We start from the raw sequence: 52,590 nt of genomic DNA, 5'->3' as shown, positions 1-52,590 counted from the left end.
TTCAGCGAGTTCAAAGTGGCTAAAACCGTCTCTTCTCTTTTCACCCGCAACTGTCCACTTTCATTTGACGACGTACAATCGATGGTAAAAATAATTGTTAAAGCTAACGAACCATGGATGTATTTGTTGATAGCAGTAAGAGTTGGGCTGGTACTAACTTTGCTCTCTGACTAACTCCCGTTTACTCAATTCGCCCATGCCTTGTTTATTCATTTTAATTACCCAGAGCGCCCTGCTAGCCAAGGAATACTGACTACTGCTTGCTGGCCTCAATGCCCAACCGGCGAGTGATACATTTGAAAAATCGAGCAAAGGCTAGGGCCGCCCGTGCGGAATAGAATATAAACCCATTTCGGCTTTGCGTTTCGCTTAGCGGCTTAGCGGCCTACCGTAACGATTCGGGAATAAGCAAGCTAAAAACAAATGGATATCCAGGCCTTAGTCGTTGAACAATTTCGTAATTGAAAAAGAATTACTTTTCCTCAAAATGATTAGCTGTTTGAAAAGACAAACTATGGACCCGCTTCTATTAAAGGTAAAAAAAACAGAAACTGATTCGTTCAGTGTTAATCACTTTACGTATAGTGGCTCCTTTCCGGGTTTATGGCATTACCATTCCGAATACGAATTAACGCTAATCGTTAAAAGCTCCGGAACCCGATTTGTTGGTGACCATATTGATCGATACACGGAAAACGATCTGATTTTTATTGGAAAGAATTTAGCACATACCTGGAAAACCGATCCTTCAAAAGAGAAAAACCAGTCATCAGAAGCGCTCGTTATCCATTTTAAAGAAGATTTTTTAGGGAAAACTTTTTTTACAACGCCCGAACTATATGCGGTAGAAAAGTTTCTACAACTATCCCAGCGAGGAATCAAAATAATGGGGAAAACTCAGACCGCCATTATCGATCATATGTATCAGATTCAGGCTTTGAGCGGTGTTAATAAATTAATCAAATTATTACAAATTCTTAGCTTGTTAGCTGATTCTGAAGAGTTGATCTTATTGTCCAGCGAGGGGTACAACCAATATATCAATGAAAACACGAATGATCGATTAAATAAGGTTCATGCCTACATCATGAATAATTTTAAATCCTCTATTCGATTGACCGATGCTGCCGATATTGCCAATATGAGTCCAACGGCTTTCTCCAGGTATTTTAAACAACGAATGCAAAAGCCATTTTCACAATTTGTGAATGAACTGAAAGTTGGCTATGCCTGCAAACTGTTGATGTTGCACAAGTTTAGTATACAGCAGATTTGTTTTGAATGTGGCTTTCAGAACGTGTCAAACTTTAACAAACAGTTTAAAAGCTATACCGAGCTGTCACCGAAACAGTTCCAGCTAAAGCACAGGTCTTTGTACCTTCAGGCGTCACTATACCAGCTTCAGGCAAACAATCCGGCTGAATAACTATTACGCCACCTGATTTTTTAGCGGTTCTCCGTTTATAAGTCTCAACACTTCTTCGGCGGCAAATTGCTGAAGAATCGGAATGCTACGTTGGCTATACCAGGCCGTATGCGAGGTGATTATCGTATTGGGAGCCTGACGGATCGGGTGCTCATCCGGAAGCGGTTCCTGCTCAAAGACATCGATACCGGCACCACCGATTTTGTTTTCTGTCAATGCCTGCGCTAAGTCAATTGTGTTGATCAACCCACCCCGGGACGTATTGATTAATACCGCATTCGACTTCATGTTCAATAACGATTCCCGGTTAATGAGGTGATAGGTTTTGTCGTTGAGCGGCAGATGCAGGGAGAGAATATCCGAATTAGCCAGGGCCTCCTCAAATGTTATTTTTTGGACCCCCAGCGCCTGCATATCTTCTTCGCTCACAAATGGATCAAAGGCGGCCAGTTTAAAGGTGAACGCAGCGGCTTTTTTGAGGACAACCCGCGCGATCCGTCCGAAGCCCAGCGTCGTAAATAAGGCGTCTTTACAGGCAGGAACCGTACCGGGAGGAATTATTTTCCAAACGCCCTCCCGAACCCGCTTATCCGTCGATAGTAATTGCCGGTGTAGCGCCATCGCCAAGGCCATAGCGTGATCAGACACTTCATCGATGCAATAATCCGGTACGTTACAAACCGGTATTTGTCGTTCCCTGGCGGCATTCAGATCGAGATTATCAACGCCAATACCGTAGCGGACAATAAGCCGACACTGATCCAGGTTTCGGATGATGGTTTCCGTGATCGGTGCCCACTGGACGATCAGGGCAAAAGCATCTTTGGTTGCTGCTAGCAAGTCGGCTTCGTTTTTACACTGGGCGTCGATCAGTTCATACCCCGATTGTTCCAACACCGCCCTTTCCGGGTTGATATTCGAGAAGCCGTGATCCGTAATGACAATTTTTTTAGAACTGCTATCCATAAAAAAGTTAGTGTCAAATGATACGTACCAGCAAAAGTCTGGCGAAAAAAGAGGTTTAAAAAAGGATAACCGATTTGACGTGAGCCGCCTTTGCCATCAGCATATCGGTAAAGGCCGTCACCCCGTTATCCAGCGAGTAATAGTGAACCCACGACGTTACGTCGACTTTCCCGGAAGCGATCAGATGCAGTGATTCATTGATTTCCTGCTGCGTGGCCGCGTAGGTGCCGATGATTTGCTTCTCAGATAAAATAATGTCGTACGTAAAAAATGGCTGGGAGTTTTCATAGAGACCGATGAGCACAATTGCCCCGCCAGGCCGAATGGATTTTAAGGCCTGCTGGTTCGTTTGGAAATTCCCCACAGCATCGACAACCAGATCAATTCCTTCATTGTCCGTAAATTGATTAATAGCGGAAACCAGGTCTTCCTCCGAGGAATTGATGGTGGCCGTAGCGCCTAGTTTTCGCGAAATGGAAAGCCGTTCATTCCGCAGATCGGCTACGTACACCGCTACGCCCAGCAGGGATTGAAAGGCCTGCTGCGTAACCAGTCCGATGGGTCCGGCGCCGATCACCAGAACCTTTTTAGGGTTTAAATGCCGGGTGAGGTTAACGATATGAATACCATTGGCCAACGGTTCGGCCATACAGGCGGCTTGTGGCGTAATAGTCTCCGGCATCGGCACTAAGCAATGGGCCGGTACATTCACGTACTCCCCAAAAGCCCCCCCCCGATGCATCCCGAAAATTTGCCGGTTTTTGCATAAGTTCGTCAAGCCACGTTTGCAGGGGTCACACGTTCCGCAGGAGACTACGCTATTACTGGCTACCCGATCACCTTTCGTATAGCCCACTACGTTGGCACCAATCTCCTCAACGGTTCCGCAAAACTCATGGCCCATTATTAACGGCGGGACACGGCGCGGACTTTGGTTTTTAAAGGTTTCCAGCTCACTCCCGCAAATGCCACAAGCCAGTACTTTCAGCAAGACTTCATCCTCGGAAAAAGAAGGTACTGGTCGTTCGGCAATCATGAGTTTTTTAAACTCCGGATAAAACAGTGCTTTCATAGGGAGTTGACGTTCAGAATTGAGCCACGGCTCGGATGGGGGAGCCATCACGGCCCTGTAAGTTGAGCGGAAACCCCATGAAGGTAAATTCATCAGGAACCTGATCCAGATTCGTCAGGCTTTCCACAATGACGATTTCTTTTTTCAGCAGGATATGATGTACTTCATACCAGTCGCGGCTGGGCGTTGGGGTGTCCATGCCCAGCATCCGGATATTTCGGTCGGCCAGATACGTACTGGCTTCCTGGGTCAGCGACGGAAAATTTTCGAAGAAATCATCCTTCCCGAAGTGTTTGTACCAGCCCGTATCGTAGATGATTTTAGCCTCGGGAACCAGCAGCTGTTCATACGGCAAAAAATCATCGACGGTAATTTCTTCCCGGGCTTCTTTGGGAATACGCAGTACGTGCACCTTCCCATAAAACCATTCCAAAGGCATCTGGTCCAGCGTTTTGCCATCGTCCAGAAAGTGATACATCGCGTCCAGATGCGTTCCCTGATGCGACCCCATAACGATTTGCGTAATGTTGTATTTCAACGTTCGGGTAGTTCCGTGCGGAACAATGCTCAGCTTCGGGTCAGACGGAAACGTTTGCTGCCCGTGTACCAGTGGATGGGAAAGATCGACAAGTTTCATAGTTTATTTAGCTAAATAGCCGCCATCAACCAGTAAGTCGCTGCCGGTAATGAAGGAAGAATCGTCACTGGCCAGAAAGGCGGCTGCTGCGGCTACTTCTTCGGGACGTCCCTGCCGGTTCAGTAAGTGCATCGCCGAAGCCCGACGATCTTCTTCGTCGATGTCCAGGCCTAATTTTTCGCATGAATTAATGAAGGCGCTGGTGTAGATGTAGCCAGGGCAAAGGGTGTTTACCCGGATACCAGAAGGCGCCAGATCCTGCGCCCAACATTTGGTTAGCCCCCGAATGGCGAATTTGGTGGCGTTGTACGTAGCAAAATTGGCTTGCCCGACAAAGCCGCTCACCGATGAATAATTGATGATACTGCCACCGCCGTTCTTTTTCATTTGCGGAACGATGTATTTGGCCATCAGCGACGTACCGCCAATGTTTACCGCATTGATCTGTTGCCACTCGTCGGCTGTAGCGTCTACCCCTTTGAAGATAAACCGGGCTGCGGTATTGATCAGTACGTGGGCGGGGCCAACGGCTTGCTCAATGGCCGCGCAGGTTTTATCCACGGCCGCTTCATCGCTGATGTCCAGTTGCCAGAAATGAGCACCCAAGGCTGCTGCTTTCTGATCCGTATCGGGCTGAAGATCAACCATAACAACCACACAACCCTCTTCGGCCATTCGTATAGCGGTGGCATAACCCAGATCGCCAAGGCCACCGGTAATGACTATAATTTTGTCTTTTAATCCTCTCATCGGTTCGTCAAATTCATTCTAGTACGTTGATCATTCGACGGTTAGTACATAGGTACCTGAACCCAATTCCAGCAGAGCCCTGTCCGCTTCGATTTTATAATCCCGGACGATTTTCCCATTTTTATAAATTTTTGAACCAGTCTTCGCTGGCAAATAAACGGTTGCTGTGGTATTTACGGGAATGTCTACCTGATAGCTAAATCGACTGGCGGCTTTGGTCCAACTGGTTTTTATCCAGCCATATGGCGAATGGAAACTGCCCCTGGCCCATGTCAGATCACCGACAGGCTGGGGACGAAGTTTTAGGTGCTTAAACGCGACGGAATTTTCCTCCTGAGCAATACCGGCAATGCCCTCGTAAAACCACTCCAGAATATGTCCCATAGCCAGTTGGTTCTGAGATGATTTGCCATCCCAGGTTTCGACCAGTGCCGTTGCTCCTTTTTTCAGCAGATAACCATATCCCGGCACGTCGTCGCGATTGGTCATGGTGAACAGCGTTTCAGGGTTACTATTTTCGTAGAGCGCTTTGATCAGATACCGGTTTCCAACATCGCCAGCGGTTAGTCGGTTGGCGTCAATCGCCTGAATGGTTGCCACCAGTTTATTCAGTACGTCTTTTCGATACGTTTCCTCTACCAGACCCATGTTAAGCGACATCGCCATAGCGGTTTGGCTACCGGTCGCATAGAGCTTCTTATCCGGGTTGAAAAACTTTTTATTGAAGGCCGTTTTTATACCGGCCGCCAGATTCCGGTAACGCGCGGCATCTTCCGATTTTCCGATCAACTCCGCCATTCGGCTTAAGGCGGTTATGGAATGGTAATAATAGGCCGTAGCAGTGATACCGACTGGTGTCACTTTCCCAATATCCAGCCAATCGCCCAATCCATAGAGCAGCAGATTGTCAACAGCCCGGCTTTCCAGAAAATCCGCGTACCGGGTCATCATCCGGTAGGTTTTGTGGACCACCGACGTATCCCCGTAAAACTGATACAAAAACCAGGAATCCAGGATAGCCGTTGTTCCCCATTCGGGCGAATCAACAAAAGGGCCTTCGAATTTTACATACTCAGGGGCAATGTCGGGAACCAGACCATTTTCGTGCTGCGCGTCGGTCATGTTCTGGATCAGACTGCGGTATAGGTTGTACACATTGTAGGTATAATTGATCGCCGTGCGCATAAAATTCTGCTCACCCTGCCAGCTTAGTTTTTCCCGTTGGGGGTTATCGGTGATGTAACTTTGAAGATTGCTTTTTATCGCCCAATCCGTAAGGGTATAGATCCGGTTAAACAGCCCATTCGAACACGCAAACGTACCATTTCGCGGAGCGGCATTGCGGTTGTGAAGCACGGTCAACCCCGTGACCAGTGGCAGTTGACTGGACTCCTCTTTGTTGACCCGGACTCCTTCGATCTGAACGTATCGAACAGCAAAGTAAGAGAATCGGGGCTGCCAAATTTCTTCTCCGTCGCCTTTTAGCGTATACGAATACGAATGGGGCGTAACGCCATCCGCCTGATTGACGGTGCCGTCCGCATGAAGCAACTCAGCCGGCGTAATTTTCAGCGTCTGTCCCGCTTTCCCTGTTACGTTTATGCGGGGAATCCCCGAACAGTTTTGGCCAAAATCGTACACGACGGTATTCTGTCCGACCACCGTCGTTTTTTTCGCGGATAACGAATCCAGAAACAGAACGGGGTAATCGATTTCGGGGAGTAATTTACCCGTTGGCGTGGTCACAAGAACGGCATCGTTCCAGGTCTTATCCGAAAAAGCCGCCTTATTCCAGCCTTTTTGCTCTAAGCGGGCGTCATAATCCTCCCCGCCATAGATGGTATTGAACGTAATGGGCGACGGGGTTGCTTTCCAGCTTTTGTCAGAAATGATATGCTCTGTACTGCCATCGGTGTACGTAATTTTCAGCAAGGCAATCAGTTTGGGGTTACCAAATGTGCCCGTTCCTTTCACGTACCGCTCCTGCGAAATGGAGTAAAAACCGTTGCCCAGCATAACCCCAATCGCATTGCTTCCGGGACGTAGTTGCCCGGTAATGTCGTAGGTATTATACAGGATGGTTTTATCATAGCTGGTCCAGCCGGGAGCCAAGAAAGCGTTTCCGATACGTCTGCCATTGATACTAGCCTCATAATGGCCTAAACCACTGATAAACAAGAGCGCTTTCGCTACGTTTCTGGCCGTTGTAAATTCTTTACGTAGTAACGGAGACCGGGCGTTTTTGAAAATTTGGGGATCACCCGCCTTCATTTTCAGGTGAACAAAAGGTACAATTCGACCAGAATCGGGCATATCTTCGTAGCCAATCCAGCGGGCATTTTTCCAATCCGCCGGGGTAAAGATTCCCGTTGTGAACTGTTGCGTGGCACTCCAGGCTGATGACTTTTTATCCGTGTCCCACACCCGAACTTTCCAGAAATACGTCTGCGCCGACTGAAGCGCTTTCCCCGAATAATGAACCTGAATGCTACGATTGCTTTTCACCACATCGGTATTGAATACATCAAACTTGCCAGCCGTTACATTCGCTTTCGACGAGGCAATAACCAATTGATACGCCGACTGCATGACGGCCTGTTTCGGGGATTGCATTTCCCAGGAGAAAAACAGATCGCTGGGATTAATACCCACTGGATTAGCCCGATTGCCGCATAAGGCGGCAACCACCCGCATCTGCGCTTTTACGGTATGACCTAAACTAAGCAGGAAGACGACCAGTAACGTTATTTTTCTACCCTTCATCGTTTTATCTTACTTCATAAGGCTACGCTAAACGCATAACTACCGGATGGCACGCGTAAGGCCGTACCTGCATCGGTGGTTTCAAGAATCCGGATGTCTTTTGATCCTGCGATACGTTGCCCGTTTTCGCTGATGCTTTTCCCGGATGGCAGGAACACGGTAGCCGTTGTATTCGGTGGAATCTGAACGGATAACTGGAAGGTGCCCTTATCGACTTTCCAGTCTACGGCAATTTTTCCGGCAATGGACTGATAAGACCCTTTGGCCCAGGTCAGGCTGCCGCCTAAACGCGGTTTAATTGTAAAGTGCTTGTAGCCAGCCGAATCGGCGTTAATGCCCAGGATGCTTCGGTACATCCATTCGCCCACGGCGCCGATGGCGTAATGATTGAATGAATTCATACCTACGTTCTGAAAGCCGCGACCCTTCACGTAGCCGTCCCAGCGCTCCCAAATGGTGGTTGCCCCCTGGTCAATCGAGTAGATCCAGGAAGGAAACCGGCGGCTTTCGAGTAATTTGTAGGCCACATCGGCGTAACCATATTCCGACAACTGATTCATTAAACGGATCGTTGATTGAATACCGGTCGAGATCCGGTAATCATACGCTTTGATGGCCTGTACCATATGGGCCGCGGCCTGTTTCTGAAGCTTTTCAGGCACCAGGTCAAAATCCAGCGCCAGGGCGTAAGCCGCCTGCGTATTGCCGGCAATGGTACCGTCTCCGGCCACGTATTGGCTGACAAACCGCGCCTTTATTGCGTTTGCCAACGAGTCATAGAACGTATAATCCTGTTGATGACCAAGTAGCCTGGCAACTTTGGCGACGGTTCGGGTTGAATGACCAAAAAAGGCCGTTGAATAGATATCATTATCAACTTTACCACCCTCTTTCGGATAGTCGTCAGCAATAATGGTGTTTCCATTCAGCCAATCGCCGTACATGTTTCCTCGCTCATTTTTCCACAACAAATCCGGATTGGTGTTAAGAATGTGCTGGATGTAGGCTTTCATCGACGTGTACTGGCGGGCCAAGATTGCCGTATCGCCATAGTTCTCATACATTCGCCAGGGCACCAGGACACCCGCATCGCTCCAGCCGGGGGCATTACAATAGCGATTCCACTTATCGACCTGTGGCGTATAATCCGGGTAACGTCCGTCGGCTCGCTGACAATCGGCAATATCCCGCACCCACTTGGTGAAAAAGGCACTCATGTCCAGATTGAAAATAGACGTCTGGGCAAACACCTGGGCGTCGCCCATCCACCCCGCCCGCTCATCCCGTTGCGGACAGTCGGTCGGTGCCGAATGCATGTTCCCCCGCTGGGTCCATAAAATATTGGCCCACAATTTATTAAGATCAGGCGACGAACTCTCGAACGTACCGGCTAAGGGCGCAGCCGACGCGACCACTTTCCCTGTTACGTTGGTTAATTTAGGTTCCTGGGTGAGGCCGGAAATCTCAACGTATCGAAATCCATGATACGTAAAGCGGGGTTCATAGTCAATGGAGGCTTCTAACCCTGGTGTATATACGTCAATCTGTTTAGCTGCCCGCAGATTACTAACGTAGAGTTGCCCCTTTTCGTCCAGCACTTCACCATGCCTGAACGTAATGGGTTGCTTTGGGTTGTACGGAATTTTAAGATTTACCCACCCCGCTATGTTTTGCCCCAGGTCAACGATGTACGTATCGTCTTTCACCCTGACCACCTTCACCGGCGTAATCTCCTGGATAACTCTGATCGGTTCGTTGCCTTGGGCGTTGAGTGTTTTTGAGATGGTTTTGTCAACGGTAGCTGGTTTCCACGCAGCGTCGTCAAAATCCGGTTCCATCCACTTGGCGGGTAATAGTTTCGCATTAAAATGTTCTCCGTCGAAGATGGACGCCGTTTGTACCGGCCCGTTCTCCAATAGATTCCAGCTAGCATCGGTTACGATCTGCGTTCGGGTACCATCGTCAAACAGCAGTTCCAACTGCCCGATCAACCGCCGGTCGAATCCATACGCCCCCCGGTCAGGATGGGAAAAAAGGCCACCGGCGTACCAACCATCTGCCAGCATCGCACCCATCACATTGACGCCCTTTTTCAGGGACTTGGTGACATCGTAGGTCTGGTACTGAACGCGTTCGTGGTAGTCGGTCCACTCGGGTGCCAAAACCTGATTCCCGGCTTTTTTTCCGTTAATGGTCATCTCATACATGCCCAAAGCGCTCGCGTAGAGGGTGGCTTGCTTCACTTTTTTCGTTACCGTGAAGGTCTTACGTAACAAAGGCGATGCGGGTATGGACGATTTGAAGGGTTTGCGATTAGCCGAGCTGCCTGCGTAAGCGCCATCCGTCAATTTTGCCGGGGTCCATTTTTCCCCTGAAAAAGCAGGATACGTAGCGTACAGAACGGATGCGACGACCGGTTTTTTCAGGGCAACATTTTCTGAACTGCCATTGATGGCTTCCAACTCGGCGAAGGCGTAAGCGTACTTACCCTCAGCCGTTTTTTTGAGTTTGCTGACGACTACCCGGATGTATCGACCTGTAACGGGCGTAATCAGTTTACTGTACGGTTCCAGCCCTTTCTGGTCGTAATCCTGAGCGCTTTCGTCCGCAATTACCGTTGGCTTCTTAAAGTCAGCGGTAGCCGATACCAAAATTTTGAAACGTTTGGGAAATAAATATCCGTTGGCGTGAAGTTTATAATCTACGGGATAGAGTTTAATTTGACGAATTTCCTGTTGCAAGCCCAAATCAACATCGACCCACTGATTGCCAGCATTCTCGGCAGCGCTAGAACCCGACTGAAAGCTGTGCCAAATGGTAAATTTTGCGCTGTCAGGTACATTTTCTTCCGGCGCTCCAATCCAGTGTGCATGCCAGTCCTCCTTATTGAGCAGTCCCATCGACCAGCTAGCTATAGCACTCCACGAACTAACGTTCTTCCCGGCATCCCAAACGCGGACTTTCCAGAAATAGGTGGTCCTGGAAACCAGCTTGCTGCCGGTGTACCTCACTTGACTGGCTCTGTCAGATTCCACTTTTCCCGAATCCCATATAGTAGCGGCACCGTTTACCAGGGATAGGGAATCAATACTAACTAAGATCTGGTAAGCCGACTGAGACTGTCCTCTCTTAGCAGAAACCAATTCCCAACTCAGGCGGGGCTGTGTGACGTCAAGCCCAACAGGATTTACTAAATACTCGGTTCGTAGATTACTAATTTTCAGATCAGTATTTTGATTACCACCATAGGCTAAAAAGGTAACTAACAGAGCCAGAAAACTAAACCATAGAATCTTCATTGGTAACGCTTGAAAAGTAGTGAACAGCCAGCTAGTGTTATAAGCCGAAAAGTTGTTGCGACTAATGAGTGCGCTTTTCGTATTTAATATGTATTAATTTTTCTATAAAAGCTTATAGTTTCAGCAATGTAAACTTATCGCTTTGGAGTACCCAAGAGTTCCAGTTTAATAGCAAAAAATGATGCTTTTGTACCATTTTTTCGACTTTTATTACCACTTATAGCTACCAATAAGTAGTTTTATAGGCGATATATCCCAATAGAGGGGATTGTTAACCCACCTCTTCAAAACCCATCTTCATAGTCCATGATCAACTTAAAAACCGCTTTATTTCTGCTCTGGGTTAGCCTGAGTGTTCAAGCCAAAGATTACCCAGCGTCGTTTTTCGGTATTTATTCGGATGGCGCTACACTCAACACGCGTTCTATTCAGTACGCTGTCGATTATATTCATTCAAATGGGGGTGGACGGCTGGTGTTCTACGTCGGGCGGTATCTGACAGGGTCGATTCATTTAAAATCGAACGTAACGCTGCATCTGGAAGAAGGGGCCGTGCTAATGGGATCACTCAACCCCTTTGACTACGATCGGCACGTCTGGACGGCACTGGTGTTCGGCGAAAACCAGCAGAATATTGCCATTACTGGTAAAGGTGTGATCGACGGGCAGGGGCGTCAACTGGCCCGTAACGTCGTGAATGTGATTCAGAAAGGACTCGTCAAAGACTTGTTTCGCTATGATCGCCCCGAGGCCGAAGCGCGCGCCGTCATTCTGTACTTCAAGGGATGCCAGCGGGTAAAACTTCAAACCGTAACGTTACGTAATGCAGCGAGCTGGGTGCAAATTTATGATCAGTGCCGCAACGTACAGTTGGCGGGCATTACCGTCGATAGCAAAGCCTACTGGAACAATGACGGCATCGACATTGTGGATTCTGATAGTGTAAGCGTTACCGACTCCTATATCGATTCAGCCGATGATGGCATTTGTTTAAAATCGCACGACCCCGCGCAGGTTTGTCAGAACATATACGTCCGCAACTGTACCATCCGGTCGAGTGCCAATGCGATCAAATTTGGTACGGCCAGCTACGGCGGTTTTCGAAACATCAAAATGGTGCAGAATAAAGTGTATGATACCTACCGCTCAGCCATCGCCCTGGAAGCTGTGGATGGCGGTTTTGTCGAGAACGTAGTGATTGACAGTTTGCAGGCTATCAATACCGGAAACGCCATTTTTCTGCGAATCGGAGAACGGGTAAAGGGTAAAAAAGGCCGTCTTGAAAACGTTCGGCTGACGAACATCCGGGTCGAGGTGCCCGCGACCAAAGCCGACGCGGGTTATGAGTATGAAGGCCCAATCGAAGACATGCCTCGGAATGTATCGCCCTCATCGATTGTCGGTATGCCCGATGCGTTTGTTAAAGACGTAACATTGAAAAACGTGGAAATAATTTATCCGGGTGGGGGTACTTCAATGGTAGCAAACGTACCGACCACGGCGCTCGACAAAGTACCTGAAAAACCAACGGCTTACCCGGATTTCTCGATGTTTGGCGAACTACCAGCCTGGGGTTTTTATGTACGTCATGCGCAAAATATTCGGTTCGACAACGTAAAACTAACCTGTTCGAAAAACGACTATCGTCCCGCCGTTGTGCTCGATGACGTGAAACAGGCCAACTTAACCCCCATGCTTATTACGGACCCCGACCGGAAAAAACCGTCGGTCTACTCTGCTCATTCCACCGGCTTGACCTTGCCGGGGCGATAAACACCCAATCGGGCGCCTTCAGCCGTGATGTCGGTTTTGAGAAACCGACATCACGGCTCCATCGATATCACCTTTGGCACTGACGGACCGGTCGGAATGACAAAAAACACTCAATACACTCAGCTTATGGATTACAAATGGACTTCTTTTACTATCAGTCTTTTGCTGGCGGTTTTGAGTTCAAAGGCCTTTTCTCAGAACGTAGTACAGGTCAGGGTCGAATGGAAAGGAGGTACGTCGCTATCCGGTACGGTTCAGTTGCAGCACGGTGTTCTGAGCCAAATCGAACTGTCAGCCGGAAAAGGGAAGATAAAAGCCGATGCCTTTCAGGTAGTGTCAGGTAATCGCCCGGGCATCCTGATAACGATTGACAGCGCCCAAACCGAATATGGAACCGGAGCTACTGTGGTGTCAATTAAAACGGCTAAAAATCCTTTTTCATTTTTTCTTCGGGACGTTACGTCCAGTTCCCCCATTTATATACCGGATTATGGCGTAGTAGTATTGACTGCTACGGATAGAAGGTCTTACCAGGAGGTGGAGACCGCAGTACGTTCCAGAAAAACAATGACTAAGCTGAAACGCATTGAAACCGAGAGCGAAGTGTCCTTTTCCTCGGTTGAGAAGCAGGTCAGAAAAATGACAGTACCTACCTGGCTGGGGACCAGCCGGGATTTTAGAATTTTCGAGATTGTCGAAAACCTCTCGGACGCATCCCAGGGAGAAGCTAACATTATTTCGCCCAAACTGTCGTCGACAGCGTTGCGACTGGCCGAGACAAAAAATGAACCGGTACATTACCTGTACACGTATGGTCGGGGCGTTGGCGTAAAGGAGAATGTCTCGCGCCGGTTGGAACAGGGCACATTACCGATTTTACACTCAACGTTGACCGACGATGATGTCGTTTATAAGTCGACCACATTTGTATCCTTGGAAAAATCACCCCTGGCAGAGTTGAAAGGAACCGATTTTCTGGTGGCCGACAGTTTCAGTGGTGGTCACATGTTCACCAAAGAGCAGCAGGAATTGGTGAAAACCAAAACGGAGAAAGCCTTAAACCCGGACGAAGAAACCGTTTTATTTTTCAGATCTGAGATACTGAATACCGGTTCAGTACCTCGTTACGCCTGGTTCAAAACTCCACGTCCAGGTACGATGTGGTGGCAGAAATTTCCGTATCGTTTCGATATAAAAACCGGCTTTTCAGCCTATTCGGAAGAACGAGTTTTCTGTATTTCCAAACTGAACGGGAAACCGCTGCCCGGTGAAGAAATGGCCATTTTGCTGCAACCCGGTGAAAAAGCACTATTCGATTTTTTTATTCCTCATAGTCCCGTTTCCAAAGAACGTGCTTCGCAACTGGCGATGCAGACATTTGAGCAACGTTATGCCGAAAGCAAGAACTTTTGGCTCGCTAAATTAGAGAAAGCCGCGCAAATACATGTCCCCGAAAAGCGGATTGACGAAATGATCCAGGCCGGATTGTTACATCTCGACCTGATTACGTATGGCAATGAACCCAACGCTACGCTTGCCCCGACCATTGGCGTCTATGCACCAATCGGAACGGAAAGTGCGCCGATCATTCAGTTTTATACATCAATGGGCTGGAACGATATTGCCAGGCGGTCGTTGGATTACTTTCTTGACAAGCAGCATGAAGACGGCTTTATCCAGAATTTCAATGGCTATATGGTCGAAACCGGGGCTGCCTTATGGAGCATGGGCGAATACTTCCGGTATACCAACGACCAGGAATGGGTCGGGAATGTAAAAGCAAAAATCATTAAAGCCTGTGATTACCTGATCGCCTGGCGCAACCGGAACAAGAAGGAAGAACTACGCGGGCGGGGGTATGGCATGATCGAAGGAAAAGTAGCGGACCCCGAAGATCATTTTCATCAATTCATGCTCAATGGCTATGCCTACCTCGGGATGAGCCGCTGTGCCGAAATGCTGGCCAGGATTGACCCCTCCCAGTCCGACAGGATCAGGAAGGAAGCGGACGCCTGGAAAGAGGCTATCCGCCAGTCGTTTTTTAACGCTATGGCTTTGTCGCCGGTGGTTCCCTTAGGCGACGGCACCTGGTGTCCAACGGCCCCGCCCTGGACTGAAGGGGCCGGGTTGAGAAGTATGTACCATAAACGCGAAACCTTCTGGTCGCATGGTACGTTCACGGCACCGGATGGAATGCTTGGTCCCATGCATCTGGTTTTTTGCGAAGTAATAGACCCCCATGAGCCAGCGGCTAAAACCCTTCTGAACTATCACAGCGAGCTTTTCTACCAAGAAAATTCAGCGTTTAGTCAACCGTATTACAGCCGCCACAACTGGATGCAGGCGAAGCTGGGTATGACCAAACCTTTTTTAAGCACCTACTACAATACGTTTGCGGCCCATGCTGATCGGGACACCTACACCTTCTGGGAACATTTATTCAAAGTTAGTCCGCACAAGACGCATGAGGAAGCCTGGTTCCTGATGGAAACCCGCTGGATGCTTTATCTGGAAGATGGCCCTACCCTCAGATTGTTCAATACGATCCCGCGTAAATGGCTAGATCAGGGCAATAAACTAACGCTGAGTAATGTCAGGAGCTATTTCGGTCCGATTACGGCGAATGTACTTTCGGAAGTAGAAAAGGGGTACATCACCGCTACCGTGAGCTGCCCGGATACTCGTAAACCGAACGAAGTGTTGATACGCATTCCCCACCCCGCCGGTAAAAAGCCTGTGAACGTAACAGGAGGTATATACAACGAACAGACGGAAACCGTCTCTATAAAACCCTTTTCAGGCCAGGCAGAAATACGGCTCGAATATTGATCTCCTCAAAACAGCAGTACTGTGTGAAGCTTAGAAAACGGATCGCTCCGACGTACCGGCCACTACGTCGGAGCAGGAAAATCCAATTCGTCATTTGAGGTAGTCTTACCAAAATGGAAAATTTCGTCATTAAAATTAATAGCGTAAACAGCCATCGCACGGAAGGAGCGTTTGGGAGAATGGTTTATTTCACGACAACAGTCTGACTTTCGATAACTGCTTTAGCTTAACGTGAATAATGAATTGCATTGGCTGAAAGACAGCACGTCCAAACTATCCTTCGACGGCTCGCCGACCAGAAAAGTTGCCTCACTCAGATCGGTTATCAGCCCTGACTTTCTTCGCCCAGATGGCCACTTCCAGACCAACCACCGTCAGAGAAGTCTGGCCACCGTTCTCGACAACGATTTCGTTCCAGCCCTCGCGGACCAGCGTAATGGGAAAGCGAAAGCAATAACCGGCGTGGTCTGTCGAGAGGTGGGTGAGCGGACCGGCGGCAAACAGCAGTTTGTCCTCCCGCTCGCTCTGTAGCACTGGCCAGCACTCATTGAAGGACACGGACAAAATCTTCACCTCGTCGGCCGCGTTCAGCACTAGTTGAACGCAAACCTCGAGAGTACTATCGGGCGGTTCGGCACACATGGGCACCCGAAATGCGTGCTGATCATTAAACGCCAGGCGCACCGGCAACTGAGCCGGTAAATCGAAGGGGGTCAGGTTGTACATCCGCCCCCCAATGCCCAGCGAATACTGCTTGGGCTGGCCCCGCAGCTTGTCCAGATCGGCGATCCCCTGCAAGGCCCCGTACTCCGACTGGAGACCCGGCAACCGAGCCTGATCGGGATTGTAGAAATTGTACCACTCGATGCCATCGGCACCCAACCCTAGTTTACCAGCTGCATTGCCCTTCATCAGCGGGCGGCTGGTTGGCATATACCGCATCGGTTGAGCCAACGTACTCGTCTGGTTGCGCGTAGGCAGCATATTCACCCCCGCATCGATTACCCCGTAGATGGCCACCCGTTCGCCAAGCTGAGCGCGTAACTGGTCGTGAGCCATGTCCCAGGTGGTGCAAACAAAGCCCGACGGGCAGATAAAATCCAGGGTTCCTTCCCGGCACAGGCTTACCACGTCCAGCCCGATGGTTTTTAACATACCCAGCCGCCCCGGTATGCGAAGTCCCAGCGGGTAGGGCCGACCGGTTTGCCCAGCCCGGCGCTGGGTCAGCGCGCGAATCTGCCGCAACCAGTCACTCATCATGGCCACCGTTTGGGGCGAGGCTGTCGGCTCGCAGCAGAGCGGCTGTCGCCACCAGTCGAGTTCCAGCCCCTCAAAATCGTAGGCCTCGACGACCTCCCGGATTTGCTCGAACATCAAGGAACGAACCTCTGCTTGCTGGTAGTTAAGCCCGGCCCGATTCGAAGCCCGATGGGAGCCGTAGTAACTGCGCGACAGGCGCATGTCGGCCCGCTTGAGCAGGGGGGTGTTGAAGAAACTACCCTCGAAGTTGCTAGTGCCGTGGACGTCGTTCATGCGAATGCTGACCCAGGGGGAGAGCCTCCGTTGACGGCACGCCTGAGCGGTTTCGGCCAGCCAGTCCACCCCCGCGTCGAGTAAATCCTGGTATAGATTCATAAACGCCATCAACTGGTCGATGTACCCCTCGACCCCTTTTGGATTGTCTTTCAGCACGCCCAGTGCGTGACCGCGGAAAAAGTCCCGGTCGCCCCGCTGGTAGCCCTGTAGAATGTGAGGGACGGTCTTGCTGGGGTACCAGGCCCGCGACCCGTTGGCATTTATGATGAACGTATCGACGCCATTATCGGCGAGCGTACCGACGAAGCGGTGGATCGCTCTGGGTGAGAAGGGGCCGCCTTCGAGCGTGGGTGCAGAATTGCGTTTACCCGTAACGGGGTTCGTAGCCAGCCGCCAGGCAAAATCTTCGGGTTGCCAGCGTTCGGGGTTGTAGAAAAAGACGCCCGTATCGCCATTAAACAGGTTACGGTGACCGACCAGTGCCGAGCGGCCGGTTGGCGGCAAAACGAGTCCGTTCCCGGCTAGGGCTCGTAGCTTGTCCATTTGTTGCTCAAGGCCGGGCAGCCCCGCCCCAATGCTTACCGAACAAGTCCGTAAAAAATCCCGTCGGGTATTCCCATTACCAGGTTTAGCCATTGATTGGTCGTTTAGCTGTTTGGCAGAGCAAGTTGAGCGTGAATTCGAACCGAACCGCTCAGGCCTGCCGGTGTGGGCATCCCACTCATGCGCACCATTCGTTTTTTAAGCGTTAGGTAGTTCAGTGGTCGCTTATAAATGAGTTATAGTCAGTACGTAATTCCGGGCCAAAAAAATCTCAGACTATTATCCGCACTAGCCTTCAGGTTCGGAGCGGGTAAGTAACCAAAATTAAACAGTATTGTCACCGCCAAGTAAGAAATCATACCAAGCTCTTCCAAGAGAACATTGACATTACAATCCTGACCGTGGAATTGATCTTTCACGTCCTAGCACCCCTTGCTCAATTTATGAGTTTACTCATCAGCCAAAACTCAGGACAAACACGTTGCGCGACCGCCAGTAAAGTTGGTCAGGCAGGAACAGATTCGTAAGCTATACCCAAAAGGGTCTACACTGCAAAACGGGGTCACTGTGGTTCACTATTTTGGAAAGCCCAAAAAAGAGAGGTGTTCCGCAATGGACACCTCTCTAAACGTCAAAAATTGATTAATTCTGCACAGCCAACGGATTGTACAAAATTTCATCTTCGGGAATCTGAAGGGTCATATTGGCTACCGGTAAACTGGACTTGGTAACATGGTTAGCAGAGCTGGCTCTGTCCACCGGGATATTCCAGCGCTTGTTGTTGTAGAACTCGCGGCCGCCTTCACCCCATAGTTCGATGCGGGTTTGTAGCTGCACCATTTGTAACGTGGTGAGTCCCTGCATCGCAGGATAAGTAGCCGTCGTTAGCGGTGTCATTCCTGTTTTGGTACGGGCAGCCAACAGCCTGTCGAGCGTTGCTTTGGCAGCAGTTTCTGTGGCCGGCGACATCGCTTCAGCTTCAGCTTTCATAAGCAGTACTTCCGAAGAACGCATGTAAAACGCCGTTGAAGCGCCCACATCAATTTTGTTGTTGCTGTTTAATCCGTGCGTAGCTGCGAATTTTAGGTTTGTGTAAGAAGGAATAAAGGCAACCGTGTTGTTTGGCGGATAGGTGTAGTTGCCAAGTGGTGCCAGCGAAAATACATCTTTACGGAAATCATTGGGTGCTATTTTTTCATACAGTCGGTTATCAATCCTCTTGTAAGCTCTTTCCAGCCCTCCATTACCTCTACCGAAAGGATTCATGTAAGCGGTAAAGTACGTGTTAGCAGCACCAAGCGGGAAACCTAAAATGACCTCCGGATTTTGTGCATTATTGAGAAAACCATTGGTTTCCGGCCTTATTTCGGGAGCTGCTGCGGTGCCTATGTTCTTACCTCCATACTGTGCCTGATTTAGAAATGTTGGATACTTTGCTAGAATCTCATTGCACGCACTGATCGCAGTAGCCCAGTCCCCCGTCCAGATCGATACCCGTGCCAGCAGGAAATTGACCACAGCCAGATCGATATCAGTTATATCAGCCGTATAGCCAATCCCAGCCTCTTTGAACAAGGCAATGGCCCGGTTCAGGTCGTTTTTGATAAAGGCATACGTTTCTACAGCAGATGAACGAGGCTTGTTTTCCTGAGTGGGTTGAAACCGGTCATACAACGGAAGGCCAAGTTTGCCATTTCCGCCCTGCAGGAAAGCGTTCTGATAATTTTCCATTAGGTAGTTGTATCCATAGGCTCTGGCAACCAATCCTCTGGCTTTACATTCCTTCAGAAAGCTGTTGCCGGCCACGGTTTCATCCGGAAGATAATTGAGCATCTGGTTCGCAGTAGTAATACAAAACCAACCATAATTCCAGTAAACTAAATTCTTCGCATTGGCAGATCCAATGAAGTCACCGAGCTGATATTCGATTGAACCGGAGAGTACGTTCAGCCCTTCCTGATCGCCCAGAATGATATCATTTCCTTCAATAGAGCGATTGACGTCCAGTCCCTGACTAGAATAATACATGTCCGCAACGCCCGCACCTGTGGCACCCGCGTTGTTGAACAGCAGGGGCATGGCGTTGGCCAATCCACCCAAGACGATCCGGATTTTGGCATCGTCACCCGATGCCAGAAGTTCGGCTATTTGCTTGTCGGTAATGCTGTGGGGTGGCTCCACTTCCAGCTTATCGGCACACCCAGAAAATAGTAGCATACCCGAAACTGCCAAACCCGTTATATATTTATGTAGAATACTCATCGTTCGACTACTTAAAAGTTCAAATTAATACCCACCGAAAATGTGCTCATAGGCAGATACACGGCTGCCCCTACTTCCATTCCACCTACCAGCGACATGCGCGGATCTATACCTGAGTGAGACGTCAACATGGTCAGGTTGTCGCCGGATGCATACACCCGTACACTTTTTGTTTTCAGCTTGTCCAGGATGGCGCTACTAAGCGTATAACCCAGGGTGAGGTTTTTGATATTCAGATAAGAAGCGCTGAATAAAGCCAGATCTGTATACTGCCATGGCCCAAATGTAGCCCCGCTCGTATAGAACGTATCCCCATAAAATGCCATCGGGAATTTGGCGTCTCTGTTCTCAGGTGTCCAGGTATTTCCCAATACTTCTTTCGATAATGCGTTCCCTATGTTCCCCGCTCTATATATGTTGTTGGCATATTCCACACTCAGGAATTTTCCCCCCAGCTGGTAGGCCAGGATAGCGGTGAAGTCGAAACCTTTATATTGAACGCTTGTCGAAAAGCCACCAATAATTTTGGGAATAGCACTACCCATTTCATACCGGGTGGCCAGCGTGTAGTTCGTTGTACTAACAATGGTTCCCACTCCGCTATCCATAAAGCGTCCTGCAGCCTGGTCTGCCTGCGTAACGGTATGATTGAACAAGGGCAAACCTGTACTCTGATCCACTCCCGCGTACTTGTAGAGATAAAGGTTGTAGAAATCCTTATTTTCACCACGCAGGTACATGATCTGGCCGGCGGTGTTAGCACCGCCATTGGCAATTCCCCATCCATCGATGAAGCCTGTAAAGTTTCCGCCCAGTGCTGGCGAACCTACACTTTTGGGAAATTTAGTCAGAATGGTGCGGTAGTGGGTACCGTTCAATCCGATGCTCCAGTTGATATTTTTGTTTTGGATGAGTTTGATGTCTAAGGCAATTTCCACACCGCGGTTGACAATTTCAGCGTTGTTCAGGGTGAGTGAAGTTTGTCCCAGTGAAGTGGCAAGAGGCTGTGCAAACACGGAGTTTACCGTTTTCTTGTTGTATATATCTATGGTTCCACTCAATCTCCTGTTAAAAAGGGTGAAATCGATCCCGGCATCAAAGGTGTGCGTGTTTTCCCAGGTTAATTTATCATTTACGGCAGCACCTTGCTGAAGTGTGTACGTTGCAGGAACACCCGTTCCAGCCGTTGAGTTTGTGTAAACCGCACCGTAGCTCCAGGTCTGATAACCCGAATAGTTGCTGATACCGCTCTGGTTACCGATAACTCCATAGCTGCTCCGTATTTTCAATTCATTGATGACGTTATGAGCCCCCTGCATGAATTTTTCCTGAGAAATACGCCATCCACCACCAACAGACCAGAATGTTCCCCAGCGATTCTCGTTGAGTCGGAATTTAGACGAACCGTCTCTGCGCAGCGAGCCTTCCATAAAATATTTGTCGTCATAGTTGTACACCGCCCGGCCAAAATAGCTATCCATGGCCGTGATGTCTCCACCATAACCCGGAACACCGAACGGTGCGCCCGCTGTATTGTACCGGCTGGTGAAATTACCGGCGCCGGTAAATCCATTGATCAGCGAATACGCGGAGGCATAGTTCAGCAGATCACTTTTATATTGGTAGAATTCATGGGCAGCCAGTGCCGTAACGGAGTGGCGACCAAATTCTCTACCCCAGTTAAGCAGCTGCTGCGTGTTGAAAACGCCGGTGTTCGTATAATACTGGCCAATCGCACCTATACCCACTACAGCGCCCGTCTCAGGGTTACCGTAACGCGTCCGCTCTTCCGTAAAGCGGTCATACGAAATGTTGTTTGTAAAGCTGAAATTCTTGAGGAAACTCACAGTGAGATACCCTTTAAGGTTCAAGTCGTGCGATTCCCTACGATCGATGTCTTTATCCAACAGGTCGATCAGGTTGGTAGCATAAAGCGGTTGGCTGGTGGTTCCGTTCGGGAACGTACCGGGCTGAACGCCAAGTGGCGAATAGCTATCATTCGCATTATCAGACACCATATCGGTGCCGTTCGGATTTTTACGGATATTTCCCTGAAGGTCTCTGGCGAACAACGGTACGAGTTGATTCTGCCCATTTACCCACCTGAATACGTTTTGCTGCACGGTTCCGGGGTTACGTCCGAAACGGGTAGCCGGAGACAGGGTATTCCGATAACTATAACCCAGATTTGTTCCTATTTTCAGCCAGTTGGTGAGTTTTGCATCAACTTTTGTCCGTGCGTTGTAACGCTTGAATGCCGACCCTCTGATATAAGAAGGATCTTCCAGCATGCCCACAGAAACAAAGTAATCCATTTTATCGGATCCACCGCTTGCTGATATCGTATGCTCCTGACGGAACATTTTTTCGAAAAAGTAATCCTTGTACGATCCGGCTTTCCAAAGTTCTCTTGCATTCGGATTCAACTTGCCCGTAGTAGGGTCAATCAGATACGCACCCGACATGGTCGCACTGGCATTGGCTCCGCTACCGGTGGTGGTATACACAGCGCCCGGCACGTCATAGGCCATGTAGTTCCCCAATAGGTTCATGGCAAAGTTTGTCCTTGACCCTGTGTAATCGAATAAATGGGAACTGGCAAACAAACCGGCCGCTTCAGGAGACATGTTTGGATTGGCCACATTCGTCGTGAATTTACCGTCGGTCGATGATCCGCCGTTCACACCGTAGCGTGCGGAGTTGTAGATGGCCAGCCAGGCATGTTCATAAATGTCTTTGGCATCATCCATGAGATCAAACCGCAATCCACCCAGATAATTGAATCCAGCCCGAGTTTGTACCGAAATAGTCGGTTTGCCTTTTGTTCCTTTTTTAGTGGTCACCAGCAAAACCCCATTTGCTCCACGCGAACCGTAAACGGCAGTGGAAGCGGCATCTTTCAGCACGCTGATGCTTTCAATGTCTTTTGGATTGATGGACGACAGTGCATTGGGGTATTCAGTGGGCACACCATCGATCACGATCAGGGCATTGGAGCTGTTTTGGCTGGTAGAGCCCGCTCCGCGTAAACGAATACCCATGTCCAGACCGGGCTGTCCATCAATGGCAGAGACCTGAATCCCGGGAACCACACCTTCAAGGGCTCTGGTAACCGTGGAGTTTGCCTGCACAGAAATGATTTTAGAATCAACCTGTGATACCGCACCAGTAAGCGTGCTTCGCTTCGCCGTACCGTACCCGATAACGACGACTTCGCCAAGCTGATTGTCTGCCGCAGCCAGACTAATGTTAATAACTTTCCGGTTGCCCACAACGGTTTCCTGGGTGGTGTATCCGATAAAGGAAAATACCAGGGTAGAATTTGCATTAGGAACATTTGAGATGGTAAAAATTCCATCGGCATTGGTAACCGTGCCAGTCGTTGTCTCTTTAACGAGCACACTCACCCCGGCCAACGTGGCCCCTGAGGCATCGGTTACCTTTCCGGAAACCTGCACCTGTGCATAAAGGCCCAGGCTAAAAAGCAGGTTGCACAGAAGGAATACGGATCCTTTTCTTTTGATCGTAATGATTTTGAGCATAGGTGAATAAGGAATAAAGGTGAATAATAAAATGGCAAAATAATTGGTACAAGAAAAGTGGTATTCACTTGTTGCAAAAGCAGACGAGGAGCAGCTTCTTCCTACCTAGCGTATTCACTATTGATCCGTGAATTAATCTGTCATAAAGGCTATTTCTTTTTTATTGAAAAAACGCCTTCACCAAATTAGGGTCCTATTCTAAATGGCTGACTTCTTCTAGAATCGCTACAGTTAATTCGGCTAAGTTGGGCTATTTTTAGTAAGTGGGCAGCGCGGCTGCTGCAAAGAATTACGCCGGGCGTCGCCACGCTAAGGGAATTCAATATCCATTATATCTGAATATCAGTAGTTTACAAAAACGAACGTATCGTTTGGCGAATTAACCTGTATGCTGTACTGGCCATTCTCAATCGTGGTTACAGCCTGATTGCTCCGTTTTATAACTATGTTAACCCCAGCAACGGAGCCGTCCTGTTTCGACGTTACCAGGCCGGTAACGGTCTGTTTAGCTGTACTGGTAGCATTATTCTGTGCGTAACCTAGCTGGGTGCATAACGTAATCAACAAGGTCCATTGTAAAATTTTTGCCATTAGTATCCCGGATTGAGTTGTAAAAAGTTTTATCTGGAGTGATCTTACGTTAAAATATGATTATTCCAGCCAAAAATTCAACAAAACATACAAGATTTGCTAAAAAAAAACAATATTCTGCTATAAAAATATAATATTGGCTATTTACTGGCGTCGTTCGGTTGGCGTTCGATCCCAACAGTGGTCTTTTAATTCACGTAGTAATTCCGGTGATAGACTATCCCCGTCACTGGCGGCTATATTAGTCACGACATTACCTATCTGACGCATCCCGGGAACTATTGTATGTACGTCAGGATTGCTCAGAATAAACCGCAGTGCCATTTCCAACATGGTCATCCTTGTGAAATAAGCGGCTTGAGCGTGTCGGCATGATCGACACTGCTATTCAGATTTTCGGGCACAAAATACATTGAGCGCCAGTTGCTAGCCGGGAAGGTCGTTTCTTTAATAAACATACCGCTCAGGGTTGCTTCATTGAATGGCCTCCGAGCAATAATGCCGATGTTAAACTCTTTGTAAAAAGAACCAGATTGCCTTAGGGATTCGGCTCGAAAATATTGTAGATCATCTATACCGCATCGATCAGTCCGGTACGTAGCGTATTCAGACAGTTGTCCGGCTCCCAGCGATTCACCGAAACACCCCATTTCCGCACTTTGACTTGTTGCGATAGTTTTGTGATATCTCCCTGCTGCTCGTTCTGGTCGGTCTAAACATCCTCCCAAACGTGAAACTGGTGTAAATACATTGTTCAGCTTATAGGCGGAATAGATTCAAGACCGTATTGCGTTTGCACACAACAAACGATTTGCTAATTATCATTATTTGTTTGGACTAACTGAAACGGCAATGTAAAATGAGAGCTTTGTATAGCTTCTATTTCCGTTGTACTGATTAGTCAAGGGTTCCTGCACCATCACTCAATTTTAGGTCATATCAACGGTCAACACAATATAGGCTGAGTTAACGTCCAAATCGTCCATTTAAAGGGATGAGCATGATAGAAAACCTTACATAATCATCTAAATATAAGCCTTTTATGAAGACCGTCGTCCATTAAAAGTCGTCCACGAAAACCTCCTAATAAAATCAGGATAAGACATTCCCTAACACGTACTTAGAATTTACTTAGAACACGAACGTAACAAACTCGTTTACATTACAGATTAACGGAAAGTCGTTCTGTTTTTCGATCACACCCACTCAGTCCAGACCAGCAAACACATTAACTTTCACGACGTTATGAAACTCTTGGTTGTCGAAGATGAGCCTAAAACCCTTCAGGCGATTCAGCAGGGTCTGGAAGAAAGCCAGTTTGACGTAGACATTGCCTACGATGGGCTAATTGCCAGACGCCTTGCGCTGAAAAATAATTACGCGGCTATTATCACCGACCTGATTTTGCCGGGGCTGAATGGCTATGAACTCTGTCGCCAGCTACGGGCCGAAGGAATTACTACGCCCATTCTGATGCTGACTGCGCTGGGCGAAACCGACGACAAGATTTCGGGGTTCGATGCGGGTGCCGATCAGTACCTGACCAAACCGTTTCAGTTTACCGAACTATTGGCACGGGTACGAGCCCTGACCAAACGCGGTACGAACGTATCCATGACGGCCCAAACGTTACGGTATGGCGGAGTCGAAATGAATCTGGATACCAAATCCGTTACGCGGGATGACCAGCCGATTGAGCTGACCGCCCGTGAGTTTGCCCTCCTGGAATTTCTGATGCGCAATCAGGGGCGGGTCCTGTCGAAACCGTCGATTGCTGAGCACGTCTGGGATCTGAACTTCGATACGGGTACCAATGTCGTGGAGGTTTACATCAACTACCTCCGCAAAAAAATCGACAAAAATTTCCCCAAGAAACTGATTCACACCCATTTCGGAATGGGGTATATGTTTAAAGAAGAGTAGAAAGGAGAAGGGACGAAAGGAGGCAAACAGATTCATTTGCACTATTCCTTTTATCCCTTCCTCCCTTCTCCTTTCCTCCTCAAAAATCATGACCATTCGCAAGCGACTTACCTTACGCTTTACAGGCCTGGTATCCAGTATTTTGCTGCTGGCGTTTGTGAGTATCTATGCCTTCTGCTGGTACTTTATTTCATCAGACTTTTACCGGCGGCTGGACCGAAAAGCGAGTACGACCGGGGACATGCTGATTCGACACCGGCTGGATGCGCAGCTTATCCGGCAACTGAACCGCATTCGGAAAGACCAGCTGCCGAACCAGAATATCATCGTATTTGACAATCGGGATTCAATCATTCTCTGCACGAATGAATCCCGCCTATTACCCATTCCCAAAGCTGTACTGGCCAGTATTCGAAAAAACAAACGAAAAGATTTCCAGCAAAACGGTTACTACCTGTCGGGAATTCGGTTCATGACCGCTTCGGGTCAGTTTGTGGTGGTGGCCAGTGCCGAAAATACGTATGGGGATGAATTCTTACGGCGGCTCCTCTGGGCGCTGACGGGATTATTTTGTCTCATTGCGGGCATTACGGCGTTCTCGGGCTGGTTTTTCGCAGGCGATGCGCTTCGACCAATGCAGCAGATTGACCAGACGGTTAGTGCGATTTTTCCCCGTAATCGGGACGAACGACTCGTTGTAGGCCGTGAAGATGACGAGATCAGTCGACTGTCGATTACCATTAATCGCTTACTGGATCGGGTTACCGAGTCCTTCCGATTGCAGCGCATGTTTGTGGCCAACGTATCGCACGAACTGAAAAACCCGCTTACCCAGATCAGTTCACAACTGGAAGTGAGTCTGCTGAACCAGCGCGAACCGGAAGCCTATCAGCAAACAATTCGCTCGGTGCTTGATGACGTGGAAGAACTGACGACGCTCACGCATGAACTGCTTCAACTCTCGAAGGTCAATCAGGATGATGCAATCGGTTTGATGACCGATGCGGTGCGGCTGGATGAGATTGCGTGGGATATTCGGGAGCAGATTACCGCTAGTAATCCACACTACGTAGTAAACGTTGAACTCGGCGCATTGCCCGAAGATCCCGATCAATTGACGGTGCAAGGAAATAAAACCCTACTGGAATCAGCGCTGAAAAATCTGGCGGAAAACGCCTGTAAATTTTCGGATAATGGCCAGGCGCTGATACAGGTCGATTTCGGTCAAGACATAGTGCATATCCAAATTCAGAACACCGGGCAACCCATTCCAACGGCTGACCTGCCCTATATTTTCGAACCCTTTTACCGAAGCCGACAAACGGCCGATGTCCGGGGCTATGGCGTAGGCTTATCGCTTGTCGAACGAATTATCCGGCTGCATGGCGGGCAGGTTGGCGTGACGTCCATAGCGGGCCAGCCGACGGTTTTCCACGTCGAACTGCCTCGCTAAGGCAATCCTTCTAAGCAGATTCTAAGGAGTTTATCAGCCAATCCTAAGAACCACAGGGCATATTTACGAGTACTCACCCACTGGCCAAGTAAACGTAACGTAACGATGCTCCATCCTGATGCACTTCATCCCTACACACCTTTTTTTCCACCCGGCCCTGTTGAAACGAAGGCAACCCGAAACAGAATGAACAACCCTTATGGAGAAGAGCCCCCTAAAAAACCAGACTGGCTGATGATCTTTATGGGCATTTTGTTCGTACTGACGTTACTCCTGCTCTGGATCGTCGATATTCCCCGTTTACTTAACTAGACGGCGCGGATTCCCTTACTCGACCAGCAGCTTTATTTTTTTGCTTTTCGTCCGACTCTGCAGCCAGCGTTCGATCTGGCGTTTTTCGACCTCCGTATGGCGACGCGAGAATTTGGCATACACCAGCGTAACCGTATCGGGTTTGTTGCTGCTCGCATTCATCACCAGCGACCGGGCGGCTGTAAACGTCTGCACATCGGGCATCAGGGTTTTGAGTTCGTTTCGCAGGTCAGCCACCGGCAGGCGCGACGTTTGGGTCAGGTCGATGTACTGACGTAACGAATCGATGGTGTGGTCTTTTCGGGAAATGGTGGCCTGGCTGTACTGAATAACCTGGTCGGCCAGCGTCGTTTTCAGCGCGTCGACGTCGATTTCCGTATCTTTAAAATTCCCCTGTTTAACCACGAGGATTGCGTCGCCCAGCCCATAGGCGGGCATTTTGGTACGTAACAGATTGATCGAATCTTTGGGCAGCGGTTCGCCTACCAGCGAGAGTTCCAACGTACTCTGCTTGCGATTAAAACGAGCTTCATAATTGATTAACTGTCGGTATTGAAAACTACATTCGGCCGTAACAAACCGCTTGGCGGATTCTTCAAATATCGTTTTACGCACAATCTGATACCCCAGATACGTACTGGGTACAATGGCAATCAGCACCGCCATCCAGATCGTTTGACGTACACGTCGTTCAATTTCCGGCGTTGGATATTCTTTCTGGTGATAATCTAAAAAACGTACGATCAGGAACGTAGCCAGACTAATGCAAATCCCATTGATCAGAAATAAATAAAAGGCTCCCGCGAAGTAATACAGATTACCCGTGGCAATCCCATAACCAGCCGTACAAAGAGGAGGCATAAGGGCGGTGGCTATCGCAACGCCCGGAATAACATTCGTTACTTTTTCCCGACGCGACCCGGCCACAATACCCGCTAACCCACCAAAAAAGGCCACCAGGGCATCCCAGACGGTAGGCGACGTACGAGCCACCAATTCAGACTGAGCCAGGTGCAAAGGACTCAGTAAAAAATAGACTGTTGAGGTCAGCAGGCTAATGAATACCGCAATGCCTAAGTTTTTCAGGGCTCGCGTAATCATGTCCAGATCATTAATGCCAACGCCCATGCCAATCCCCATGATAGGGCCCATGAGTGGCGAAATAAGAAAGGCTCCGGTGATGACGGCGGGCGAGTTAATATTTAGTCCGATGGACGCAATGAAGATGGCAAAGATGAGTGTCCACAGGTTAATACCCCGAAACTCAATTCCCCGGCTAACGGACTGGATAACCTCCGCTTCATCGTCCTTGTCTTCTTCCAGACTAAACCGCTCACGTATGATCTGGCTGATGCGGGCTAAAGGGTCCGACTTCTTCGTTTGCGGTGCATTTGGGTCGTCGACAGTCATTTGTTACAGGTTCAAATACCAGTTGTTCACGTCAAATAAACTGCGGTTTTAATCGAAAGTTAATGTAAACTTACCCACTTTCGCTACTCACAGTATGGATCTATTTACCCTCATTACGTTACTCATCGTTGCTTCGGCGTTTTTCGCCTATCTCAACACCCGCTGGCTTAAGCTACCGGATGCCATCGGGATTATGGTGCTCTCGCTTAGCTTTTCAACCCTATTACTTGGATTAAACGCGATTCATCCTGCCTGGTTTACCTCGATTCGCCAAACAGTGGCAGCCATTGATTTTGGTCGTGTACTCTTCGATGGGATGCTCAGTTTTTTGCTGTTTGCCGGAGCACTTCATACGGATGCGTCCAAATTACGGGGCGAACGCCGATCGGTAATCTTATTTGCTTTTGTTGGTATTTTACTCAGTACAGCGCTAGTGGGAACAGGGCTCTACTTTTTAACCAGACATACAGACCTGAATCTGTCCTTTCCACTCTGCCTGCTTTTTGGTGCCCTGATTTCGCCGACTGATCCGATTGCCGTACTGGGCATTCTGACCAAATTTAAAATACCTGACAATGTCAAACTTAACATCGTTGGTGAATCATTATTTAATGACGGTGTTGGGGTTGTTGTGTTTGCAACGATTTACCGGATCGTAATAAATGGCGTTGACAGCATCAGTACGGGTGAGATTGCCTTACTATTTCTGGAAGAAGCAGGGGGAGGTATCGTATTTGGTCTGGCTCTGGGCTATGGGATGTTCTGGATTTTGCGTTCGATCAATCACTATCAGACCGAAGTAATCATAACGGTAGCGGGCGTAATGGGTGGATATTTGCTGGCTCAGAAACTCCACATCTCTGGACCCTTAGCCATGGTCGTAGCTGGACTTCTGGTAGGTGGGCATCATGCGCGCCAGGACGCAATGAGCCAGCTTACCGAAGAATATGTCGATAAATTCTGGGAGTTAATTGATGGGATTCTAAACGCCTTGCTTTTTGTATTGATTGGCATTGAGCTGCTTATAATTGATTTTCACCTAACTCAATGGACCATTTATCTGTTGGTCGTGCTTCTTGTTTTAGTAGCAAGATACCTATCTATTTTACTGCCCTTTTCGTTGGCACGGCGCTGGCTTAATCTCGATGCCAGCGCCCCGCTAATGTTGACCTGGGGCGGGTTACGGGGTGGCCTTTCCATTGCTATGGCCTTGTCCATTGATGATTCACTGCCTCAGAAAGCGTTCATCGTGACCGTTACGTATGCGGTTGTGTTGTTCTCCGTAATTGTGCAGGGATTAACTATGGAACGGCTCATCCGGCGACTGTATCCCACTGACGAAGCCAGTTAAGCACGGCTGCGATCGGGCTTCTAGTTAGTTTGTGTTTCTGGCTCTTTTGGGTCCCTGACAAGCGGCTGCGCCATCGTTTCGCGGACAAATCCTGTTTTCAGATGTTCATAAAACGATACGGGGTCAACCAGCGAGGCCGCTCCCTGCGCCATCAGACCGCCCAGCAATAGTTGAAAAATAGCGGAATGCCGATCCGTCATTTCCAGCACCAGAATAGCCGCCGTAAACGGTGAGCGAACAACGCCGGTCAGAAAACTAACCATACTCACCAGAATGACCAGGTTCGTATCGCCGGGAGCCACGTGTATCAGCCGGGAAAGCCCGTCTCCGAGAATAGCCCCAGCGCTCAACGACGTAGCAAAAATACCACCCGCTGCCCCTCCGCTGTAGCTGAGCGCCATCCCCGCAAATCGAACCGGAAAGAGATACCAGGGCGTCAGGTGATCATTTTGAAACAACAGCCGATTAATGATTGGTTTTCCGGTTCCGACGGCATCCGTACCGATTAAATAGGCAAAACCAGCCAGTAATAACCCACAGACCGCTACCCAGGCCGCCTGTTCGGGCAAGGTTCGAAATCGGCGACGATAGGCATTCAGCCAAAGCAAGGTTTTGGCAAGCAGAGCCCCGGCCAAACCGCAAAAGATAGCTACCAGCACAACCACGCCTAGTACCCAGCCCGTCGAAGCGGTAACTTTAGGGAAACCCAGGTACAGATAAGGCCCCTGAATGGCTTGGGCGGTCATACCGGCAATAATAACGGCCGTAAAAACTGCCGTTCGAAAACGGGTGAGGTGCGTCTGGGTTAGCTCTTCTACGACAAAGACGATACCGCCCAGGGGGGTGTTGAAGGCGGCCGCCAGACCAGCTGCCCCACCCGTGACCAGCGCAATTTGCCGGGATAATTGCGGCCATCCCGCCGGCTGTAGTCGATTGATCGCCCGAAAAATAGCCGCTGAAATCTGTATGGTCGGACCTTCCCGGCCAATGACGCCCCCGCCAAGCAACAAAACAACGCTACTTAGTACTTTAACAGCAGCAACCCGAAGACTCAGCAGATAGGCAGTACGTCCATGCGTAGCCGGATTTGATAACTCGATACCGGCCATTACCTGCGGAATGCCACTTCCCCGAGCAGCCGGAGCTAGTTTGGCAACCAGCAGCCAGGCAATCAGGAAAGCAATGGGTGTCGTGATGAACGTTACGTAAGGGTGCGCCTGAATCCAGGAAAAACTGATTTGCTCCGCCCACACAAACAGTTCTTCATAGCCCACAGCGACAAGCCCGGTTAGCAGGGAGGCCACCCAGAACGGCATACTCTGGAGAATAACCCGGCGGACACGTTCGGTGTAGAGCCGCTTAATAACATGTTGATCCAGCCAGGCCAGTACCTGCGCGTATCGGGAAAATCGGTTGGCCATGCCGTGGAATCTAAGTAGGTCTTAGTAGATAACGTACTGAGTTGACAGATGATTAAGGCATCGCTAAAGTCTAAGCAAATTCTAAGAACTCTTTAAGGCCTTTATAACCAGCGGGCGTCACCTTTGCTTTCATCACACATGAACTTATAACCATTACGTATATGGAAACAACGGAACGTAACCCCACAACCCTGGCCTGGGTGCTGGCCGTCCTGATCGGCGTGGGCCTGGCCGGCGGTCTTTACTGGAACAACAATCGCACCCTGACCCACCGCTATGACCAGGCCGAACAACGGGCGGATTCCTTACTATCCGTCAAATTTCAGCTCGAAGGTGACAATCGCGATTTGAAAAAACAACTGGAGACAGCCGCTGACGATAAAGACTACCTGAACAAACGTATTGACAATCTACATGGCCAGCTAACCCAGCGCGACCAGGTTGTGAATACGCTGCGTCAAACGAGTACGGGCCAATCGCGCACCATTCGAAACCTGAATCAGAACGTAAGTCGATTATCGATTGTCCGGGATAGTCTGGAGAATCAAATGGTGGCAATGCACGACAAAATCAACTGGCAAAGCCAATCGAATGCCTCACTGCTGAAGCAGCAAAACGAACAACAACAAGAGCAGCAGAATCGCATGGACGCCCGGCTACTGACAATGGTACCGCGCTCGGCCATTACGGGCGATGCATTCCGGGTTGACGTCAGTAAGTCGAACAAAAAAGTGACGGCGAAAGCGAAGAAAGCCAATACGCTGACCATTTCACTCAATATACCATCTGTGTTGAAACTGGAAGGCATACAGGAGGTTTATCTGAGCTTAACCGACGAACAGCAGAAGCCCATGATACCGGCGCTTCACACAACGACTGTTACGTTGCCGGATGTAAACGAGGTTATTCCGGTTCATGCGACGCAGGCGGTAAATTTCGCCCGCAATCCACAGCGCATTTTCTTTTCGCTTAGTCCTGAAACGGCCATTAAGCCGGGCATTTACCGGGCAGCGGTCTTTACAAAAGATGCGTATTTAGGTTCCGTTGAATTCCGGCTGCGGGACAGTTTCTGGTTCTTTTAGGTAATGAGCCTGTTTAAACGTTTAGAAATCAAGTGGGAACAGGTGCGTTTTTGTCATTCCTCCTTTGTCGGAATAACAAAAACGGCTGGAACGTAGACACAGAGTAGGCCGACAAATTGCTGACCGTACAAACCACCGATAACGTATTGCTGATCTTGTGCAACAGGCTGCCGAAAGCGGGTTCTCTGGATGAATAGATCACTACGTAATCATGTAGGGAGCTATTGATACGAGCAGGTTGCCAGCTCTTTTTCTAAGCCAATTCTAAGCAATCTTTAAGTTCGCTCTTAGGTCTGTGTGATAAGTTGCATACACTTCCCAACCGGCTGACGAAGCTGGCAGAGGACAACTAAACCGAAGCACAGCATGAAAACGCAACTGACACTTTTATTTCTCTCAGGTCTGGCGGGCGCTACGTTAGCACAGACGCCAGCGCCCGATGCGAATACCCTGATAAATCTTGGCCGTTTCGACGAAGCGAAAACGATTCTGGTCCGAAACGCGCAACAAAGTCCATCCGTACAAACGTATTTCGACGCCGGATATGGTTATCTACGTAGCGGTCAGCCCGATTCGGCCCGTGTCTGGTTCGAGAAAGGCATTCCGCTGGACGAAAAACGGATTCCACTCAATCAGACGGGCTCGGCGATTACGTATCTGGTTAAAAACGACATGGCCAATGCCGAACCTAAACTGGCGGAAGTTGTCGATAAGAGTAAGGGCAAAAACGCGGAGATTCTGTACCGAATTGGTGAAGCTTATACGGGTTATCTGACCCCAGGCAATGGTTCGATTAAGCCAATTTATCCGAAAGTCGTCAATGCGGCCAAAGCCATTGATTATCTGAACCGGGCTGCCGAGCGGGACAAGAAAAACCCGGCGATTCAACTGGCGCTGGGCGATGCCCACTACCTGAACAAAGACGCCGGTACAGCTGTAACGCGTTACGAAAGTGCGCTCGAACTGGGCATGAATGCGTCGCGGGTTTACCAGCGGATCGGTGATATTTACTGGCAGGGGCGCAACCTGAATCTGGCTGTCGAGAATTACAAAAAAGCAATTGAGGCCAACCAGAACTATGCGCCGGCCTATAATCAACTAGCCGAGTTGTATTTCCTGGTCAATCGCTACAAGGAGGCTGCCAGCTACATTGATCAGTATGTGAACGTATCAAAAGACAAGCGGCAGGAAACGTTGCTACGTCAGGCCCAGTTTCATTTCCTGGCGAAAGATTATCAACGGGCCGTCAACCTGATCGACAGCAACCGTACCGCTCTGGCGCAAAACCCGATCGTTTACCGCATTGAAGGCTGGGCGTACTCGTCACTGAAAAAACCGCAGGAAGCCATTCAGAATATCACTACGTTCCTGGAAAAAGCGCCCGATAAAGCGATGCCCGACGACTATAAATACCTGGGGAATGCGTATCTAGGCATTGAAAATCCCGGTAGTGATTCGCTGAAAGCCATCAATGATTCGCTGGGCATTATGAACCTGGCCAAAGCGGCCCCGTTTGACACAACCGAGAATCTGTACAGCGACATCGCCAAGTATTATTACCGCGCCAAAAAGCATCCTGAAGCGGTAGCCGCCCTTGATTCGGCCGCTAAACACGGTTTCAAGGCCGACGTACAGGATTTGTTCCGTTACGGCATGAGCAATTATACGCTGGGTTTCCAGCGTGATAGTCTGGGCAAGCTGGTACGTGACACCACTCGCTTTCAGATGGCCGATTCGGCCCTGGCGTTGGCTCAGAAAGCCTCACCAGAATACGCCCCCACCGTGTTGTACCGGGCCAAAGCGAACTACTACGCTTACACGCCCGAAGAAGCGGTACGTAACGGCAAAGCGAAGCCTTACTTCGAGCAGTTCATCAACATGGTAGCTGACAAAGAGGAAGAACGAAAGCGCTACAAAAAAGATCTGGTGCTGGCGTTAAAATACATGATTTCGTACAACGAACTGGTTACCAAAGATGAAAACGCCCGAACCGAGTGGCTGAAAAAGGGACTATCGTTCTTCCCCGAAAACAAGGACTTAGCCAAAATTGCCACACCCGAAACAGAGACGGCTGACCAGTAATTACTTTTTTCATAGTTGAACTATCTTACCGCTACCGGGGCTCTGATTCCGGGTAGCGGTTTTCTTTTCCCTAAATACAACTCCCCGGCCACGTCCATTCGGGCGAAAAATTTTGTGCTTTTTTAAGTCGAATCAACCCTAATTCTTCACCTCTAAGCAAATTCTAATAATTTTCTAAGCTGGTCTTTACTTGTGCGGGCGTATTTGCATCGGTAGCTAACGGAGTAGTCTGCTTGTCAGGCTACCGTTTGTAGCGCTACCTATTCATCGTTCTGACCAACTTTCTTTATGCAACCTTACTCAGGCATACTTGCCCTGCTCATCGGCGCTTTCCTGGCTTCCTGCTCGGCGAAAAGCGAAAAAAAGCAGGAAGCCTCCATACCAACGCTTCCGGTCATTCAACTGACAAAGCAGGACGCCACCCTCGACCACGATTACGCCAGTAATCTCGAAGCGGTGCAGAACGTAGAGGTTCGCGCCCGGGTGGCGGGTTACCTGGATAAAATTTCAGTCGATGAAGGCCAACCCGTTCACAAAGGCCAGTTGCTGTTCCAGCTCAATCCTACTGAGTATCAGGTCGAAGTAGACCGGGCGCAGTCTAGCCTGGAGAGTGCCGTCGCACAGGAAGAGTCTGCGGAGGTTGAAATGGGCCGCGTGAAGCTACTCGTTGATAAAAACGTCATATCGCCCTCGGAACTGAAACTTGCCAAATCGAAAGTAGAAACGGCTAAAGCGGGTATAAACGGCGCCAAATCCGCCTTAGCCAAAGCCCGATTCCACGTATCACTGACCAGCATCCGGGCGCCCTTCGACGGGGTAATCAATCGCATCCCATTCAAACGGGGCAGCCTGATTGAGGAGGGCGCCCTGCTCACCTCGATCTCCGACCTTCGGGAGATGTACGCGTATTTCAACGTATCGGAGAAAGAATACCTGTCTTTCATCAAAAAACGACTCGACCCCGAAAAGGCGACCGTTCGGGAAGTTGAGCTGCTCTTGGCCGACGATTCGCCTTATGCGTACAAAGGCAAAATCGAAACCACCGAGACTGAATTTGAAGACAACTCCGGTACGATTGCTTTCCGGGCTACGTTCCCGAATCCGAAACGACTGCTTCGACACGGCGCTACGGGTAAAATTCGCCTGGAAACCGATGTAGACGATGCCTTGCTGGTCCCGCAAAAAGCCGTCTTCGAAGTGCAGGATAAAAATTTCGTCTACGTGGTCGATGCGGCCAACCGAGTAAAAGCCCGGAGTTTTATTCCCAGCAGTCGGGTCGATCAGTTGTACATCGTTCAGTCGGGTCTTAAACCCGGTGACCGGATTGTCTACGAAGGTATCCAAAGCCTAAAAGACGGCATGAAGATCAACCCTAAAACATTGCCCACCAAGAGCTTACAAGCCATGTACGCATCAGCTCGCTAATCAATCCAGGCCATATTTTGTCATGCTGGCGAAGCCGGGCGGCCGGTGCCGAAGCAGCTCCGCTAATAACGAAACAGGTCTCATCCGAAGATGCTTCCTTCGTCAGCATGACAAAGACGTCAACGTATAAATACTATAACCAGTAGTACGTCCTAACTATGTTTAACACCTTCATAAAAAGGCCCTTACTCTCCACGGCTATATCCGTCCTGATTGTTTTGCTGGGCGTGCTGGCCCTGACGGGTCTGCCCGTTACGCAGTTTCCCGACATTGTACCGCCTTCGGTGACGGTAACGACCAGATACACCGGTGCCAGCGCCGATGTGTGCGTTAAGACCGTAGCTACCCCGCTCGAGCGAGCCATCAATGGGGTGCCTAACATGACCTACATGACCTCGATTTCGGGGAATGACGGTACTACACTGATCACCGTTTTCTTTAAAGTAGGTACCGACCCTGACCTGGCGGCCGTGAACGTGCAGAACCGCGTGACGACCGTGATGGACGAACTGCCCGAAGAAGTGATTAAAGCCGGGGTCGTAACCGAAAAGGAAGTGAACAGTATGCTGCTGTACCTCAACATCGTCAGCGACGACCCCAAAGTAGACGAAAAGTTCATTTACAACTTTGCCGACATCAACGTACTGGCCGAACTCAAGCGGATCGACGGCGTTGGTTTTGCCGCCATTATGGGTAGCCGCGATTATTCCATGCGGGTCTGGCTCAAACCCGACCGGATGACGGCCTACGACATCTCGCCGGATGAAGTAGTGGCCGGGATTCGTAAGCAGAACGTTGAAGCCGCCCCCGGCAAAGCGGGCGAAAGCGCCGACCAGGCTCCCCAGACGCTGCAATACGTACTGCGTTATACCGGTAAGTTTTTTGAACCAGCGCAATACGAAAATCTTATTCTGCGCGCCAACGCCGACGGTTCGCTGCTCCGACTAAAAGATGTGGCCGAGGTTGAGTTTGGTTCACTGGATTATGGCGTATTGTCCAAGAACGACGGTCGCCCATCGGCGTCGATCATGCTCAAACAGCGGCCCGGTTCCAACGCCAGCGACGTAATTGCGGCCGTTAAAACGCGGATGGCCGAACTCAAAGAAAGCTCCTTTCCGGCAGGCATGACCTATAATTATGCCTACGACGTATCGCGCTTTCTGGACGCATCCATTCACGAAGTGGTCCGCACCCTGATGGAAGCCTTTGTGCTGGTATTCATCATTGTGTTTCTGTTTCTACAGGACTGGCGTTCCACACTGATCTGCGCGCTGGCCGTTCCGGTGGCCCTGATTGGTACGTTCGCCTTTATGAGTTCGATCGGTTTTTCCATCAATCTGCTCACGCTGTTTGCCCTGGTACTGGCCATCGGCATTGTGGTCGATAACGCCATTGTGGTGGTTGAGGCCGTTCATGCCAAAATGGAAGAGCCGGGTGCCGATGGCGGTCATTTATCACCGCGAGCCGCTACGTTCGCAGCGATGGGCGAGATTGCCAGCGCCATTGTGGCTATTACACTGGTTATGTCCGCCGTGTTCGTGCCCGTAGCGTTCATGACGGGGCCGGTCGGCATTTTCTACCGGCAATTCTCGCTCACGCTGGCGATTGCCATTGTCATTTCCGGCGTTAACGCCCTGACACTCACGCCCGCGTTATGCGCTATTCTGCTCCGTCCCGTTCATGGCGAGCAAAAAGGATTGCTGGGCGGGTTCTTTGCTAAATTCAACCGGGGGTACGAAGCCCTGGCGAGCACGTATCAGAGCCTGCTCCGTCGGATTGCGAATCGGAGCAGTATTACGTGGGGGCTGTTATTGCTGTTCATTCTCGGCACCTGGGGCGTTAGTACCATCCTGCCCAGTGGGTTCATTCCAACCGAAGATCAGGGCATGATTTACGTCAACGTAACAACCCCCGTCGGCGCGACCGTCGACCGAACCGAAAAAGTGCTGGACGCCATCGAAGCGATTGCTTCCGAACAGGAATCGGTCGAGAACGTATCGACGCTGGCGGGGTATAGCCTGATGACCGATGGCGCGGGGGCTTCCTACGGCATGGGGATGATTAACCTCAAGCACTGGGATGAGCGCAAAGAGTCGATGCAGGCGTTGATTGCTACGCTGGAAGAAAAAACCAAAACCATTACCGATGCCACGATTCAGTTCTTCCCGCCACCAACCGTTCCAGGCTTCGGTAATTCAAGCGGATTTGAACTGCGTATGCTGGACCGGGGACGTAGTGGCGACCTCACGGAAACCGCTAAAGTGGCCCAGAATTTTATCGCAGCTTTAAAAAAGCGCCCCGAAATCAGCGATGCCTTTACCAGTTTCGATCCGAGTTTCCCGCAATATTTACTGCACGTCGATCAGGAAAAAGCGTCTCAGAAAGGGGTCTCCATCGACAACGCCATGAGTACGCTGCAAACGATGATGGGCAGCTATTACGCGTCCAACTTTATCCGGTTCGGGCAAATGTATAAGGTGATGGTGCAGGCTGCGCCCAGCTACCGGACCAAACCCGAAGATGTCCTGAACATGCGCGTCAAGAACGATCAGGGCGAAATGGTTCCCTATTCCAACTTCATCCGGCTGGAGCGCGTCTATGGTCCCGAACAGATCACCCGGTACAACATGTATACCTCGGCGATGATCAACGGGGACGCTACGCCCGGCTACAGTAGCGGTGATGCAATTCGGGCCGTTCAGGAGGTGGCCGCTCAGACGTTGCCCAAAGGCTACGGCTACGAGTGGTCGGGCATGTCGCGGGAAGAGGTCGAATCGGGCAACCAGGCTTTGTACATTTTTGCGATCTGTCTGGTGTTCGTCTATATCCTGCTGATGGCGCAGTACGAAAGTTTGCTGCTGCCCCTTTCCGTTCTGCTGTCCTTACCGACCGGCATCTTCGGCTCGTTTTTCTTTCTACAACTGATGGGTCTGCAAAACAACATCTACGCGCAGGTGGCCTTGGTGATGCTCATCGGGCTATTGGGTAAAAACGCGATTCTGATTGTCGAATTTGCCAGCCAGCGCCAGCGCGAAGGCTTACCGATTCTGGACGCTGCCGTAGAAGGAGCCGTCTCGCGATTACGTCCGATTCTGATGACCTCGTTCGCATTTATCGCGGGGCTGATTCCGCTCTGTATGGCATCGGGGGCGGGCGCGCTGGGCAATCGGTCCATCGGGACGGCAGCGGCTGGCGGGATGTTTACCGGTACGTTGTTCGGGCTGATCATCGTGCCCGGTCTATACGTCTTCTTTGCCAAACTCGCCGAACGGTTCGGTTCGAATAAACCGGCTGATGACGAACCCCAGGACCATACTAGTCAGAAGGCCGACACCAAGCCGGCTGTTTTATCCACTCAACCGCACGTCAATGGCACCGTTATTCATTCCTAGATCATTCCGAATCAGTTGTTATTTTCTGCTGAGTATTGGTTTACTGAGTAGTTGTCAGTTACCCAAACCATTGCTCCAGCCAACGGCCCGGCCCATCCCTGTTTCATTTGCTGGTCATACAGATTCGATGGGCATTGCCAGTCAGAACTGGCGAACGTTCTTTGCCGACCCGAATCTGGTGCAGCTCATCGACACGGCGCTGGCGGAAAATCTGGACCTGCGTATCGCAACACAACGTATTGAAGCCGCGCGGGGTGCTTTTGAGTACAATCGCGGGTTTCTGGCACCCCAGGTCAACGCCGTAGCGTCGGCGGGGGTAGACCGATACGGGAAATATTCCATGAACGGCGTCGGGAATTTTGATACTAACCTGTCGGAGAACATTCGGGGCAATGAACTAATCCCAACCCCTACCCCCGATTATTTTCTGGGTGCCCGCAGTACGTGGGAGGTGGACATCTGGGGCAAACTCCGCAACCGGAAGAAAGCGGCCTATCTGCGCTTGCTGGCATCCGAAAAAGGGCGACATGCGGTTATTACGTCCTTAGTGGCTGAAGCCGCCCGGTACTATTACACCTTACTGGCGTTAGACGGTGAACTGGAAATCATACAGAAAAACATCGACTTCCAGCAGAACGCGCTCGAACTGGTTCGGATTCAGAAAGAAGCGGGCCGGGTGACGGAACTGGCCGTTCAGCAATTTTCAGCCCAGTTGCTCAATACCCGCAGTCGGCAGGGACGGGTGCGCCAGCAGATCATCGAGAACGAAAACCAGTTGAACCGCCTGCTGGGTCGTTATCCGGGGCCCATTGCTCGGGGGCAGTCGCTCCAGATGCGCGAATTACCGGGTCAGGTACTGACGGGGATTCCGGCGCAGATGCTCATTCGCCGACCCGACATCCGGCAGGCTGAACTCGAATTGCAGGCGGCTCATGTGGATGTCGACGTAGTGCGGGCGGAGTTTTTACCAAGCCTGAACCTGAATGCGTATGTAGGCCTGAATGCTTTCCGGACAGCGGTCCTGTTTAACCCCGCTTCCATTGCCGCCGGTCTGCTGGGCGGACTATCGGGGCCCATCATCAACCGGCGTTTTCTAAAAGGAAATTATCGCCAGGCAGTGGCGCAGGCGAGTGAAGGGCTCTACCGGTATCGGCAGACGATCCTGACGGGTTTCAGCGAAGTGACGACGAATCTGCGCGGGGTCGAGAACTACCGGCAAGTCGCTGACGTACAGGCGCAGGAAGTGGCGGTGCTGCAACAGGCCGTTACCACGTCGAAGGATCTGTTTTCCAGCGGGTATGCTTCGTATCTGGAAGTGATCACCGCGCAACGTAGCGTACTGGAAGCCGAGCTGGCCCTGATCAATACCAAACAGGCTCAATTTCTATCGCTTACGGATTTATACCGGGCGCTGGGTGGCGGCTGGCAATAGGCCCTATAGGGTAAAATAACCATTCCGTAAAATACCGTGTTCACACGTAGTGAACGCTTCTGCGCTTACCAACTCATTTTTCTCAACGTTCAGTCATGAAATTACCTAATCGTCTCCTATTTGGCTTTTTTAGCCTGGCCTTACTGGTTCTGGCCAAACCTTCCCTTGCTCAAACCATGCCTTCATCGGCTACCGACCTGAAAGCCAGTGGTGTAAAGACCGGCACCAGTCTGGGTCTCAGCGCAACTAAATCAGCGGAGCACACTACGTTGCTTCAATTGCTGACAGCATCGGGTCTACTGCAACAGGCGAATGGGAAAGGTCCATACACCGTATTTGCGCCTACGAACGTAGCGTTCTCCGAACTTCCGGATGGTGAGTTGAGCGAACTCCTGCTGCCGTCGAGCAAACAACGACTCATCCAGTTTCTGGCGTACCACGTCGTGAAAGGTAGATTGACGTCCGATCAGTTGAAAGACGGCCAGAATTTAACGAACCTAACCGGGCAAATCCTGGTCGTTCATAAACAAGGGAATGACATCACGATCAAAGACGGCCGGGGTACGGTAGCCGAAGTTTTGCAGGCCGATATTCGAGCCACCAACGGCGTCGTCTATTCCATTAACCGAGTCCTGCAGCGAATTGTGAACAAAGGCCCGATTGTGCGTTAAAAGCGGTTATCAAGCTATTATTTCCTACGATTTTATGGAGTCGTAAAATCCGCTGATTGATCGATTTTTGTCTCTACTACAAATCGATTCTATCGCTTCGGAAGCTGACGGGTTTGATCAGTAGACTTTCTTTTTTTCAAATGCCAACCCGATTTCGACAGTATTGGCAACAAGTGCAGGAATCCCTCTGGTTTGTGCCGGGCCTGATGGTCCTGTTCTCCTTTGGGCTAGCCTACGGGCTGGTTGAGTTTGATGCGACGACCAGTTGGCATGGTGCCAAACAGTTCCCGCTGCTGTTTGCGTCGGGGGCCGAGGGTGCCCGAGGGATGTTGTCGGCTATTTCGGGCTCCATGCTGACCGTAGCGGCACTGGCCTTCTCGCTCACGCTATCCACCATTTCGCAGGTAAGCAGTCAATACTCGCCCAGAGTGCTGCGTAACTTCATGCGCGACCGCGTCAATCAGGTCGTCATGGGTTATTTCGTGGGTGTTTTTGCCTACTGCCTGATTGTGCTGGGTACCATTCGGGGTAGCGACGAGATGAAGTTTGTGCCGTCTACGGCGGTGTTAGTTGGCCTGCTGCTGGCGTTGGGGGGAGTAGCGGCTCTGATTTTCTTTATTCATCACATTGCCGAATCGCTCCAGACCGGCACAATTCTTCAGCATATTTTTAATGAAACAGGCAAAGCCATCACCAAGATGTTTCCAGATCAGTTTGGCGAACCGATTGATGACCCCAAAAAGGCTGAAGCCGCTTTACAGTATACCGATGAACAAACGGGCTGGCATCCGGTCAAGACTAATCAGTCGGGTTATTTGCAGTTGATTAATACCAACGGCTTACTCAACTGGGCTACCAAAAACCGGGTTGTGTTACGTATTGAGAAAGAAATGGGTGCCTTTGTGGGCGAAGGTACGGTGCTCTTTAGTGTCCGAAGTGACATGGAACGTGCCGACCCTGAGGAAGCCGACTGGCCCGCTGATCTGATGGATTACGTTAGCATTGGGCGGCACCGGAACATAGAGCAGGACGTAGCATTTGGCGTTCAGCAGTTGGTCGACATCGCGCTGAAAGCGCTCTCGCCCGGCATCAACGACACAACCACCGCTATTATGGCTGTCGATTACCTGGGTGCCGTTAGCGAACGACTGGCCCGAAGCGCGTTTCCGGCCAGGCTGCGCTCAGACGGAAAGCAGTTGCGGGTACTGGTGCGGAGTATGGACTTCGATGATTACATCCGACTGGCGTTCGATCTGACACGTATCAATGCGAAAGGCGACCACGCCGTACTCCGGCGATTGCTTCGGGCCCTGGCTTTAGTCAACGAAGCGGTTTGTACAGACGACCGTAAGCCGATTCTACGCCAGCAAGCCGAACTGCTCATGGATTATGCCGACCAGACGCTGAACACCGATTACGAAAAGCAGCAGGTGCGCGATCTCTATAAAGAGCTCATGAAAACCTGGTCCTGACCACGTTCTGGAGCGCGCACTGCGTAGCGCTGAAAAGCGGGGTGACACCCAGCGGGCAAAACCGACACCGAACTAAACTACGGCCTGAATATGATCCTTGAACCAGTCCTGCACGGTTTCCAGCGTATACTCAGCTGACGCTACAGCGAGGGTGAAATTGATTAAAAGTTCGTCATCAACAAGTAGATCGTACCCATTCAGTTGAAGGAACAGCAACGCAGCTTCAAGACCAGTTCGTTTGTTGCCATCCTGAAAAATATGATTGCTGATAATATTGAAAAAGTACAAGCCTGCTTTTTGGTGTACATCTGGATAGAGAGGTGCGCCGAACATTTCAGCCTGTACGGCTTCAAGCAAATAATCTAGGTTTTCTTCGTGTAAAAAGTTAGCGGGTGGAACAAAATTACCACCCACATGCCTGATCGTCAGGAAATTAATTCGGGTAATATCCTCTTTCTGCAAATACTCCATCAGGCAAGCGCTTTAAATACGTTCTTGTAGCGTTCAAAATCACGCTGGATAATCGCATCCACTTTGGCCTGTCTGTCTGATACACTGGGTTTTGAGTCTTCCTCCAAAATCTCACGTAACATAGCTTTAAAAAGATCTTTGTCTTCGTGAATTAGCTCTCGCAAAGCCTGCTTAATAGTTTCTTTCTCCAGCGTTGTCATACTCGTCCTGTTTTTGCAAAAATACACAGTTTCCGGAAGTTCTCCGCGTTGGGGCTCGATCGGCTGCCTTAGCGTGTAACGCTGCTACGTTTGCTTTCCAGAATGTTCAACCGAGGATTTTATTCTAACCGAATTCTAAGGTTTTATTAAGTTCTGTCTAAGTCGACCGGTGTTATTTAAGTACTAAGCAGGTTGTAAAAATCTGATTGTCTACGCTTAACGGCAGATAACAGCTCGCGGTTGATTTACTGCGGGCCGAATTGTTACCATAACCATTACAACTATGACTACCGAACAACACAAAAAACAGGAAACCATGATGACACAGTCCAGTTCAAGACGGATGCTTGTGCTTTATGGCATACTTGCTCTATTGGTACTCGGCATGGGCTATTTACTGTACAAGAATACCCAATTGACCAGAGAATACACCCAGGAGCGCGAAGCCCTGCGCAGTACTGTCCAGACAACTCAACGATCTACTGACCGCCAGCAACTGATGTTCGGCATGAAAACGTTTGTCTGGGCGGTACGTAATGCCCTGTTGCAGAATAAGCCAGGCGAAATCAACGAGTACTTCAACACGCTGGTTAAAGACAAAGGTGTTCAGGAAGTCCTGCTGGTTGACCCTGCCGGGAAGGTGACGATCTCGACCAATAAGAAGAATCAAGGAATTGGTTTCACCAGCCGCTTTCCGACGTATTTACTTCAGCAGCAGGACGTTTATTTCAACGACAAAATCCCGTATGAGCTGTCGGCGCCCGTTACCGGCCCAAATAAACGTTTGGGAACCCTGGTAATGTTTTATAAACCCACGCCAATTCTGGCGGACTCAACGACTAAGCGCTAAGGTTCCCGATCAATTACTCCGCTTTTATCGACTTAAGCTGCCCGTCCGAGTTGTAAACGGCTCTTCTAACCTATTTTTTACTGACCACCCTTATGGAAACAGAAGCGCATTCATCCAAAACGAATAAAGTTCTCCTGATACTTGGCCTGCTTTTGCTCGCCGTTGGTGGCGTTTATTACTGGAGTCAGTCGCGTCAGCCCGATGGTGCCACCAGCACTCAGGCTAAACCTAAGACTGACTCGTCGCAAACGGACAAAACGCAGCTAAATGAGCAGCTAGACGCACTACGTAGCCAACTGGCGGACGCTAAGCAGGAAAACGCTTCGTTAACCGATCAATTGAACGGGTTGAATGACTTATTAGCACGGGCTTACGACCGGCTTAGTGTTTTAGAAGGTACCCGCATTGACCGAATGTTTCCAACCTTACCGGAAACCAATAATATTGACCAAAGGCCACTTCACGACAGTTTATCGAATCAACTGGCCCTTATGCGTGGAAAAGTCGATCAGTTACGTGAAGTCAGTCAACAGAACCGGGAATTGCAGCAGGCGCTCAATCAACGGGATGCTAAACTGAAAACGATGGTGTCTACCTCAGCCGTTACGGGGGATGCCTTCCAGGTAAGTCTCTTAAAATCAAACCAGAAAGTAACAGCGAAAGCCAAAAAAGTAGACGCGCTGAATCTCTCGTTTACGGTACCGGCCGAACGACATCTGGAAGGCACGAAAGACGTTTACTTAAGTCTGGTTCACGAGTCGGGCCGATCACCGGCGAGGCCATTGCCACTGGCCACCATCACGCTGCCATCCGGCAACCTGATGATACCCGTTGATGCCATACAAACCGTTACGTTCAACGGGACGAAACAGCAGATAAATTTCAGGTTTCACCCGACGGTAGCGCTTGAGCCGGGCACTTATCGGGCGTCCGTCTATACAAACGATGCTTATCTGGGATCGGTAGCGGTTCAGTTACGGGACAGTTTCTGGTTTTTTTAGGGGAAACGCTAAACGATGGGTGGTGTAGATACAACCACATCTGTTCTGCCTAGCCAGGCTTTAAGCGATTCGCACCTGGCTAGTTATCAGTCAATACTATATTTTTTTACAACGCAACGTTATGCTTTTACTCTGGAGTTTTTTTCAGCCACCCCGCGTCAATGAACCGCCTTTTACGTTCAATGATGGCATTACGCTATTCTGGCACACCGTTCGCGACTTTATGAAGGGAACCATTGAACGACTCCCCTATTTTATCGTCGGGATGGTTGTCTTTCTGCTGTTCTGGCTGCTGGCAAAAGGCGTTAAGAAACTGATCAACAAAGTGGCCGTTGGGAGTCACTCAATCGATGATACACTGGCTGACCTGGTGAGCCGAATTGTTGGTACGCTCATTACCATCGTTGGCTTTCTGGCCACCTGCGTAGTTATCTTTCCGTCGTTCAAACCCGGCGATATTATTGCGGGGCTGGGCATTACGTCGGTAGCCATCGGGTTTGCCTTCAAAGACATTCTCCAGAATTTCTTTGCCGGTATCCTCATCCTGTGGCGTCGGCCGTTCAAAGTGGGCGACCAGATTCGGGTCAACAATTTTGAAGGAACAGTCGAGGAAATCAACATGCGTTCGACACGGCTGAAAACCTACGATGGCGAGCGGGCTATTCTGCCCAACGGTGATGTCTATACGAGTTCGATCCTGGTCCGAACGGCCTATCCCAAACGCCGGATCAAGTTTGTGGTGGGCATTGGCTACCCGGACTCCATTGAAGAGGCTCGGAGCGTGATTCACGACGTACTGGACGGCATCGAGGGCGTTCTGAAATATCCGGCTCCCATGGTGTACGTAACCGAACTGGCGGCCTCATCGGTGAACCTAACGGTTTTTTTCTGGGTGGAATCCCAGCAGGCCAACGCCTTGAACGTGAGCGATCAGGTGGTTACGGGTATCAAACTGGCCCTCGACAAAGCCAGTATCGACATGCCCTTCCCTCATACGGTGGTTTTACTGGAAAAGCAACCCGACAGCGATGGTACGGCCCTCTTATCACATCCGGCGGCTAAAGACAAAGCCGTTCCTTCTTTAAACGGTCAGAACGCATGACGGACGTAGCAGCAACCCTACACAACCGGGTTTTCAAGGGTTGGGAAAGCATTGGTCGCGTCGTGTTCGTGGGGATACGGGCCTACGCTGGACTACTGTTTTCTCTGTGCATTTCGGAAAAACATACCTTCTCGAAAATAAATGCCCGCGTTGGCGATTCGATTTGAACAGAACCGACACTACAGCAACCAGCTCTCAAAATGTCCAGCCCCTCGCTACGGATGGAAATCAGTTGTAATACATAGTCCTTTTACTAATGGAACATACCACTTCTTTTTCGCGCCGGGTGGCTACGGCGGCCTTCATTACGTTGCTGATAGCGGCCCTATTCTGGCTGATTGGCTACGCAGCCAGCTTTTTCTTTCTCGTATTTGGCGGGATTACGTTTGCGGTGGTTATCAGCGCAATAGCTCATTTTATCCAGCACAAAACACCATTGTCGTATGGGCCCTCGGTGGCTGTCGTACTGCTCCTGCTAGTCGCCCTAATCGGGGGCACCATCTGGGGGTTAGCCCCAACTGTCAGCCAACAGGCAAGCGACCTGGCCAGGTCGCTGCCGCAGTCGGTCGAGCAGTTAAAAACGACGTTACAGCAAACCGAGTGGGGAAAGAAATTGCTGGATGGTATCCCGGAGAACCCGAGTGATTTACTCTCCACAGGCGGGCCAGGAAAGGGGGTTCTTTCGGAACTAACGGGTGTATTTTCAGGTACGCTGGGCGGCCTGGTCAACGTACTGATTGTGATCATTACCGGAATTTACCTGGCGTTTAATCCCGGCAATTATCGGAAGGGGTTCGTGCGGTTGTTCAACCCGTCGTATCGTAATCGTCTGCTCGACGTAATGGATACCTGTTACTCGACGCTTAAAAACTGGTTCATCAGTCGGACCATTACCATGACGGTGGTGGGCGTAGCGACCGGAATCGGACTGGCGCTGCTGGGCGTTCCGTTCGCCATTGTACTAGGCATAATTGCCGGGGTATTGAACTTCATTCCAAACCTGGGCCCTTACCTTGCACTGGCCCCGGCACTGCTGGTGGCTTTACCTCAGGGCACCGAGTATCTGCTGTACGTATTCGCCCTCTATATGGGCGTGCAATCGCTGGAAGGGTACGTACTGACGCCTTTGCTGGATAAAAAATTTGTATCCCTGCCCCCCGCGCTGCTGTTGTTCGGGCAGGTCCTGATGGGCATTCTGGTGGGGCTAGTCGGCGTCCTGTTCGCATCTCCGCTGATTGCTGTTCTGATGATTATGGTCGAAGAATTGTACGTCAAAGACCGGCTGGAAACAAAAACATGACTTACGCTGAAACCCTAGTGAGCTGTTCCAAACAGCAGCAAATTCATGCATCAATGTTTAGCAAAACCGATCATGTACTATAGCGGTTAACCAGATCATGCGCGTCAGTGAAGAAGTAATTTTATTTTTACGGTTCTAAAATGGTTGTTGATTTCTAGTCTGATCGGCGTTCTGGTAGGCTTTGCAGCCTGTTCCTATTCAGCTACCCAAGTGGCTGCGTCACCTTTGGCAATGCCTGGAGCGGTTTTTTCGAACATAAGCGGGAGGCAGCCAGTACATCAATCTGCCTTGCGTAGTAAAGGCGATAGCCTGAATAACGTATCTCTCCCACTAATCGTTAAAGTCATCATCGGATAGCTTATTTTCGGGCAATCATAAATAATCCGGCGGTCCCAAGCAGGTAAAGCAACAATACCACAAACGAGTCGATACCCATCCGGGCAATTTGCCGTTTGGGGCGAAACAGAAATCCATATACGTACACCACCGTTACCAGAATACCCAGCCCCGTCAGATATATATCGCTCTTCTGGGCTGTGGGCAGCACAGGCTTACCTGAAATCATAGTGGCCAGTGCCAGCAAGACAGGTAAAAAGGCGTTACCCCCAAAAATATCGCTGACGGCCAGCGTGTAATCTTTTAGTTTGACAGCCGCTAACCCGGTCGATACTTCAGGAAGGGACGTAGCAGCTGCCAGTATAGTGGCTCCGAAAATAACTCCGTTCATGCCCAGCTTCGACGACATAGCATCGCCACTTTCTTCGAGGGCTACTCCACCCGCCAGCGTTGCCAGGGCCGCAATTGAAAAGATCAGCACTGAGCGAGTGGTGCTTGGCTGGTCAGACGACGATTGATTTTTTTTCGGTGGTTGCGTTGATTGAACTAATTGCCAGGGAAGACCTTTATTCGCTTTATTCGTTAGCCAGACCCCTACCATCCAGACGACGATGAGCAATACACCGGCTGGCGTCATTCGGGCAACGATCAGATCGACTGGTAACTGATGGCCCATCACCACGATGGTTAACATAGCGATGACCACGATGCCTTCCAATACGGGTATAAGCGACGACTGGCGTGAGCTGAGCGTGGCCTGTTTACCGATACCTACCGCATCGAGCAGGGCCAATACGACGGTTTGCATCGCAATACCACCCAGAATGTTCCCCACGGCCAGTTCAACTTTGTTAGTTAAGGACGCGCTGATGGTGATGGCTATTTCGGGCAAATTCGTCACAATGGCCAGCACAATGATTCCGCCCAGCGCTTCGCCCAGCTTAAATCGTTTACTGAGTATGTCGGTCGTGTCCGACAGCGAAATACCGGCCCGCCAGACTACAGCAGCCGCTACGCTAAAAATCAGTAGCAGAATAGGTAACGATAGCGAATCGAGCATGATCTCTAAATAAGACCCTCCGACGTAGTGCCACCTGGTTGCTTACTGACCAGGTTATATGTACCAACTCGCTCGTTAACGTCCACGGCTCCGTTGTTCTTCAGGATCTGAACTGCCTGTTTGGCTTCATCGTCGGTCTGGGCGTGTACCGCAACCACAGAATCCTGATCGGCAAACTGGGCTGATTGATGCATGTTACGTTCACCATCGGCAATTTCCGCATCATCGACCAGTTTCTCAGGGGGTAAGCCGCTGGCGTTTGCAGACGGGTCCGGAACAAGTAAATCAGCGCTGATCGGTGTCCCCGATTGGTCCGACAGTTCGAGGTTATTCTGGAGGAAGCCTGCAGTTACTAATTGATCAAGAGCCTGCTGCGCTTCCGAAGCAGTCTTGAATATACCAACGACTGTGAGTCCCATACTTGACAAAGATTTAACGTTGAAAATGATTTAGTTAAGCCTGGCTGGTTTCTCCGACGACCTGAGAAAAAATACGAGCGACTTTTAGCGCTGCAACACGCAACTGCCAATGTAATATTACCAGAGCAATGCCTATAAGTCTGTTTGAAACAACCTGCCAAAGGCACGCATTGTTTCTGGCTCCTATCGACTATAGATTCAGCTTTAACTGTAAAGCCTATTCAAAAGAGATCCACATGCTACGGATTAGAGTTGACAATGAGTAAGTGCGAAATCAAGTACTTATGGTATTTCCATACTGATCTGTTTACTGAGCGATTAACTAACTGGCAAACATCTAAACGTTTTTCTGTGGAGGTTACATAACTTTCTACTTGCGGGCTATGTAATCATTTTCCGTAAAAGCTCCCGCCTGCGGTAGTTGACCTTTTCGTCCAATGAAAGGGGTGATAATTGTACAGAATAGGATACTAATCACCTATCAACGAACGCGTTATTTCAGCTATAGCAAAAACTAAAATCGTCCACGAAAACGTCCCATAAAATGCTCCTTCCTCTCAGGAAGGAATGTTCATGTTTTTGCTAAAAAATTGGGGCGTTTTCAATGATATAGTGTCAAACGAAAATAAAGAGTTGCCGTTCCCTCAAAGATCACATTAAATCATCTCAATCTCTTGATTTTAAGTCCTATCGTGAGTCAATTGCGAGCTTGATAATTTGCATTCCTTCTCTCAGGCACGATGATGAATAAACTAATCTTTTTTTGCACAATCCTGTTGTTAATGGCCACCAGTTGGCGGCTAAAAGCGCAAGCGAGAACTACCCTGTTTATGGGGATTGCTAATGATCAACTGAATGGTACGTTTAATACCGTCTATGGCTTCCGAGACAATATACCTGGAGCGACGGATGCCCCATCGTACGCACACGGACAGGGAAACACCCCTACTTGGCGCTAACGCCAGCAACTATACCAACGGCTCAAACAACACATCCCTAGGATTCAATGCAGGCGGTTGGTTTCTGAGTGGCTCCCAAAATGTGTTTATCGGCACCAATGCCGCTTCCTATTTTAGAAGTTCTGATATTTACGGCAGTACCACCAGAACGCTCACCGGCAACTGCTTTTTGGGTTACCAAGCGGGTACGTATAATCAAGCCGATCATAATGTGTTTATTGGCTATCAGTCGGGCTTTACCAATGTAACCGGCATCCGCAATGTGTTTGTCGGAGCCTCTACGGGCTATGCCAACACGGGGGGCGATAATGCCTTCCTGGGCTATCAGGCGGGCCAAACCAACACCACCGGTACCAATAACACCTTTCTGGGATCGCTGGCCGGACAGAGTAACACCAGCGGCCAGTTCAACTCGTTCGTGGGCAGTTATACGGGCCAGGCCAACACCACCGGTGGGCTCAATACGTTTATGGGCTATGGCACCGGCATGAGCAATACCAGCGGTCGAGTCAATACGTTTCTTGGCGGCTACGCGGGTGAAAGTAACACGACGGGTATCCAAAATACCTACGTAGGGTATCAGGCGGGTCAGGCCACCACCACGGGCAACACCAACACGATCCTAGGCTATCAGGCGGGCAGCAAGCTCACCACGGGCCATAACAACATCATCATTGGGCCAAAGTCGGGCACCGCCGTCACGGATGGGAGTGACAATGTGCTGATGGGTTACAACAGCCAGGCAGAGGAGGGTATTTTCAATGCTATCGCCATCGGCTCTCACAGCCGGGTAGCCACCAGCAATGCCCTCATTCTAGGCAACCGGGTGAACGTAGGCATCGGCACCTCGGCTCCCCATCGTAAACTGGAGGTGGTGGCTGATGAGGCTGATCAGAGCGGCTTACGGCTTTCTAAATTAACCAGCCAGAGCCAATTGAGGATGACTACTGATCAGTTTTTGACTGTAAATGATCAGGGCGATGTGGTCAAAGCCCGCTATCGGCTTCGTATTAATAGTCCTATTGAATGGAGTGATCAGGTATTTTCGCCTACCTACCCACTACGCTCCCTGCCCTCAGTTGCCTCATACATTGCTCAGTATGGTCATTTACCGAATGTTCCTTCAGCGGAAGAAGTAGTCAGCGAAGGGGTTGATCTGGTCAAAATGAATGCTACGTTACTGGAGAAGGTCGAGGAGTTGACGTTGTATAGTATTGAACAGGATAAAAAAGCGCGGAATCAGGACGAACGCATCAATCAGCTCGAACGCCTGGTCAAGCAACTTCTTCTCAAGAAATAACCCAGTTGATCATTGAATAAAAATAATAATGCTCAGCTGGTTAGGGCGTTTTTTGTGGGTAGTAGGCTTGCTGAGGGCCAAAGAAGAGATTCTCATAAAACGCTCAGTTGACTTGACTGACTGAAACAAGCACGGTTTTAATACGTGATGCTTGAGCCGCTGCTCAGGAGTTGCTGA

Annotated in this window: 37 protein-coding genes; 20 read left to right on the top strand and 17 right to left on the bottom strand. The window is 49.9% G+C overall.

All coding sequences use genetic code 11. The features are described 5' to 3' along the window. The first annotated feature begins 514 nt into the window (after positions 1–514). Positions 515–1,426 carry an AraC family transcriptional regulator gene (locus tag IC230_RS32520; protein ID WP_191043263.1) on the top strand — a complete coding sequence of 304 codons (912 nt, stop codon included), beginning with the start codon at positions 515–517 and terminating at the stop codon, positions 1,424–1,426. 3 nt (positions 1,427–1,429) lie between these two features. Here the strand turns inward: IC230_RS32520 and IC230_RS32515 are convergent, their stop codons facing one another. The 6 genes from IC230_RS32515 to IC230_RS32490 are packed head-to-tail and all read right to left on the bottom strand — an operon-like array spanning position 1,430 to position 10,913. Further along, positions 1,430–2,392, bottom strand: coding sequence for a C-terminal binding protein (locus IC230_RS32515; RefSeq protein ID WP_191043262.1), 963 nt, complete (start codon positions 2,390–2,392; stop codon positions 1,430–1,432). Between the two features lie 55 nt (positions 2,393–2,447). Then, complete coding sequence (locus tag IC230_RS32510) at positions 2,448–3,464, bottom strand: zinc-dependent alcohol dehydrogenase (protein ID WP_191043261.1); 1,017 nt, start codon at positions 3,462–3,464, stop codon at positions 2,448–2,450. A gap of 13 nt (positions 3,465–3,477) precedes the next feature. Then, on the bottom strand, positions 3,478–4,101 hold the full coding sequence (locus tag IC230_RS32505) for a cyclase family protein (RefSeq protein WP_191043260.1): 624 nt from the start codon (positions 4,099–4,101) through the stop codon (positions 3,478–3,480). 3 nt (positions 4,102–4,104) lie between these two features. Continuing rightward, positions 4,105–4,851 (bottom strand): SDR family NAD(P)-dependent oxidoreductase, encoded by a 747-nt coding sequence (locus IC230_RS32500; protein WP_191043259.1) that lies wholly within the window; start codon positions 4,849–4,851, stop codon positions 4,105–4,107. A gap of 30 nt (positions 4,852–4,881) precedes the next feature. Further along, the gene (locus IC230_RS32495; protein WP_191043258.1) at positions 4,882–7,614 is read right to left on the bottom strand and encodes a family 78 glycoside hydrolase catalytic domain; all 2,733 of its coding nucleotides are present in this window, start codon (positions 7,612–7,614) and stop codon (positions 4,882–4,884) included. 14 nt (positions 7,615–7,628) lie between these two features. Beyond that, on the bottom strand, positions 7,629–10,913 hold the full coding sequence (locus IC230_RS32490; RefSeq protein ID WP_191043257.1) for a family 78 glycoside hydrolase catalytic domain: 3,285 nt from the start codon (positions 10,911–10,913) through the stop codon (positions 7,629–7,631). Positions 10,914–11,219: 306 nt separating this feature from the next. Between IC230_RS32490 and IC230_RS32485 the strand changes: the two genes are divergently transcribed. Together IC230_RS32485 and IC230_RS32480 are read left to right on the top strand one after the other, a co-directional pair. After that, a complete protein-coding gene (locus IC230_RS32485) occupies positions 11,220–12,686 on the top strand; it encodes a glycoside hydrolase family 28 protein (protein WP_191043256.1) in 1,467 nt (488 codons plus the stop codon). Positions 12,687–12,812: 126 nt separating this feature from the next. After that, positions 12,813–15,515, top strand: coding sequence for a glucosidase family protein (locus tag IC230_RS32480; RefSeq protein WP_191043255.1), 2,703 nt, complete (start codon positions 12,813–12,815; stop codon positions 15,513–15,515). A 309-nt stretch (positions 15,516–15,824) separates the two neighbouring features. Here the strand turns inward: IC230_RS32480 and IC230_RS32475 are convergent, their stop codons facing one another. From IC230_RS32475 to IC230_RS32455, 5 genes are all read right to left on the bottom strand, one after another. After that, on the bottom strand, positions 15,825–17,687 hold the full coding sequence (locus tag IC230_RS32475) for a hypothetical protein (protein WP_191043254.1): 1,863 nt from the start codon (positions 17,685–17,687) through the stop codon (positions 15,825–15,827). A gap of 549 nt (positions 17,688–18,236) precedes the next feature. Beyond that, entirely contained in the window at positions 18,237–19,856 is a 1,620-nt protein-coding gene (locus IC230_RS32470; RefSeq protein ID WP_191043253.1) for a RagB/SusD family nutrient uptake outer membrane protein, read from the bottom strand. Between the two features lie 11 nt (positions 19,857–19,867). Further along, entirely contained in the window at positions 19,868–23,398 is a 3,531-nt protein-coding gene (locus tag IC230_RS32465; RefSeq protein ID WP_223861004.1) for a SusC/RagA family TonB-linked outer membrane protein, read from the bottom strand. A gap of 342 nt (positions 23,399–23,740) precedes the next feature. Then, positions 23,741–23,989 (bottom strand): hypothetical protein, encoded by a 249-nt coding sequence (locus IC230_RS32460; RefSeq protein WP_191043252.1) that lies wholly within the window; start codon positions 23,987–23,989, stop codon positions 23,741–23,743. A 335-nt stretch (positions 23,990–24,324) separates the two neighbouring features. Next, positions 24,325–24,639, bottom strand: coding sequence for a hypothetical protein (locus tag IC230_RS32455; protein WP_191043251.1), 315 nt, complete (start codon positions 24,637–24,639; stop codon positions 24,325–24,327). A gap of 595 nt (positions 24,640–25,234) precedes the next feature. On the opposite strand from IC230_RS32455, the gene IC230_RS32450 reads away from it, so the two are divergent. From IC230_RS32450 to IC230_RS32440, 3 genes are all read left to right on the top strand, one after another. Continuing rightward, positions 25,235–25,912 (top strand): response regulator transcription factor, encoded by a 678-nt coding sequence (locus IC230_RS32450; RefSeq protein ID WP_191043250.1) that lies wholly within the window; start codon positions 25,235–25,237, stop codon positions 25,910–25,912. Positions 25,913–26,000: 88 nt separating this feature from the next. After that, on the top strand, positions 26,001–27,365 hold the full coding sequence (locus IC230_RS32445) for a sensor histidine kinase (RefSeq protein WP_191043249.1): 1,365 nt from the start codon (positions 26,001–26,003) through the stop codon (positions 27,363–27,365). Between the two features lie 105 nt (positions 27,366–27,470). Next, positions 27,471–27,677 (top strand): hypothetical protein, encoded by a 207-nt coding sequence (locus tag IC230_RS32440; protein WP_191043248.1) that lies wholly within the window; start codon positions 27,471–27,473, stop codon positions 27,675–27,677. Positions 27,678–27,692: 15 nt separating this feature from the next. Here IC230_RS32440 and IC230_RS32435 read toward each other — a convergent pair whose 3' ends face one another. Then, positions 27,693–29,087: a DUF389 domain-containing protein gene (locus tag IC230_RS32435; protein WP_191043247.1), complete on the bottom strand. Its 1,395-nt coding sequence runs from the start codon at positions 29,085–29,087 to the stop codon at positions 27,693–27,695. Between the two features lie 94 nt (positions 29,088–29,181). Between IC230_RS32435 and IC230_RS32430 the strand changes: the two genes are divergently transcribed. After that, positions 29,182–30,438, top strand: a complete 1,257-nt coding sequence (locus IC230_RS32430; RefSeq protein ID WP_191043246.1) for a cation:proton antiporter — start codon at positions 29,182–29,184, stop codon at positions 30,436–30,438. Between the two features lie 20 nt (positions 30,439–30,458). Here the strand turns inward: IC230_RS32430 and IC230_RS32425 are convergent, their stop codons facing one another. After that, the gene (locus IC230_RS32425; RefSeq protein WP_191043245.1) at positions 30,459–31,859 is read right to left on the bottom strand and encodes a chloride channel protein; all 1,401 of its coding nucleotides are present in this window, start codon (positions 31,857–31,859) and stop codon (positions 30,459–30,461) included. A 161-nt stretch (positions 31,860–32,020) separates the two neighbouring features. Here IC230_RS32425 and IC230_RS32420 point away from each other — a divergent pair, with 161 nt between their 5' ends. From IC230_RS32420 to IC230_RS32390, 7 genes are all read left to right on the top strand, one after another. Next, positions 32,021–32,941 carry a hypothetical protein gene (locus IC230_RS32420; protein WP_191043244.1) on the top strand — a complete coding sequence of 307 codons (921 nt, stop codon included), beginning with the start codon at positions 32,021–32,023 and terminating at the stop codon, positions 32,939–32,941. Positions 32,942–33,307: 366 nt separating this feature from the next. Then, a complete protein-coding gene (locus IC230_RS32415) occupies positions 33,308–35,023 on the top strand; it encodes a tetratricopeptide repeat protein (RefSeq protein ID WP_191043243.1) in 1,716 nt (571 codons plus the stop codon). Positions 35,024–35,311: 288 nt separating this feature from the next. Next, positions 35,312–36,448 carry an efflux RND transporter periplasmic adaptor subunit gene (locus tag IC230_RS32410; RefSeq protein ID WP_191043242.1) on the top strand — a complete coding sequence of 379 codons (1,137 nt, stop codon included), beginning with the start codon at positions 35,312–35,314 and terminating at the stop codon, positions 36,446–36,448. 158 nt (positions 36,449–36,606) lie between these two features. After that, positions 36,607–39,840 carry an efflux RND transporter permease subunit gene (locus tag IC230_RS32405; RefSeq protein ID WP_191043241.1) on the top strand — a complete coding sequence of 1,078 codons (3,234 nt, stop codon included), beginning with the start codon at positions 36,607–36,609 and terminating at the stop codon, positions 39,838–39,840. After that, positions 39,818–41,272 (top strand): TolC family protein, encoded by a 1,455-nt coding sequence (locus IC230_RS32400; RefSeq protein ID WP_191043240.1) that lies wholly within the window; start codon positions 39,818–39,820, stop codon positions 41,270–41,272. Before IC230_RS32405 ends, IC230_RS32400 begins: the two co-directional genes overlap by 23 nt. 95 nt (positions 41,273–41,367) lie before the next feature. After that, the gene (locus IC230_RS32395; RefSeq protein WP_191043239.1) at positions 41,368–41,943 is read left to right on the top strand and encodes a fasciclin domain-containing protein; all 576 of its coding nucleotides are present in this window, start codon (positions 41,368–41,370) and stop codon (positions 41,941–41,943) included. 140 nt (positions 41,944–42,083) lie between these two features. After that, positions 42,084–43,415 (top strand): DUF2254 domain-containing protein, encoded by a 1,332-nt coding sequence (locus IC230_RS32390; RefSeq protein ID WP_191043238.1) that lies wholly within the window; start codon positions 42,084–42,086, stop codon positions 43,413–43,415. Positions 43,416–43,487: 72 nt separating this feature from the next. On the opposite strand, the gene IC230_RS32385 is transcribed toward IC230_RS32390, so the two are convergent. Both IC230_RS32385 and IC230_RS32380 read right to left on the bottom strand, forming a co-directional pair. Then, positions 43,488–43,886: a type II toxin-antitoxin system death-on-curing family toxin gene (locus tag IC230_RS32385; protein WP_191043237.1), complete on the bottom strand. Its 399-nt coding sequence runs from the start codon at positions 43,884–43,886 to the stop codon at positions 43,488–43,490. Beyond that, the gene (locus IC230_RS32380) at positions 43,886–44,086 is read right to left on the bottom strand and encodes a hypothetical protein (protein ID WP_191043236.1); all 201 of its coding nucleotides are present in this window, start codon (positions 44,084–44,086) and stop codon (positions 43,886–43,888) included. Before IC230_RS32380 ends, IC230_RS32385 begins: the two co-directional genes overlap by 1 nt. 283 nt (positions 44,087–44,369) lie before the next feature. Here IC230_RS32380 and IC230_RS32375 point away from each other — a divergent pair, with 283 nt between their 5' ends. From IC230_RS32375 to IC230_RS32355, 5 genes are all read left to right on the top strand, one after another. Beyond that, positions 44,370–44,936 (top strand): hypothetical protein, encoded by a 567-nt coding sequence (locus IC230_RS32375; protein ID WP_191043235.1) that lies wholly within the window; start codon positions 44,370–44,372, stop codon positions 44,934–44,936. Positions 44,937–45,028: 92 nt separating this feature from the next. Beyond that, positions 45,029–45,937, top strand: a complete 909-nt coding sequence (locus IC230_RS32370; RefSeq protein ID WP_191043234.1) for a hypothetical protein — start codon at positions 45,029–45,031, stop codon at positions 45,935–45,937. Between the two features lie 121 nt (positions 45,938–46,058). Beyond that, positions 46,059–47,039: a mechanosensitive ion channel family protein gene (locus IC230_RS32365; protein WP_191043233.1), complete on the top strand. Its 981-nt coding sequence runs from the start codon at positions 46,059–46,061 to the stop codon at positions 47,037–47,039. Further along, on the top strand, positions 47,036–47,206 hold the full coding sequence (locus IC230_RS32360) for a hypothetical protein (RefSeq protein ID WP_191043232.1): 171 nt from the start codon (positions 47,036–47,038) through the stop codon (positions 47,204–47,206). Before IC230_RS32365 ends, IC230_RS32360 begins: the two co-directional genes overlap by 4 nt. Before the next feature lie 89 nt (positions 47,207–47,295). Then, positions 47,296–48,339, top strand: a complete 1,044-nt coding sequence (locus IC230_RS32355; protein ID WP_191043231.1) for an AI-2E family transporter — start codon at positions 47,296–47,298, stop codon at positions 48,337–48,339. A gap of 358 nt (positions 48,340–48,697) precedes the next feature. Here IC230_RS32355 and IC230_RS32350 read toward each other — a convergent pair whose 3' ends face one another. Then, positions 48,698–49,735, bottom strand: coding sequence for a sodium:calcium antiporter (locus tag IC230_RS32350; RefSeq protein WP_191043230.1), 1,038 nt, complete (start codon positions 49,733–49,735; stop codon positions 48,698–48,700). A gap of 5 nt (positions 49,736–49,740) precedes the next feature. Continuing rightward, complete coding sequence (locus IC230_RS32345) at positions 49,741–50,154, bottom strand: hypothetical protein (protein WP_191043229.1); 414 nt, start codon at positions 50,152–50,154, stop codon at positions 49,741–49,743. Positions 50,155–51,009: 855 nt separating this feature from the next. Between IC230_RS32345 and IC230_RS32340 the strand changes: the two genes are divergently transcribed. Beyond that, positions 51,010–52,413, top strand: a complete 1,404-nt coding sequence (locus tag IC230_RS32340) for a hypothetical protein (protein ID WP_223861003.1) — start codon at positions 51,010–51,012, stop codon at positions 52,411–52,413. Positions 52,414–52,590 lie beyond the last annotated feature (177 nt).

The organism is Spirosoma validum, assembly GCF_014699035.1.
Classification (GTDB): domain Bacteria; phylum Bacteroidota; class Bacteroidia; order Cytophagales; family Spirosomataceae; genus Spirosoma; species Spirosoma validum.
The sequence above is the reverse complement of the archived record's forward strand: the minus strand, read 5'-3'. Positions and strand labels throughout refer to the sequence as shown.

Bases quoted from the DNA above. Each gene is read 5' to 3' on its own strand.
- IC230_RS32495 (WP_191043258.1), bottom strand. From the start codon at position 7,614: ATGAAGGGTAGAAAAATAACGTTACTGGTCGTCTTCCTGCTTAGTTTA.
- IC230_RS32440 (WP_191043248.1), top strand. From the start codon at position 27,471: ATGCTCCATCCTGATGCACTTCATCCCTACACACCTTTTTTTCCACCC.
- IC230_RS32480 (WP_191043255.1), top strand. From the start codon at position 12,813: ATGGATTACAAATGGACTTCTTTTACTATCAGTCTTTTGCTGGCGGTT.
- IC230_RS32450 (WP_191043250.1), top strand. From the start codon at position 25,235: ATGAAACTCTTGGTTGTCGAAGATGAGCCTAAAACCCTTCAGGCGATT.
- IC230_RS32470 (WP_191043253.1), bottom strand. From the start codon at position 19,856: ATGAGTATTCTACATAAATATATAACGGGTTTGGCAGTTTCGGGTATG.
- IC230_RS32385 (WP_191043237.1), bottom strand. From the start codon at position 43,886: ATGGAGTATTTGCAGAAAGAGGATATTACCCGAATTAATTTCCTGACG.
- IC230_RS32515 (WP_191043262.1), bottom strand. From the start codon at position 2,392: ATGGATAGCAGTTCTAAAAAAATTGTCATTACGGATCACGGCTTCTCG.
- IC230_RS32460 (WP_191043252.1), bottom strand. From the start codon at position 23,989: ATGGCAAAAATTTTACAATGGACCTTGTTGATTACGTTATGCACCCAG.
- IC230_RS32360 (WP_191043232.1), top strand. From the start codon at position 47,036: ATGACGGACGTAGCAGCAACCCTACACAACCGGGTTTTCAAGGGTTGG.
- IC230_RS32510 (WP_191043261.1), bottom strand. From the start codon at position 3,464: ATGAAAGCACTGTTTTATCCGGAGTTTAAAAAACTCATGATTGCCGAA.
- IC230_RS32390 (WP_191043238.1), top strand. From the start codon at position 42,084: ATGCCAACCCGATTTCGACAGTATTGGCAACAAGTGCAGGAATCCCTC.
- IC230_RS32435 (WP_191043247.1), bottom strand. From the start codon at position 29,087: ATGACTGTCGACGACCCAAATGCACCGCAAACGAAGAAGTCGGACCCT.
- IC230_RS32405 (WP_191043241.1), top strand. From the start codon at position 36,607: ATGTTTAACACCTTCATAAAAAGGCCCTTACTCTCCACGGCTATATCC.
- IC230_RS32465 (WP_223861004.1), bottom strand. From the start codon at position 23,398: ATGCTCAAAATCATTACGATCAAAAGAAAAGGATCCGTATTCCTTCTG.
- IC230_RS32380 (WP_191043236.1), bottom strand. From the start codon at position 44,086: ATGACAACGCTGGAGAAAGAAACTATTAAGCAGGCTTTGCGAGAGCTA.
- IC230_RS32350 (WP_191043230.1), bottom strand. From the start codon at position 49,735: ATGCTCGATTCGCTATCGTTACCTATTCTGCTACTGATTTTTAGCGTA.
- IC230_RS32375 (WP_191043235.1), top strand. From the start codon at position 44,370: ATGACTACCGAACAACACAAAAAACAGGAAACCATGATGACACAGTCC.
- IC230_RS32445 (WP_191043249.1), top strand. From the start codon at position 26,001: ATGACCATTCGCAAGCGACTTACCTTACGCTTTACAGGCCTGGTATCC.
- IC230_RS32365 (WP_191043233.1), top strand. From the start codon at position 46,059: ATGCTTTTACTCTGGAGTTTTTTTCAGCCACCCCGCGTCAATGAACCG.
- IC230_RS32455 (WP_191043251.1), bottom strand. From the start codon at position 24,639: ATGGGGTGTTTCGGTGAATCGCTGGGAGCCGGACAACTGTCTGAATAC.
- IC230_RS32415 (WP_191043243.1), top strand. From the start codon at position 33,308: ATGAAAACGCAACTGACACTTTTATTTCTCTCAGGTCTGGCGGGCGCT.
- IC230_RS32490 (WP_191043257.1), bottom strand. From the start codon at position 10,913: ATGAAGATTCTATGGTTTAGTTTTCTGGCTCTGTTAGTTACCTTTTTA.
- IC230_RS32345 (WP_191043229.1), bottom strand. From the start codon at position 50,154: ATGGGACTCACAGTCGTTGGTATATTCAAGACTGCTTCGGAAGCGCAG.
- IC230_RS32505 (WP_191043260.1), bottom strand. From the start codon at position 4,101: ATGAAACTTGTCGATCTTTCCCATCCACTGGTACACGGGCAGCAAACG.
- IC230_RS32355 (WP_191043231.1), top strand. From the start codon at position 47,296: ATGGAACATACCACTTCTTTTTCGCGCCGGGTGGCTACGGCGGCCTTC.
- IC230_RS32425 (WP_191043245.1), bottom strand. From the start codon at position 31,859: ATGGCCAACCGATTTTCCCGATACGCGCAGGTACTGGCCTGGCTGGAT.
- IC230_RS32420 (WP_191043244.1), top strand. From the start codon at position 32,021: ATGGAAACAACGGAACGTAACCCCACAACCCTGGCCTGGGTGCTGGCC.
- IC230_RS32485 (WP_191043256.1), top strand. From the start codon at position 11,220: ATGATCAACTTAAAAACCGCTTTATTTCTGCTCTGGGTTAGCCTGAGT.
- IC230_RS32500 (WP_191043259.1), bottom strand. From the start codon at position 4,851: ATGAGAGGATTAAAAGACAAAATTATAGTCATTACCGGTGGCCTTGGC.
- IC230_RS32520 (WP_191043263.1), top strand. From the start codon at position 515: ATGGACCCGCTTCTATTAAAGGTAAAAAAAACAGAAACTGATTCGTTC.
- IC230_RS32395 (WP_191043239.1), top strand. From the start codon at position 41,368: ATGAAATTACCTAATCGTCTCCTATTTGGCTTTTTTAGCCTGGCCTTA.
- IC230_RS32430 (WP_191043246.1), top strand. From the start codon at position 29,182: ATGGATCTATTTACCCTCATTACGTTACTCATCGTTGCTTCGGCGTTT.
- IC230_RS32410 (WP_191043242.1), top strand. From the start codon at position 35,312: ATGCAACCTTACTCAGGCATACTTGCCCTGCTCATCGGCGCTTTCCTG.
- IC230_RS32370 (WP_191043234.1), top strand. From the start codon at position 45,029: ATGGAAACAGAAGCGCATTCATCCAAAACGAATAAAGTTCTCCTGATA.
- IC230_RS32475 (WP_191043254.1), bottom strand. From the start codon at position 17,687: ATGGCTAAACCTGGTAATGGGAATACCCGACGGGATTTTTTACGGACT.
- IC230_RS32400 (WP_191043240.1), top strand. From the start codon at position 39,818: ATGGCACCGTTATTCATTCCTAGATCATTCCGAATCAGTTGTTATTTT.
- IC230_RS32340 (WP_223861003.1), top strand. From the start codon at position 51,010: ATGGTACGTTTAATACCGTCTATGGCTTCCGAGACAATATACCTGGAG.